This is a genomic window from Deinococcus sp. YIM 77859, assembly GCF_000745175.1.
Lineage (GTDB): Bacteria > Deinococcota > Deinococci > Deinococcales > Deinococcaceae > Deinococcus.
Genome location: NZ_JQNI01000002.1, coordinates 277,501 through 333,723, shown reverse-complemented (window position 1 = coordinate 333,723; position 56,223 = coordinate 277,501). Strand labels below are relative to the sequence as shown.

The window sequence follows — 56,223 nt, the reverse complement described above, 5'->3', positions numbered from 1 at the left end:
GGTCGGCGGGCAGGTAGCGCACGTCCACCGGGTACATGCGGCCCTTGCTCTGCACAAGCGGTGCCCCCAGACGTTCAGGCAGGGCCGGGTCCAGGGTGGCACTCATGACCAGCACGCGCAGGTCGTCTCGCAGCGCTCCCTGCACCTCGCGCAGCAGGGCCAGGGCGAGGTCAGCGTTAAGAGAGCGCTCGTGAAACTCGTCGAGGATAACCAGGCCCACGCCGCTGAGCTCCGGGTCCCGTTGCAGGCGGCGGGTGAGGATGCCCTCGGTGACCACCTCAAGGCGCGTGCGGGAAGATACCCGCGACTCAAAGCGGACGCGGAAACCGACCGTACGGCCCACCTCCTCCCCCAGGCCCTCCGCGAGCCGCGCGGCGACTGCTCGGGCCGCCACCCGCCGCGGTTGCAGCATCACGACGCCTTGCCCGGCCAAGGAGGGTTCGTTCAGCAGCGCCAGGGGCAGCGCGGTGCTCTTGCCTGCTCCCGGCGGGGCCTGAAGCACCACCAACGGGCTCCGCTCAAGCGCGGCGCGCAGCTCGGGCAGCACCTCAAAGACGGGAAGATCGGGGTAGGCCACGGGGGGCATGGTAGCAGGGTCAGGACGCTTCTCCCCCGCTGGGCGGCTCGCCCGTCTCCTCACCCGGCGACTTGTGAAAGGCTGCGCCGAACTTCCGCACGTCTTCGTGAATCAGGGTGGTGTTCAGGGAGACAGCGGCGATCATGCCGGTTGCTGCGGCGCTCATGACGTACTGGGGCGCGCCGGTCATGTCGCCCGCCGCCCATACGCCGCGCACGCTGGTCATCCCGTTCTCGTTGACCACCACGCGGCTTTTCTCGTTGAGCTCGCAGCCGAGCGACGCGGGCAAGGTGCTGTTCTGCTGCTGGGTCGGATTCAGGAAAACGGCATCCAGCGTAAGCCGCCCGCCCCGGCGAAACCGCACGTCCACTCGGTCCACGCCACCGAAGCGCAGGATGGGGCCCGTGAAGATGGGAACACCGACCCGGGCCAGGTCCTCGCGCTGCTCTTCCGTCAGCTCATCGGGGCCGTCCGTCAGCAGGGTCACGCGCTTGGACCAGGCCCGCACGCTGAGGGCGAGATGGTGACCCTCCTGACCGGAGCCCAGCACCCCCAGGGCCGCCTCACGGTTGGGCCAGCCGTCACAGTAGGGGCAGTGGTGAACGGTGCGGCCCCAGCGTTCGCGCAGGCCGGGGACATTGGGCAGGATGTCGCGGACCCCAGTGGCAAAAAGCAGACGCCGGGCCTGGACCCAGCCGCCATCATGCCGCACCGCAAACCCCTGCGGCAGAGCGCGGGCCTCGCGCGCCACCCCGGGCAGCACGCTCACCGGGTACGGGGCAAGGTCCTCCAGCCCGATCGTCTTCAGGCAGACTGGGGGCGCGCCGTCACGTGTGAAGACCCCGTGGGCCGCGGTGGCCTTGGCGTTGCGTGGGGGCCCGCCGTCCAGCAGCAGCACCCGGCGCCGTGCGCCTCCCAGCACCAAGGCGGCATTCAGGCCTGCCGGGCCTGCCCCGATCACCACGGCATCAAACGCCTGCACCTTCACCTCGGCGGGGACCGGGACGTACGCTCACGTCGGTGAGGACCGCGTCACGGGGGGCGTCAAGCACGAAGCGCACGGTCGCGGCCACGGTTTCGGGAGACACATAGGCGCGGGGATCGTACGCCGCGTTCTCCTGCGCCCGGACCTTCTGCTGCATGGGTGTGGCGGTGCGGCCCGGATAGACGCTGGTCACACGAACCCCGTGCGGCGCCTCCTCCTCACGCAGCGCGTCCGCCAGTGCCCTGAGGGCGAATTTGCTGGCCGCGTAGCTCGCCCAGCCCGGGTTGGCACGCAGACCCGCGCCGCTGTTGATGAAGACGACCGTGCCGCGCTCGGCCCGTACACCAGGAAGTAGGGCGCGCGTCAGGGCGGCAGGGGCCACCACGTTCACCGCAAGGGTACGCGTCCACACCTCGTCCTCCTGCTCGGCCACCGCGCCCAATTCCACGACTCCCGCACTATGAACCAGGTTCGTGATGCGGCCCAACCCGGCGACCGCTGCCCCAAAGGTCTCGGGCCGGGCGAGGTCCAGCGGCAGCGGCGTTCCGCCCACCTCCGCGACGAGCGCCCTAAGCCGCCCTGCGTCCCGTCCCTGCAAGATCAGGCTATGCTGGCCCGCCAGCGCCCGCGCGAGCGCCGTGCCGATCCCGCCCGTCGCCCCGGTGATCAGCGTCACGGGTCTGTGTGCATTCGTCATGGCCAAAACGCTAGCGCAGCAGCCGCACGTCAAAATACTGCTCCTGAAACGAGACAGCCTTTAGGATCTCCTCGTCACGCCACACCCAACCGGGCCGCACCACAACCAGCTTGTCCTCCACGTCATCCTGACGGACAAGCACCGCCGTCACCACGCCTTCTGCCTCCCGTACCGGCACGTCCCAGCCCAACAGATAGGCGTCCAGCGGCTGGCCATCACCGCCCCGTGTGCCGGGCAGTTCGCCGTAGTTGACCGGGTACACGAGGTCCGGCCAGCGCGGGTGGCGGGAGCCAAGCGGGCGATCCACCATCACACGTACCGTTCTGCCCAGAAAGGGGATGAGGTCTGGTTTCATGGTCGCAGCATAGAAAACCGCCCCACCGAACAGGGCAGGGCGGCCGGAGAAGGAAAAGGGGCGAACGGAGGAGCCGGAATTTGGATCAGCGGGTGCCCAGACCGTCAAAGGTGTCGGTAGGAAACACGTCCCACTGGGCGGCGGGGTCGAAGGGGTCACTGGGATTGGGGTCGCCGGTGGTCACGCTGGTCTTGCGGCGCAGGGTGCGGTCAAGCGTGGTGACGTCGCCGGAAATCCAAGCGCTGCCGGGGTCAAAGCCGACCTGCCCGAAGGTGTCGATCACCACGCCATTCTTCTTCAGAACGAGGGCGTCATCCCCATTGAAAGAGGTCACCGAGCTCTGAAGAAGCTGCCCCTTGTCCTTGAGGGCCTGAACCGCCGAAGCATTCACGATCACAAAGGTGCTGCCCGCCGCCAGTGTGCCACTCAAGGTGACGGTGTTGGTCGGCGCAGCAGCGCCGTTGGTGTAGAGCTCGACCGTGTAGTCGCCCAGGTTCACGGCCTGCCCGGTCGGGTTGTAGAGCTCGATCGCCTTGTTGCTGCCGCTCCCTTCCACGTACTCGCTGAAGTACAGGTCGGCGGTGTTCGTTGCGGGCGGGGCCTGCACGGTCACCGTCAGCGTCGCCTTGCCGCTCACGTCGCCGCCGGCTGCCTTCAGCTCGTAGCTGTAGGTACCGGCCGTGGTGCCCTCCGGTGCCGTGACGGTCACGTCAAAGGGCTGACCGCTGGTCACTGTGGCAGGCGCGGTGACCAGGGGGGGCGCGCCGTTCTGGGGCGTGACGGTGACGGTCAGGGCACCGGTCACGTTCTGTGCGGTGGCCGTAAAGGTGCGGGTCACGGCGGGAGCGCCGGCGACAGCGGTGACCGTGGCCGTCCCGGGCGTGAGGGCAACACTGGGGACCGGGCTGGTCGTGCCGCCTCCCTTGAGGTCCAAGCCGACCAGAACCGGATCGTGGTCGCTCGAGCGAAAGGCGTCGGGCTGGTACAGATCAGGGGTGGTGCAGGTGCTCGTCTTGCAGTTGGGGTTGTTCTTGTATTCGACGTTGTAGTCGAGGAAGGTGGGTTCGTCGCTGTTGACGTGCCACTCGGTGATGCCGGTGACCTGGCCGCTCAGGGAGGCACTGGCCAGGGCGTGATCCAGATACCCGAACTGGCCGCCGAACTGGTAGGAGTAGCGGTCCTCGGCGGGAATACGTCTGTTCAGGCTCTCAAAGCCACCTGAGATCAGGGTCTTGATGGGATCCTCGTCGCCGTAGGCGTTCAGGTCACCCAGCAGCAGCACGTCGGGGTCACCGGACGTGGCCTGCACGGTCTTCACGAAGTCGAGGAGCGCCTGGGCCTGCGCCACGCGCTTGAAGTTCCAGCAGCCCTGGCCCTGATCGGTGTCGCCGCTGGTGGGGCAGCTGCCCTTGCTCTTGAAGTGGTTGGCGATCACGCTGAACACTTCTCCCGTCGCGTTCTCGCGGAAGGTCTGCGCGACGGGTGGCCGGTCATTGATGGACGCGGTGTCGGCGAGGAAGTTCCCCACGGGGGTGACGCGGTCAGGCCGGTAGATGAGGGCGACCGTGATGGCGTCACTGCCGAGCTGACCGGTCTTGACGGCCGCATAGGTGCCTGCCCCGGCCGCCCTGTTGAGGGCCGCGACAAGGTCTTCAAGCGCGGCGTCCCCATTGTTCTGGATCTCCATCAGCGAGATCACGTCGGCCTTTAAGCCGAGCAGGGTGCTGACGATCTTGGCCTGCTGGCGCCCGAACTCATAGGCGTTGTTCGCGCCACGGTCGGTGCTGCCGCCAAAGGTGATGAAGTAATTCAGGACGTTCGCGCCGGCCACCCGCAGGCGGCCACCGACGGGTTTGGGCGTCGCCGAACGGGGATTGGCGTCGGTGAACTGAGGGGTGACGGTGGGCTCGATTTTAAAGGTGTCGTTCGCGTAGCGCAGCACGCCGGTCAGGTTTTGGACGGTATCGCCGGTACGGCGGGTGCCGGAGGCGTTCAGGTAGGGCAGAGCCGCGGGGTTCTGCACGTTGCTGCCATCATTGAGCACGATGCGGCGCAGGGCTTGGCTGGCTGCCGTCTCGCTGGGCGCGTTGCCGTTGGTGGGGACAAAGAGGCGCCCCCCACTCGACAAGCCGAGTTCGCCGTAGCGCCCGTACCCATAGTTGTCGGTCACCGTCATCGGCTGCGGGATGGTAACGAGCATGTTTTCGTACTGTTCGAGCTGGTCAAGCGTATTCAGCGGGAAGCTCAGGGTGACGGGTTTGACGACCTGGGTGCCGCTGCACTTCTGGAAAAGGGTCAGGGTGTCGAGCTGGGTGGCCGTGCCCGGCTGCTTGTCGCTGCTGCCGCGATACTCCCTCACGGTGCCGCCCACCTGCACGACGTCCCCCACCTGGACCTGCCGGGCCGTGGGGCCGGTATACACGAAGAGGCCGTCACTGGTGGCCGGGTCGTTGTCCGGCGCGATCTCCTGAACAAAAAATCCTCCCAGACCCGCCTGGAAGTCGCTGGTCACGACCCCGCGCACCGTGACGGTCTGACCCACCAGCGGACTGGTCGCGCCATTGCCCTGCACGGCCCCGATGTTGGTGATGGTGGCGGCGGGACAGGTGGGCGCCGCGTCACCGCCAAAGGCCAAGGATGCAGAGGTGCCCTCCGGGAGGACGGTCAAGGTGCGGCTCTGACCCTCGCGGACCTGCTCCCCCGCGATGGCGTGGGGCTGCACCGTGTACGCGTACCCCACGGGGAGGCTCAGCGCGCCGCTCCAGGTGCCATTTCCACGCGGAACGAGCTCGAGGGCGTAGCTCTTTTGGAGGTCCTGTGCCCGCAGGCTGGCGGTCCCCAAACTGTCTTGGGGTGCGGTGATGGTCGCCGTCACCCGCTCCGCCTCCACGTCCGTCACGGTGAGATGAAGCGGGGCGACCTCCGCGCCGGTCTCCACCGTCACATTCCCGGTCGTGGTGTCGAGCACGTTGACCGTGTTGCCCGCCGTGCTGCTGAGATTCGCCGTGTTGGTGACCGTGACGCTGATGCTGCGGGGACCGGGCGCCGTGTAGACGTGGGTGGGGTGCACCTCGGCCTCCTGCCCGCTGAGCGGGATGGTCTGGGTGCTCCCGTCTCCCCAATCCACGGTGACCGTCTTGAGCGAGGCGCTGGCGTCCGCCTGCCGCGCCGCGATGTTCAGGGTGTAGGCCTCCCCCTTCTTGACGGTGTCCGCGCCACTGAGGGTGGGCACCGCCGGGGCCGTGGCGTTCACGACGTCGGTCAGGCCCACGCTGACCCTTCCGTCCTCCTCGCTCAGACGAAGCGTGGCCGTGCCCTGCTGCTGCAGGGTGCCGCCGCTGTCCCGACCCTCGACGATCACCCTGACCGCGCGGCCCGTAGGAATGCCCCGCAGGGTGCCCGAGGCGGTGTCGCCATTCCCGATCAAGCGGGCCTCCAGCGCTCCAGCCTTGGCGATCAGCACGTTGCTCTTGGCCGTCACGCCCGCAACCGTCACCTGAATGGCGCTCGTGATGCGGTTGATCCTCAGGTTGATGGGCTGCTCGTCCGCAAAGGTGACCTGGCGGCTCCCCTTGTACAGCACCACCTTTTCCGCATCGGTCCCGTCGTAGGCACGCGCCGTCAGGGTATAGGCCCCCTTGACCAGATCGGGCACCGTAAAGGTGGCGGTACCGCCCGTGAGGGTCGCCGTGAGGGAACGAGCCTCGTTCCGGGTGTTCTCATCGGTACCGCGTACCTCCAGGGTCACCTGCTGCACCTCGGCGGGCAGCGAGAGAACCTGAATAAGCGCCTTCCCTTTCGCGGCCCCAGGGCTCTGGGGACCGGAGGAGCAGGCAGAAAGCAGCAGGGCAGCAGAGAGCAGCAGTAGGGATGGTTTCATCAGATCTCCTGAAAGTGGCCTGACTGAGGGGAGAACCAAAAAGGCCAGGTAGGATAAGCCTCTCCGCCCTCTGTCAGCGGATATTCAGCACAGGGCTAGACAACACCGGGCCCTGCGAGGATAGCAGAAGGCCCAGGAACGCCGCTCGTCTAGGGCACGGGGGTCAGAACACCACGTCCTGCTCGACCGGGTGCAGCAACACCTCATCGATACGGGCATGCAAAGGAGCAGTCAGGGCGTACAGCACGGCGTCCGCCACATCGTCCGGCCGCAACCAGCCCGCCTTGTGCGCAGCCCCCTGCACGCTGCCCGCAAAAAAGGTGTCCACCATGCCGGGCCGGATTTCGGTGACCCGCAGGCCGTACGCCCGCCCCTCATAGGCGAGGGCCTGGGTCACCGCCCGCTGCGCGTACTTGCTGGCCGTATAGAGCGCGCCGCCCGCAAAGGTCCGCGCCGAGACGTCGCTGGTCACGTTCACCACCTGTGAACCCTCGCCCCGTGCATACCGCTCGCGAAAGTGCGGGATGAGACCGCGTGTGACGAGCAGCGTGCCCAAGACGTTCGTGTCCATCACCCGGCGGTATTCCGCGGGGGTGATCTCCTCGACCGGCTGGAAGGAACCCACTCCGGCGTTGTTCACGAGGGCGTCCACGCCCGCCCGCACCGCAGCCCGCGCAAAAGCGTCCACGCTCGCCTCGTCGGTCACGTCGAGCCTCCAAAACTCGGCACCGTCCAGCTGAAGGCCGCCCACGTCCCGCGCTCCCGCGATCACCCGCGCGCCCTGGGCCGTGAGTGCCTGGGTCACCGCCCACCCGATTCCCTTGCTCGCTCCGGTCACCGCGATCACCCGGCCGCGCAGCGCTCTGTCCCGCATCGTCATGGGAACAGGGTAGCTCAGCTTGGGAACACCCTCGGAGCCGGTGGGTCAGCGTTCTGCGCCCAGGATGCGCGTAGGATGCGCCCATGACAGCGAGTGGACTGAAGTTTCCCCAGGGATTCAGGGCGGCGGCGCTGGCTGCGGGCATCAAACCCAGCGGCCGAACGGACCTGAGCTGTGTGGTCAGCGACGCACCCTGCGTCTGGGCCTTTGCCGGCACGCGCAGCACGACGGCCGCCGCCTGTGTGACGCGAAACCGTGAGGTGTACGCGCAGGGCGGACCGGTGCGGGCCCTGGTGGTGAACGCCGGAAACGCCAATGCAGCCACCGGGCAGCAGGGCGCACGGGACAACGCGGCCATTGCGCAGGCCCTAGGCCGTGTCCTGAACGTGGACGCGCAGGCCGTCCTCACCGCCAGCACCGGCATCATCGGGCACCTGCTGCCGATGGACCGGGTGCTCGGCGGCCTCGAACGTCTGCCCGGCGCGCTGGGGCCGGATGCCCTGCCTTTCGCCTCGGCGATCATGACGACGGACACGCGGCCCAAGACGGCCCACGCCACCCTCAGCACGGGCGCGCGCATCGTCGGTACCGCCAAGGGCAGCGGCATGATTCACCCGGATATGGCGACCATGTTCGCCTTTGCCTTGAGTGACGCGCAGGTCGATCAGGCGGTGCTGCGAGCCGCCTTTCCCGGGATCGTGAACCGAACCTTCAATGCCGTCACGGTAGACGGCGATACCAGCACCAACGACATGGCGCTGGTGCTGGCCAACGGCCAGGCGGGCGAGGTGGACCCGGCAGAGTTTCTCACTGCGCTCGAACGCGTGCTGCGCGACCTCGCTCGGCAGATCGCCGCCGATGGAGAGGGCGCGACCAAGCTGCTGACCGTGCAGGTCACGGGCGCCCGCAGCGAGGCCGAGGCGCTTGCCGCCGCGCGAACCTGCTGCGTTTCGCCGCTGCTCAAAAGCGCCGTGCACGGCAACGACCCGAACTGGGGCCGCGTCATTATGGCGGTGGGGCGGAGCGGAGCAGCCGTCGCCATCGAGCGCCTGACGGTGGCGGTACAGGGCATTCCTGTCTTCGCCGGAAAACCCCTCCCCTACGACGCCGCGCAGGTCAGCGCGAGCATGAACGCCCCGGAGGTGGTCTTTGCGGTCAACCTCGGGGTGGGGAACGCGGAGGGCGAAGCCTGGGGCTGCGACCTCAGCGCCGAGTACGTGCGGATCAACGCCGACTACACGACCTGAAGGGGAGGCCGGGGGAAGGGTCAGCGGCCAGGAGGTGAGGTCACTCCGGCTGGATTCGTCTGAATGTTCAGCCGAGCGATCTGCGCGTCGAGGTACTTCTGAGCGGCGTCACGCGCGAGCTGCTCACGAATCAGGGGAGCGACTTCGGCCAGGGGTGCCAAACCCGCCTCCTGGCGCCTCGTGACCACAAGCACATGCCAGCCGTACTCGGTCTGCACGAGTTGCGGTTGGTTGAGGGGGGCACCAAAGGCGACCCGGTCAAAGGCCGCGACGGTCTCACCGGGCTCGAAGCAGCCCAGATCGCCACCCTCCTGGGCGCTGCCGGGGTCCTGGCTCTTTTCCTGCGCGAGCCGGGCGAAATCCGCGCCGCCCTGAACGCCCTGCAAAATGGCCTGCGCTTCCGCCTGCGTCTTGACCAGAATGTGCTTGGCGCAGGCCTGCGCAGGACGGGTCAGAGCGGCGCGGTTGAGGTTGTAAAAGCTCTGCACGAGCGCGTCTCCGAACTGAAAGCGGTCCTTGAGGGCAGCGAGGTAGGCCTGCACCACGGCCTGCCGCTCCAACTCCGCGCGCAGCTCGGCCACGCTTTCAAAACCGGTCGCTTTGAGCGCTTCGGTAAATTCAGCGTCGCTGGCGAAGTCTGCTCGGGCCTTGGCGACCTGCTCGTCAATCTGCGCCGCGGTCACCTGGGTCCCCCGGCGCGCGAGTTGGTACACCGCGCGGTCACGGGCGAACTGCCCCAGGTACTCAGCGCGGGCTTCGGCAAACTCCGCGAGCATGTCGGCCGAGTACGGCACGCCCTGCGCGTTCAATACCCGCGCCACCGCGATTCGGAAGGCTCGGTCAAAATCCGCGAGGGTATAGGTCTCGGTGCCGACCCGCGCGACCACGGGCGACTGTGCCGCAGGGGTTGCGGGTGCAGCCGGAGCCGCCGGCGCCGGCGCAGCGGGCACGGGCGTCGTGGGAGCAGGGGTCTGCGCAAGGGCCGCGCCGCCAAACAGAAGCGCGAGCGTCAAGAGGCTCTGTTTCATCCTCATACTGTACTCTCCCGCTGGCCCGGTGGGTGCCTTTGGAGGAGCGCGCCCCTGCTACAATCCCCCCCGATGCGCCTGACCCTGGTCGAAACTCGTGATCCGCGCGTGTATGACGACGCGGTGCGTTCTCTGCCCATCACCAGCGCCCTGCAGGGCTGGGGCTACGGCGAGGCGCGCCGGGTGTTGGGTCAGGTGCCGGTCCGCTACCTGTTGCAGCGCCAGGGGCAGACGGTCGGGGCGCTGCAACTGCTGCGCAAGCGGCTGGTACCGGGCCTGTCGACCCTGTATGCCCCGCGCGGCCCGGCCCTGGAATCGCTCGACCTGCTTCCAGCGGTGGCGGAGGCGGTCCGGCGGGTGGCCCGGCCCACCGACGTCCTGCTGAAGATCGAGCCTCCCTTCCCGATCCCAGCAGACGGCAGCGTGCCCATTCCCGAGGCCTTCGGTTCCTTCCGCCGCGCGGAAAGCGAGCAGCCCGAGCACACCATCCTCGCTGACCTCACCCGCACGGAAGACGAACTCTTCGCGGGCCTGCACGCCATGGCCCGGCGCAACGTGCGCGCCGCCCAGAAGCTGGGTGTGGTCGCCGGGCGTGACGATGACTTCGAGGCGTTCTGGGAACTCTTTACCGCGACGAATGAACGCGCCAAGCTGGGCGCCTTTCCCCGCGCCTACTACGAGACGATGCTGCGTGAGGGGGACGCGTACGGCGGTGAGGCCTACATCGTCCTCGCGCGCCATGAGGGCAAAGCCCTTGCCGGAGGCTTTTTTCTGGCGATGGGGACGAGCACCTCGTACCTCTTCGGGGGCAGCGTCCGCGACGACCGCACCCACCCGGACGGCACGCCCTACAGGGACGTCAAGGCCCCTGACGCCTTCTACTGGCACGCGATGCTGGATGCCAAGCGGCGGGGCTATACCCTCTTTGACTTCTGGGGCATTCCGCGCGTTCTCGACGAGAGCAAGCATTCCTACGGCGTCTTCAAGATGAAGCTGAAGTTTTCTGAGGAGCGCGTGTGGTACCCCGCCTATGACCTGAACCTAAACCCGGCGGCGCCCGCCGTCGTCAAAGCCCTGCGCTGGCGTAAGACGCGCAACAACCTGCGCAAGCGGGGGAGCGCAGAAGACGTGCTGTGAAGCAGCGGCGCAACCAGAGCAGCGGGAAAAGGACGGATTCCAGAACGAGGTTCGCCCTCGGCGCCTTCCCGGAGGCGAAGGGCTAGAGCCGGAATCCCTATCACAACGCCAGCACCATGATCAGATGTTCCTCCTCCTGCCCGCTCCAGGGTTTCCAAAGCGCCGTGCGGCGAGCCGCCCACTCGCGAAACCCCCGCCGGGCATAGAGGTGGACGGCAGCCACGTTGCGCCGGGTGGTAGAAAGCTGCACGCCGGGCACGTGCCGGGACCGCAACTCGGCCAGGAAGGCGTCGAGGAGTGCCCCACCCACCCCCAGGCCCCGCGCTTCCGGCAAGAGGTTGAGGTGCAGGTGGGCGGGATAACGGCTGGTGGGCGGAGCGGGCAAACCGAACCGCGCGGCCCGCAGCAGGTAGCGCGCTGAGGCGAAGGCTCCGGGCAGGCGGCCCGTCAGCCAGCGCCACAGCAAACGCGGTACCTGAGCGGCAAGCGCCCACGCATACCGCCGCTGGTCCACACTTCCCAGGACGTATCCCACCACCTGCCCGCCCCGCTCGGCCACAAAGCCCAGCCCCCCCGCCCCCGGCAGCAGATACGGCGTGACCCACAAGGCCGCGAACAGAGGGTGGGACGGAAAAAACCGCCTCGCGCTCTCGCCAAAAAAGCCGGTGGCATACGCAACGTGTGCCAGGGCGTCCGCATCGGCACGGCGGACCGGGCGCAGCAGAAGGCGCTCATCGGCAGGCATGGAGCCAGGGTAGTGTGTCCAAGCCGGAAAGGGTGGCGTTCCGCGCACAGTGACGGGGCCGCAGGGGGGAGCACCCGCCCGAGCACATGTTAAATTGGACCGAGTTCAGAGGCACAATTTCGCTGCCCGACGAGGTTCTTTCCCCTTCTCCACAGGAGTCCTGTCATGATCGATTTCACCCTCACCGACGAGCAAAAACAGCTTCAGCAGCTCGCGCGCGACTTCACGCGCAAGGAGATCATCCCGGTCGCCGCCGAGTACGACCAGAAGGAAGAACTGCCCTGGCCGGTCGTCGAAAAGGCGTTTGAGGTCGGCCTGCTGAATGTCGCCATTCCCGAGCACGCGGGTGGCCTGGGCCTAGGGATGCTGGATGAATGCCTGATCGGGGAGGAACTCGCGTACGGCTGCATGGGCATCTATACGGTCCTGATGGCCTCCGAACTCGGCATCACCCCGATTCTGGTGGGCGGCACCGAGGAGCAGCAGAAGCGGTTCCTGAGCCCCCTCACCCAAAAGCCGGCGCTGGCGGCCTTCGCCCTCTCCGAACCCAACAACGGTTCAGACGCGGCGGCGATGAGTACAACCGCTGTGCTGGACGGTGATGAGTGGGTGATCAACGGAACCAAGATGTGGATCAGCAACGGCGGTGTGGCCGACATCACCGTCGTCTTTGCCACCACTGACCGCCAGGGCGGGCACCGCGCGACGGTGGCGCTGGTGGTGCCCAAGGACACACCCGGCCTCTCCTCCAACAAGATCAGACACAAGATGGGGCAGCGGGCTTCTCTCACCTCCGAACTGGTGTTTGAGAACGTGCGGGTTCCGCGCGCCAACCAGCTTGGCGGTCTGGGCGACGGTTTCAAGATCGCCATGAAGACGCTCGACAAGACGCGCATTCCGGTGGCGGCCGGGTCGGTTGGCGTGGCCCGGCGGGCGCTGGACGAGAGCCTGAAGTACGCGGGGCAGCGTGAGGCGTTTGGCAAGCCCATCAGCACCTTCCAGGCGATTCAGTTCAAGCTCGCCAACATGGCGATGGGCATCGAGACGGGCCGCCTGATGTACCTCAAAGCCGCCTGGCTGGCCGATCAGGGCCTGCCGCACGGCTATGAGAGCGCTATTGCTAAAGCGTACTGCTCGGAGATGGCTTTTGATGCCGCCAACGAAGCCATCCAGATTCACGGCGGCTACGGCTACGTGGGAGAGTACCCCGTCGAAAAGCTGCTGCGTGACGTGAAGCTCAACCAGATCTACGAGGGCACCAACGAGATTCAGCGCGTGGTGATCAGCCGCCACCTGCTGAGGTGACGCCGGCGGACAACCCCGTGAACCCCAGCGAGACAGCACCGGAGCAGGGTGGGTGCTGTCTCGCTGGGGTGTAGGCGTCAAGCGACTTGCCTGAACGTTCGCTTGACTTCTGCGGATCGTCCGCCGGATAGTGTGCGAAACCCCAACGTTTCTTCACGGGCGGTCCTTTTCGACCGTCGATCAGGTCAAGACGTCCCTTTTCAGGAGGAGCACACATGACACGAGCCGTTTTGAGCATCGCGCTGGGGCTGCTGACGGCCGCCTCGGCCCAAAAGGTGCAGACGCCCATTCCTATCGGGATCGCTCTGGCGCAGACGGGCAACGTGGCGCTGCTCGGACAGGAACAGGTGATCGGGGCACGGCTGGCAGAAAAGCATATCAATGCGCGGGGCGGCATCGGAGGCACGCCGATCAAGCTGATCTTCCAGGACGCGGCGGGAGATGAGAACAGCGCCATCAACGCCTTCCAGAGCCTGATCAACAAGTCCAACGTGGTGGCGATTGTGGGACCGACGCTCTCGCAGCAGGCCTTTGCCGCCGATCCCATCGCGGAGCGCGCCAAGGTGCCCGTGATTGGGCCAAGCAACACGGCCAAGGGGATCCCGCAGATCGGGGACTATGTCGCCCGCGTGTCCGCGCCGGTCGCCGTGGTGGCGCCGAACGCGATCAAGCAGGCGCTGAAGCTGAATCCCCGCATCAAAAAGGTCGCCGTGCTGTACGCGCAGAACGACGCCTTCTCGGTCAGCGAGACGGGCACTTTCCAGGAGACCGCCAAGGCGCAGGGCCTGGACATCGCCACCGTGCAGAAGTTCCAAACGACCGACACCGACTTCACGACGCAGGTCACGGCGGTGCTGAATTCGGGAGCCGACCTCGTGATCATCTCGGGCCTCGCCGCCGACGGTGGGAATCTGGTCAAGCAGCTGCGCCAACTGGGCTACAAGGGCCTGATCGTGGGGGGGAACGGCCTGAACACCTCCAACATCTTCCCGGTCTGCCAGCAGTACTGTGACGGCGTGATCATCGCGCAGGCGTACAGCCCCGCGCAGCCCAGTGCCGCCAACCAGCTCTTTGTGAAAGAATACCGCGCCCAGTACAAAAAGGATCCGCCGCAGTTTGCCGCCCAGGCCTACGCGGGCGTGCAGGTGGTCGTCGACGCCCTCAAGGCCCTGGACCGCAAAAAGGACCTCGCCCAGTGGAACCTGAACGACCTGCGCACCGCCCTCAACAAGCAGATTCTGGCTGGAAAGTACAGCACGCCGCTGGGCGAGCTGCGCTTTGACAAGGAGGGCGAGATCCTTCAAAAGGACTTCTACGTCGCGCAGATCAAGATGAAGGACGCCAAGAACGGCTCGTTCGTGTACCTGAAGTAAGGCGAGACCAGCCGCCAGCGCCAGCAACGCCCCTGCTGGTGCCTGGCGGCTGCAAGTTGGGCGCCTCCTGGAGAACGCTATGGAGCTGAGTCAGTTTCTTCAAAACGTCCTCAATGGCCTGGCCATCGGCAGCGTGTATGCGATTTTCGCGTTGGGCTACACGCTGGTGTTTTCTATTCTGGGGATCATCAACTTTGCGCACGGGGCCGTCTTCACGCTGGGCGCGTACTTCACGTACACGCTGGTCGTGGGGCAGTTTGAGAATAACGGCCTCCTCAAGGGCATCAACCTGTTCCCCGACGGCTCGCCCTTTTCAGGAACGCCCTGGCTGTTCGCGCTGGCGACGCTGGTGGGCGCGGTGGTCGCGGGGCTTGTCGCCGTCCTGGTCGAGCGCCTGGCCTTCCGGCCCATGCGTGCGCGCGGAGCGGATCCCCTCCTCGCTCTGGTGAGCAGCCTGGGCGTGGCGCTCGTCCTTGTGAACCTGATTCAGCTCCTGGTGGGGGCCGAAATCTACAACTTCCCGTCGGACGCCTACGGGCAGGTTCAGCCCGCGCTGAGTTTCCAGGTCGGGGACCGGGTGGTGATTGTGCGAACGGTGCAGATCATCATTTTCGCGGTCAGCCTGGTCATGCTGGCGATCCTCGGGTACGTCATCGGGCGCACCAAGGTGGGCAAAGCGCTGCGGGCGGTCGCGGAAAATCCCGGCACGGCGAGCCTGCTGGGGATCAGCGTGGACCGCTTCATCCTCATCACCTTTTTTCTGTCGGGCTTTTTGGGCGGGCTGGCGGGGACGCTGGTGGGCACGGCCTTTGGAGTGGCCGGGCCGTACTTTGGGGTCACCTACGGGCTCAAGGGGCTGGCTGTGATCGTGCTCGGCGGTCTGGGCAGCATTCCGGGCGCGGTGGTGGGCGGGCTGGTGATCGGGCTGGCCGAAGCCTTTGTGCCCGCGCAGTACAGCGCGTACAAGGACGCGGTGGCTTTTGCGCTGCTGTTTGTGATTCTCCTCGTGCGCCCACAGGGTCTGCTGGGCCGCGCACAGATTCAGAAGGTGTGATGTGGCTGATTTTCTAGGACAGTACGGCTTCCTGATCGTGACGCTGGTGCAGGCGGGACTGCTGGGCCTCAGCCTCTATTTCCCACTTCAGGCCGGGCAGCTCAGCCTGGCGAGTCCGGGCTTCTACGCTGTCGGCGGCTACGTCGCGGCGATTCTGCTGACCAACCCGGTGTTCGCGGGGGTCAGGGAGACGCTGGGCAACGGGATGTTCCCGCTGACCTGGCTGGCCGCAGCGCTGCTCTGCGGGCTGCTGGGCGTACTCGTGGGCGTCCCCGCGCTGCGGCTGCGTGGAATCTACCTGGCCCTGGCGACGATCGCCTTTGTGGAGATCCTGCGGGTGGTCAGCCTTAACCTTCCCATCACGGGCGGGGCGATCGGCATCTTCGGGATTCCGCAGGCCTTCGGCTTTCAGGACCGCTGGCAGTACATCTGGCTGTTCGGGCCGCTCCTTCTGCTCACGCTGCTGTTTGCGCGGCAGCTCGAACGTTCGCGGGTCGGACGAGCCTTTCGGGCCATCCGGGAGGACGAACTTGCCGCCGACGCGATGGGCGTACCGCCGACGCGCTACAAAGTGCTCGCCTTTGTGATCGGCGCGGTGCTGGCGGGCATCGTGGGGGCGATGAGCGCACCCTTCCTGAACACCTGGAACGCCAAACAGGGCACCTTTGACGCCTCCATCGCCATCCTGGCCTTTGTCCTGATCGGCGGCTCGCGGAACATCTGGGGGCCGGTGGTGGGAGGAGCCCTGCTGACCGCCATCCCCGAGCTGCTGCGCTTCCTGGCCGACTGGCGGCTGGTCATCAACGGCCTGGTGCTTGTCGTGGCGAGCCTGTACCTGCCGCAAGGGATCGTCGGTGCACTGGAAGGCGTGCGGCATCCGCCTCCTCCCCGCCGTCCGCCTTCGGTGCCCGTCGTGGTGGAAGCACCGGGAGGCGGCTCGTGACCGCGGTGCTTCCCGAACGGGGAACCCTGCTGGAGGCGCGCGGGCTGACCCGGCGCTTCGGCGGCCTGGTGGCCGTCAACGACGTGTCCTTCAACGTGCGCGAGGGCGAAATCTTCGGGCTGATCGGGCCGAACGGGGCGGGCAAGACCACCCTCTTTAACCTGATGACCGGCCTGACGCCGCCGAGCAGCGGCACGCTGAGCTACCGCGGTCAGAAGGTGACCGGCCTCGCGCCGCACCGCATCGCTGCGCTCGGCATCAGCCGCACCTTTCAGAATATCCGGCTCTTCCGCGCGCTTTCGGCGCTGGAAAACGTGAAAATCGCGCAGCATGTCCGCAGCGAGGCGGGGCTGTGGGCGGGCATCTTCGGCACGGCCCGCGCCGAGGAACGGCGAGTAGAAGAGCGGGCCTGGGCCCTCCTGGACCTGGTGGGGCTGGCGGACCGGGCCGGAGAACTGGCAGCGAACTTCAGCTACGGCGATCAGCGCCGACTGGAAATCGCCCGAGCCCTGGCGACCGAGCCGCGCGTGCTGCTGCTGGACGAACCGGCAGCGGGCATGAACACCGCCGAGAAGGGGCAACTCACCGCCTTTATCCGGGAAGTGCAGCGCCGCTTTGACCTGACGGTGCTCGTGATTGAACACCACGTCCCCCTGGTCATGAACCTGTGTGACCGGGTGGCGGTGCTGAATTTTGGGCAACTGATCGCGGTAGGGGACCCAGCGGCGGTACAGCGTGACCCAAAGGTGATCGAGGCGTACCTGGGGGGCGAGTGATGGCACTGCTGGAAGTCGAACAGCTCAGCGTGAACTACGGCGCCATTCAGGCTGTGCGGAACCTCACGCTGCGGGTGCAGGAAGGCGAAATCGTCACCCTGATCGGGGCGAACGGGGCGGGCAAAACGACCACGCTGCGGGCGATCTCGCGGCTGGTGCGCCCGCGCGAGGGCCGAATTCTCTTTGCCGGGCGTGACATCACCCGGGCGGCACCCGACGAGGTGGTGCGGCTCGGCATCGCGCAGAGCCCGGAAGGCCGCCAGGTCCTCGCGCGCCAAAGCGTGCAGGACAACCTGGAACTGGGCGCCTACACCCGCCGGTCTGGGGACGAGGTGCGGGCGGACATCGCGCGGATGTACGAACGCTTTCCCCGGCTGGGCGAGCGCCGCCATCAGCTCGCGGGCACCCTCTCGGGGGGGGAACAGCAGATGCTCGCCATCGCCCGCGCTCTGATGAGCCGTCCGCGGCTGCTGCTGCTCGACGAACCCTCGCTGGGCCTGGCGCCCATCATCGTGCGGGAAATCTTCGAGATCATCGGGGAGCTGAACGCGCAGGGCGTCACCATCCTGCTCGTGGAGCAAAACGCCCGCCTCGCCATGGGGCGCAGCGACCGGACCTACGTGCTGGAAGCCGGGCAGCTCACCCTCGAGGGAGACAGCACCCAGCTTATCAATGACGAGCGGGTGCTCCACGCCTACCTGGGGAGCTGACGCGGCAGCAGCGGGACGCTTCAGGAGCCGCGCGGAATCTCCACATCAAACAGCGCCCGAACAAATTCCTGGCTGTCGAAGGGTTGCAGGTCATGCGCGCCCTCCCCCACGCCGATGAACTTGATGGGCACGCCGAGTTCGCGGACAATCGGGATCAGGATGCCGCCCTTGGCGGTGCCGTCGAGCTTGGTGACGATCACGCCGGTGAGCGGCGTGGCCTCGTGGAACTTCTTGGCCTGCGCGAGGCCGTTCTGGCCGGTGACGGCATCGAGGACGAGCCAGACATCCGCGGGCTCGCCGGGGTCAGCCTTGTCGATCACGCGGCGAACCTTTTTGAGCTCCTCCATCAGGTTGTGCTTGGTGTGGAGGCGCCCGGCGGTGTCCACAAACAGGAGGTCGGTCCCGCGGGCAGCGCGGGCGGTGGCGGCGTCGTAGGCAACCGCAGCGGGATCGCCCCCCTCCGGCCCCTGGACCACCGGCACGCCCAGGCGCTCGCCCCACACCGCGAGCTGCGCCCCCGCTGCCGCACGAAAGGTGTCCCCGGCGGCGAACATCACGCTTTTGCCACGGCTCATGTAGTACTCGCCCAGTTTGGCGATGGTGGTGGTCTTCCCCACGCCATTCACGCCCACGATCATCACGACGTGGCCACGGGGGTCCACGACGGCTCGGCGGGCGTCGGGCGTGAAGCCCAGCCGGCGAAACTGCGCGCGGCGGGCATCGGGTTCGAGCTGGAGGGTCAGGGCGTCCATCAGGGCTTCCTGGAGGTTGCGCCGGTCGCTCGCTTTGACGTCCTCCAGGATTTCCTCGGTGGCCGCGCGGCCCACATCGGCGGCGATCAGGGCGTATTCGAGGTCTTCTACCGTGTCCAGGCGGGTGAATGCCTCGCGCACATCCGTGCTGAGGTCTCCCGCCGCCTCATTCAGTTGCTTGCGGGTTTTGCTCAGGCCCTCCCGCAGGCGCGTTAGCCAACTCATGCCCCCACCATAGCGCCGGCGGGAGGCAAACACCGTCAGTTCTGCCCGTCTCCTCGGAATTCACGCAGCAGCTGCACCTTGAGCGCGCTCAGGCGGGCGCGTCCCAACACCCCTTTCAGCAGCACCCGCTCGCCCAGCGCGAGCACGGGCACGTCATCGCCAAAACGGGCGCGCAGCTCTGGAGCGCCGTCCACGTCCACCGGCTGGTAGCGGTACTCCAGCGCCTGAAGCTGCGCCTCGGCCTGCTCGCAGAGGTGACAGCCCACACGGGTATAGAGGGTCAGGACAGGAAGCCTGGACACGCTAGACCTCCACCGGCACGGGGCGCGTCAGCAGGGTCATGGCCTGCACCGGGGCGTACATATCGCGCGAGGCGATGAGATCCCCGGCAGCGCTGTACGTGCGCAGCACCTGCCCGCCCTGCCGCACAGCATAGAGGTGTCCCTCGGCGCTCACCTGAAGGAGCCACGGCGCACCTTCGGGCTCGCCGACAAGCGGTTCGAGCGTAAAGGCGGGGCCGGGGGTCCCGTCCGGCTCGATGCGGCGGACCTTGCGAGCGACGCTGTCGACGATGTAGACCGCTCCGCCAGGATCAACGCTCAGACCGTCCAGATCGCGCAGCGCCTCGCTGCTGCGGTCTCGGCGGAAAGCGTAGCGGCCAAGATACTCGCCGAGGGGCGTAAACCGCTGCACCTCGCGGGCACCGCTATCCAGCACATACAGTTCCCCCTGCGGGGCGGCGACGACCGTGCGCGGCTTCTCGAAGCGGCCTCGTCCGGAGCCGCGGCCTCCGAAACGGCGCAAGAATTGCCCTCCTCGGTCGTACACCACGACCTGACACGCCTCGGCGTCGAGAACGTACACCTGTCCCCCCGCCACAGCAATGCTGACCGGCTGCAACAGTTCGCCGTCCCGCAGCCCGTAGGGACCGAACGAGGCGACCTCGCGCCCATCGGGAGCCAGTTTGCGCACCAGCCCGCTCCTGTGCCCCGAACGAAAGTCCAGGAGCGTGAGATACAGGTAGCCGTCCTCGTCCCCGGCCAGGGCGCTGGGCACGCTGGGCAGGCCACTTTCCCCACCCGCGAGGTCACGCAGGCCCACGCGCAGCTTACCCCTAAGGTCCAGCAGGCGCAGCGCCGCGCGCTTCTCGCCCACCCCGAGGGCAAGCGCAACCGGGTCCATAAAGACGTCGTCGGCCAACACCCCGGCGTCAAGGCGAGCGATCACCTCGTCGAGCGTGGGGCGGCTGGCGGGGTCCTTTTCGATCATATGCAGGATCAGGTCACTCAGACGGCCGGGCACCTCGATATTCACCTGCTTGGGCGGCTTGGGTGCCTCGAACACCTGCTGGTGGACGACGGCCTCGTAGCTGCCCTTAAAGGCCGTTTCGCCGGTCACGAGCTCATAGGCGAGTAGGCCCAGCGAGTACACGTCGCTGCGGGCGTCCACCCGCTGACCCTTGGCCTGCTCGGGGGCCATGTAGATCGGTGTGCCGACCCGCCCGCCCGTCATGGTGAGCCGAGTCTGCACCCGCCCAACCGCGATTCCGAAATCCATCAGCTTGACGCCGCCTTCACGCAGCTGACCATTCGTAAAGGCGTCCTTGAGCACCATGACGTTCGCAGGCTTGATATCGCGGTGAACCACGTTCTGCCTGTGGATGTGCCGCAGCGCGTCGGCCAGGGCCCGCAGCACCTGCACGCTCTCAGCAAACGAGAGCCGGTCACCCTCAAGCCGGGCTTCGAGGCTCTCGCCGTCGAGAAACTCCATCGCGATGTAATGCTCGGGGTCTTCCATCCGGTAGTCAAAGACGCGGACGATGTTGGGGTGGTTGAAGCGCCGCAGCACCTCCGCTTCTCGGTAGAAGCGTTTCACGAACTTCGTGTCGGCCAGGTACTTTTCCTGCGGCACCTTGAGTGCCACGATTCGGCCATCCACCCGGCGACGCGCTCGGTAGACGCTCCCCATGCCGCCGATCCCGATACGGTCCAAGACCTCGTAGTCCTGAAAATGCAGGTCGGGCACGGTGGGCGCGGGTGGCCGGGACGGACCGGGCGGCGACGTGCGCTGCATCCGAACGGGCCGCGCCGCGCGCCAGGGCAGCGGCAGGGTGCCCAGGACAACAGGCCCACTTCCCAGCAGCACGGCTACCGTTACCCAGACCCCCTGGGCCCGGTCAAGCTGCCCGGCCTGGAGGGACAGCCATCCCACCAGCGTCGCCAGGGCAAGCGCCAGAACCGAGACCAGGAGGCTCAGGAAGCGCTCGCCTAGCCGCACCGTGAGCAGCAGCCCGACCACAAACAGCGCGGCGAGCAGCAGGTCGTTCAGCAGCATCTTCAGCCTCTCCCCCCGGCAGCGAGCAGTGAAACAGACCGGGAAGCGGGGAACGGGGCAGCCATGTCTTCTAGTTATAGCGAAGTGCCCTGTCGCGGAGCTTACAGGGCCCGGCCCCACAACGCGCCTCCCCGTTCTTCAGCGCCAACCGGCCGCCTCTGCCCCTAGACCGGCGAGCCGCTTCCTCCCAGGCGCTCCTCGATGCGCCCGAGCTGCCGGGTCACCGGGTCCGTGGCGACGATCAGGGCCAGCAGCAGCGTCAGGGCCGCCGCCCCCGCATGGAGGGCAAGGGTGTCCCACCGGCAGAACGCGAGCGCAGCGGCCAAGCCCGTTCCGGCACCCAGCGCCAACAGGCTGCGGTCGCCCAGCAGGGAACGAGCGGTGAGGCGCAGCGCGTTCCCTCGCAGCAGGGCAAGGGTGAGTAGGGCTCCGGCAAGCGGCCAGGCAACGAGTTGACGGTTGACTGCGTCCCGTTCGTTCTCGGTGTCGCTGATTCCGTGCCCCAGACCCACCGCCAGCATCGTCACGCTAAGGGTAAAGGGGAAATGGCCGTACAGCCACATCAGAAACGCGCCTACCCGACCGGCCCAGTGGGCATGCAGCACCGGAAGCGTGCGGGCCTGATCGAAGTACAGCCGCCACAAGCCCACGGCCAGCAGCATCGCGCACAACGCGGGGAAGAGATTCAGCCCGGTCAGGCTCTGTTGCCGCCCCCCCGCAACCACCTCGGTCATGATGCTGCCAAGCGCGATGATCTGCAGAAGCCCCATCCGCTCCGGCAGATGCTCCTGGTGCGGAAGAGCCGCACCGTGCCGTTGCCGGAGGAGCAGCGGCGTCAGCACGTCGATCCCCAGCGCTACGCCCCAAGCCACGAGCTGCACGCTCCCAGTCAGAAGCGCGCTTCCCAGCCAGATCAGGGCAGCGAGGCCGTACCCAGTTGCCAGCGGCTGCGAGAAGGAGGCCGTTTCCGTTCGGCGGCGCAGGTGCAGCAGGTGCATCCCCACCAGAATCCAGCGGTTGGCGGCATACGCCAGGGCAAAAGCCTGCCCCGTCTGGTCGAGGTCACCCCGCTCGGTCAGCGCTAGCACCCCCAGCGTCAGCAGCTGCAACAGGCTGCCCCAGCGGTACACGCGCTCCCCGTTGCCGTAGCGAGCCGCAAAGGTCGTGTTGCCCACCCAAGCCCACCAAACCGCAGCGAACAGCAGCAGAAAGAGGCCGATATTCTCCGCACTCGGTGTGTCTCCCAGGCGCTTGGCAAGCTGATCGAACGCCACCACGAACAGCAGGTCAAAAAACAATTCCAGCCAGGTGACCCGCTGCTCCTCCGGGACGACCTTTGGTGTCCCCCCATGCCCTGAAGCTCCGTTTTCCAGGTTGACGCTGTCCGGCTGACCCTGGGTCATCTACCGCAGTCTCCCCAAGCCCTTACGAATCAGCGCATCGGCACTGAGCGTAGGGTCGGCAGCGAGCAACTCCGCGACCACACCGCGGACCTGCGCCTCGCGAAAGCCGAGCGCGAGCAGGGCCTCCACCGCGTCGCGCCCCGCGGTCCCCTCCACCGCCGCGGCTTTTCCCGCCGTCCCCATCGGTGCGGCCAGGTGCTCGGGCACCTTGTTCTGGAGTTCGAGGACCAGCCGTTCAGCGGTCTTCTTGCCCACTCCAGACACGCTGGAAAGCAGCTTCACGTCACCGGTCCGCAGGCCTTGGGCGAGGGCGCTCACCGGCAGCGCAGACAGCAGCGCCAGCGCCAGCTTGGGGCCAACGCCGCTCACACCGGTCAGCAGGTCGAAGAGGCGCAGGCTGTCGGCGTCCTGAAAGCCGAACAGCAGCTGGGCATCCTCGCGCACCACGAAACGGGTATTCAGCTCGGCCGGTTGCCCCACGCTGAGCCGGCCCAGCGTGGAGGCGGGGCAGTACACCTCGTACCCCACCCCACCCGTCACGATGACGGCACTCGCCTCACGCACCTCGCGAACGACGCCACTGAGGTAGGCGATCATGAGGGCTCCCGGTCCGTCAGCGCCCGAAGCCCAGGGGCACAGTTCTGAAAGCGGGCGCTCCGAAACGGAACACTTGTCACGCCCAGCCCCAAAGAGGCGCTGGAACCTGCGAAAGCGAGCGGGAGCTGTCTCACGACCCGGATTCTAGAGGGCCGCGCCGGTTGAGGAAGGAAAGCGCGCGCCCCTTTAGCGCGGCTCACTGCTCAGCACAACGACATAGGCGGTGCCGCGGGCCCCCTGCACCACGCTCGCCCCGGCGTGGGTGTAGCGGGGGTCGGTGAGAACGGTGCAGTGCACAGCTGATCCCAGCCACCACTGCACCGCTCCCTGCGGATTCACCCCTGGACCCATGTAGATGATCTCGGTGACGCTCACGGCCTGAACCCCCGTGCTTGCGGCCCGCAGGCGCGGAGTGCTGCCGCCTGCGCCCGCGTGCGTGATGCGCCCGCTGCTGCTCATGTAGCCCGCCTGCGTCCGGGCGGCAAGGGCATGGGGCAGCGCAGCTGTCAGCGGGGCAGCAACCGGCCGGGCGCCGGTTCCCGGACAGGTCACGCCCCGAGCGCGGGCGGCGTTCAGCCCGGCCAGCAGCTCGGCCTCGGCAGGGGACTGCGCGTGTGCGGAGCCCAGGGCTACCAGGGCACCGGCCAGAATCGTGAGTTGGGCACGAAGCATGTGAAGACAGAGTAAAGGGCCGGTGCCCCCGGGACATGAGAAAGGGGACCCGGGCTTTCTCCGCTCGCGGCCCCACCCTTGCGCCAACGGTGGGAAGGCGGGGCCTACGCTTCCACCAGGCCGCTGCGGCGCAGCAGGGCCTGCGCGTCGGGGTCGCGGCCCATAAAGTCGCGGTAGAGCTCGGCGGCGTCCTTGCTGTTTCCCTGGCTCAGAATGGTGTCCACGTAGGCGCGGCCCGTCTCGCGGTTAAAAAGGCCTTCCTGCGCAAAGCGGGAAAAGGCGTCGGCGTCGAGCACCTCCGCCCACTTGTAGGAGTAGTAACCGGCCCCGTACCCGACCGGACTGCTGAAGAGGTGCCCGAACTGCGCGATGCGGGCGTAGTTCTCCGGGAGGGGGTAGGGGTAGAAGCGGGCCATGATCTCGCGGGCCTCCGTGATGGGGTCGGCTCCGGGCGCGTCGGGGTCAAAGCTGATATGCAGTTCCAGGTCCACCGTACCGAAGGAGAGCTGGCGCATGGCAGCGTTCGCGGCGCGGTAGTTGCGGGCGGCAATCAGGCGCTTGTAGAGGTCGTCGGGCAGCCGCTCACCCGTCTGGTAGTGGCGGGCAAACAGGTCGAGGGCCTCCCGTTCCAGCACCCAGTTCTCCATGATCTGGCTGGGGAGTTCCACGAAGTCCCAGGCCACCCGCGTGCCGCTGAGGGAGCGGACCTCGACGCGCGAGAGGGCGTGATGCAGCAGGTGCCCGAATTCGTGAAAGACCGTCTCCACCTCGCGCAGGGAGAGCAGGGCGGGCGTGTCACCGGAGGGGGGCGTCATGTTGCCGCACATCAACCCCAGGTGCGGGTCTACTCCGCCCTCGCGGGGACCGCCCGTCACCAGGGCGTTCATCCACGCCCCGGCGCGCTTGCTGTCGCGAGGAAACCAGTCGGTGTAGAAGGAGGCGACGTGGGTGCCCGCCTCATCGAGAATGTCGTAGTAGCGCACCTCGGGGTGCCAAACGGGAGCCTGCGCCTCACGAACGGTGATGCCAAACACGCGGTTCACGATTTCGAACAGACCCGCGAGCACGTTATCCAGCGCGAAGTAGGGCCGCAGGGCTTCCTCGTCAAAAGCGTACTTCGCCTGCCGCTGCTTCTCGGCCCAGTAGGCGACGTCCCAGGCTTCCAGCGCGGGGGCGTCCTGCCCCGCCTGCTCGCGGTAAAAGGCTTCGAGCTCAGCGTTCTCGCGCTCAAAAAAGGGCCGGATTCGCGCTTCCAGGTCGCGCTCAAAGGCGAGCGCTCGGTCACCGCTCCCCGCCATGCGGTCTTGCAGCACGTAGTCGGCGAAGTTGCGAAAGCCCAGCAGCTGGGCCTGCTCGCGGCGCAGCCGCAGGATCTCCGCGACGAGGGGGCGGTTGTCGCGGCCCTCTGTGGTGCCCACCGCGTTCTGAGCCAGCCACAGCTCGCGCCGCAGCTCGCGGTCGTCGGCATAGGTGAGGACGGGTTCCACCGTCGGCAGGTGCAGCGTGAGGCGGTGGCCCTCCTGCCCGCGCGCCTCTGCGTCGCGGCGGGTGGCGTCCAGCACACGCTGCGGAACTCCAGCCAGCCGCTCGGTCGGCACGTACAGCTCGAAGGCAGCGGTCGCGTCGAGCACGTTCCTCGCAAAGTCGTTCGTGACCTGCGCGAGGCGGGTATTCACCTCCAGCAATCGGGCCTTCTGTGCGTCGGGCAGGTCCGCGCCCTGGCGGCGAAACTCGTCGAGGGTGAGCCTGAGGTGCCGGGCCCGCACCGGGTCGAGCGCGCGGGCGGCCTCCGTCCCGGCAAAGCCCTTGAGCGCCGCCCACAGCCCCGGGTGGAGGCTGAGCTGCGTGTAGAACTCGGTCACCTTGGGCAGGATCGCGCGCTTGGCCGCCTGCCACTCGGGGCTGGTCACCACGCTGTCGAGGTGGCCCACGATCACCCGCACGGTGTCGAGCTGCTCGGTGAGCGTGTCGAGCTCCGCCATGAAGTCGGCGTCATCGCGTTCCCCCGCCCGCGCGAGCCTCTCCAGCCCAAGGCGCGTCTGCGCGAGCAGCGTGTCCACAGCCGGTTCAGCGTGCTCGGGGCGAATCCGGTCGAAGGGAATACGAAAACCCACGTTCAGGAGGGGATTCTCACTCTGAACGGGCGCGGGAGGCGCTTGTGTCATGCGGCGAGTATAGAGAGGCGTGCCCGCCCCATGCTGCGCCAAACGGCGGATGGCACGCCGGGCGGGGACTATGCTTGGCTTCTGCATGGACGCCGTGACCCTTCACCCCGCCACCCCCGCCGATCTGTCCCGCGTGGCCGCGTTCCTGACCGCTGCACACCCCGAGTCCCCCGTCGCCGTGGAGGACCTGGAGCAGTTGGAGGCGCGCCGACTGGAGGATGAACCCTTCGTGCGGACGCTGGCCGTACAGGCGGGCGAGATCGTGGGCATGGCGGAAACGGGCGTGCCGCGTATGGACGGGCATCCCGGATGGCTGGACGTGACGGTGCGCACCCTGCCGAAAGGGGCCGGGGGAACGCTGGCCGCAACGCTCCTTTCACATGCGGAGGCGCAGGCCCTCCAGCACGGCGCGCATACCCTGGTCACGCGCGTTCGGGAGGACTGGTGGGAAAAACCGTTCTACGAGGCCCGCGGCTACCACGAGCACGACCGTATGTGGAGCAGCACGCTGGACCTGCGGACGCTGGAGTTCGCCCGGTTCGCCCTCGACGAGGAACGCGCCGGGGCCGCGGGCGTGCGCATCGCACCCCTCGCTGAACTGGTCCGCGACTTCGACGAGGCCGCCCAGCGCCGCCTCTACACCCTGATGGCCGCCCTGCTGCGCGACGTACCCACGGCCACGCCCATCAGCGTCTGGCCCTTCGAGGTCTGGCAGCAGCGCGTGCCGGGGCGTATCCAACCCGCGGGATTCTTCATCGCGGTGGCCCCGGACGGTGAGTGGATCGGCCTCAGCGAACTGCACCAGCCCATCCCCACCCGCCCCGGCACCCTGCACAACGGCCTGACGGGTGTCCTTCCCGCCTGGCGCGGCCACGGCGTCGCCTACGCCCTGAAACTCGCGGCGGCCCGCGCTGCCCTGAGCCGGGGCTTCACCCACGCCCGCACGAGCAACCACAGCAGAAACCGCCCCATGCTCGCCATCAACGAGCGGCTGGGCTTCGTGCGGGAGGCGGCGACGGTGACGCTGAAGCGGAATGTGGGGGGCGAAACGTGAACTACCCCAGGCCTACAGGCCGGGGCTTCTCGTGGCACGCATCTTCCAGTAGAGCGTGGAAGCCCTCAGCCAGGGCAGGAGCTCCCACGGTCCACGTTCTACGGTTCACGCTCCCGCTCCAGCAGCATCGCGTCCCCCAGCGAATAGAAACGGTAGTCTCCGGCCAGGGCGGCGTCATAGGCGGCCCGGATGCGGTCTTCTCCCGCAAAGGCCGCCACCAGCAGCAGCAGGGTGCTCCCGGGAAGGTGCAGGTTGGTGATCAGGAGGTCTGGAACGCGCACGGGCATGCCGGGCGTGATGAAGATGCGGGTCTCGCCCTCCCCGGGGTTCACCGTGCCGTCCTCGTTCGCGCTGCTTTCCAGGGCGCGGACGGTGGTGGTGCCGACGGCGATCACGCGCCGTCCCTCCGCCTTGGCGCGGTTGATCGCCCCAGCCGTCGCCGGCGGGATGGCATAGCGTTCGGCGTGCATCACGTGTTCGGCCACGCTCCCGGTAATCGGCCGGAAGGTGCCCGCACCGACGTGCAGGATCAGGGCGTGCCGTTCCACGCCCAGCGCGTCCAGGCGAGCGAGCAGTTCGGGCGTGAAGTGGAGCCCCGCCGTAGGGGCCGCCACGCTGCCCGGCTCGCGGGCGTACACCGTCTGGTAGCGTTCCCGCCACGTCTCGTCGTCTCCCGCCGCGATGTAGGGCGGAAGGGGCAAGCGCCCGATCTCGTCCAGATGCGGCTTGATGTCCTGCTCGAAGCGCAGCAGCCGCGCGCCGTCGGGGAGGATGCCCACGACTTCGGCCCGGTGCTCGCCGAGCCAGAGTTCCTTGCCGGCGCGCCGAGCGGGTTTGAGGTAGGCCGACCAGACGTTTGGCTCTTCCTCGCGCAGGAGGAGGACCTCCACCTGACCGCCGCCCAAGCCCTCCGGTGTGACCGGCTTGCGGGCCATCACCCGAGCGGGAATCACCCGGCTCTCGTTGAACACGAGCACGTCTCCGGCGCGCAGCAGCTCGGGCAGGTCCCGGAAGATACGGTGCGAGATCCGGTCACGTCCCACCACCATCAGGCGTGAGGCGTCACGGGGCTCGGCCCCCCTCTGCGCGATGCGCTCGGGAGGCAACTCAAAGGCGAGGCGGGCGAGAACGGCGTCAGCGTCCATAGGCATCAGGGGGTGAAACGAGGCGTGGAGCACTCCACAAACGCGCGGACACCTACCCCCTCACCTCCCCCTTCTGACGGGCGGGCATGAGCGCGTCTTCCAGGTCGGGCAGATGCGTAAAGCGGTCGGCGGCGTCCACGAGTTTCTGGGCGGTGTGCTCACGAAAGGCGATGACCTCGACACGCTTGCCGCGCTCCTGCAGCACCTCCACGATGTCGGTGAAGTCACCGTCCCCGCTGCCGAGAACCACCACGTCGAGGTGGTCCATCAACCGGACCATGTCGGCCACGATGCCCATATCCCAGTTGCCCTCATAGATGGCCTTGCCGCCCTCTGCCACGTGGTGGAGGGTGAGGTTCATGCGGCGCACCTTGTAGCCCAGCGTACTGAGCTTATAGATAAAGGGCCGTGCGGTCGCCTCGCCCTCGCGCTCGACGGTGTAGGCGATGGCGTGAACGAGTTCGCGGTCTTTCGCGGCGGCCCGCAGGAGCGTCTCGAAGTTGACCGTGCGTTCCAGCAGGTCGCGGGCGGAGTGATAGAGGTTCTGCGTGTCGATAAAAACGCCCACGCGGGGGCGGGTCACCACGTACTGCATTGCCATTCTCCTGTTGCAAGGGAAAAAGAAGACGGAAAAAGCTCCGCCGGCAAGCCGGATTCCCGGCGGTGCGGGCGCACGCAGCATAGAGCATCTGCCAGCGGCCCCTCTGCCTGCTAAGCATCTCCTCTCCTCGCCGGGCACAGGGCGGGTAACGTGAAGGCATGACAAAGGAACTCTCCACCCCGGCCCTCGAAGCCGCCCGCCAGACGTACGAAGCGTTCCGGGCACGCGGCCTGAACCTCAACATGCAGCGCGGGCAACCCTCCGACGCCGACTTCGACCTCTCAAACGGCCTGCTGACGGTGCTGGGCGAAGAGGACGTGAAGATGGACGGCCTGGACCTGCGGAACTACCCCGGCGGCGTCGCGGGCCTGCCGTCCGCGCGTGCCCTGTTCGCCCACTACCTCGACGTCAAGGCAGAAAACGTGCTGGTCTGGAACAACTCCAGCCTGGAGCTTCAGGGCCTGGTGCTCACCTTTGCGCTCCTCCACGGCGTGCGCGGGAGCGTCGCCCCGTGGATCACCCAAAAGCCGAAGATGATCGTGACCGTGCCCGGCTACGACCGGCACTTCCTGCTCCTGCAAACGCTGGGCTTCGAACTCCTCACCGTGGACATGCAGCCCGACGGCCCGGATGTGGACGCCATCGAACGGCTCGCGGGGGCGGATCCGTCGGTCAAGGGCGTGCTGTTCGTGCCAACCTACTCCAACCCGGGGGGCGAGACGATCAGCCTCGAAAAGGCGCGGCGGCTGGCGGGCCTGGAGGCGGCGGCTCCCGACTTCACGATCTTTGCGGACGACGCCTACCGCGCACACCACCTCTGGGACGAGGACCGTGCCGAGCCGGTGAACTTCGTGGCGCTGTCCCGCGACGCGGGCTCGCCCGACCGGGCCTTTGTGTTTGCCTCCACCTCCAAGGTGACCTTTGCGGGCGCGGGCCTCGGCTTCGTGGCGAGCAGCGAGGACAACATCCGGTGGCTGGCCCAGTACCTCAACGCGCAGAGCATCGGCCCAAACAAGCTGGAGCAGGCGCGGCACGTCAAGTTCCTGACGGAATACCCCGGCGGCCTGGAAGGTCTGATGCGCCAACACGCCGCCATCATCGCCCCCAAGTTTGAGGCGGTGGCTGAAACGCTGCGCGCCGAGCTGGGCGAGGACGGTGCCTACGCGACGTGGACACAGCCCAAAGGGGGATACTTCATCAGCCTCAACACCAGCGAGCCTGTTGCGGACCGGGTGGTGCAGCTCGCCCAAGCGGCTGGGGTAAGCCTCACGCCTGCCGGGGCGACGTACCCCGCCGGGCAGGACCCGCACAACCGCAATATCCGCCTCGCGCCGACGCGCCCCCCGGTCGAAGAAGTCCGCACCGCGATGCAGGTCGTAGCGGCCTGCATCCGCCTGGCGACGGAGGAAGCGCGGGCAACGCGGGAGCAGGCGGGGCGCTAGGCAATCCTGCTGGGGGAACGGCAACTCACCCTCCGCTCCGCGGAAGAACGCGAACATCCGCGGCTTGATTTCTCTCATCCTGGCCCCGAGGATGTTCGCCATGCCGACCCGTTACCCAGGCTCACCCGAGGAACGCGCCGCTCTGGACGCCTACATCAAGCTGTGGCGCGCGGCGCATGCGGTGGAGGTGGCTGCCAATCGGCATCTGGCGGACCACGGCCTGACGGTCAGCCAGTTCGGCGTGCTGGAGGCGCTCTACCACCTGGGTCCCCTCAGCCAGCGTCAACTGGCCGACAAGATCCTGCGCTCGAGCGGCAACCTGACCATGGTGATCGACAACCTGGAGCGAGGCGGCCTGGTGCGGCGCGAGCGCGACCCCCAGGATCGCCGGGTGATGAAAGTGTTTCTGACTCCCCAGGGAGAAACCCTGGTGGCCCGTGTGCTCCCGAACCACGTGCGGGGCATCCGGGAGCTCTTTACGGCCCTCACTGCCGAAGAGCTGGAAGAACTCGCCACATTGACACGCAAACTGGGACGCAGCCTGGTCGGGGACGCGGCGGAGACGCCCCCACGCAGAAAGCGTCAGGGGTAGTCCCCAGCCGACCAACTTCCCGGTTCCCCGCTGCTCTGGGTCAGCCGCTGACTTTTTCTTGTGCCCTGTCCCACAATGAAACGTTTGATGTTAAACGACACTGCGGCCATGACCACGCGCTCCCCCCTTCCCGGCACGACGCCGGTTCAGGGGTTACATCACGTCACGGTGATGGCCTCGGACCCGCAGCGCAACATCGACTTCTACAGCCAGACCCTGGGGCAACGGTTGGTGAAGGTAACCGTCAACTTCGACGATCCCGGCACCTACCACTTCTACTACGGGGATCTGACCGGGCAGCCCGGCACGGTCATGACCCACTTTCCCTGGCCGGGTGCGAGGAGGGGCGTGCGCGGCAACGGTGAGGCTGTCGCCATAGCCTACAGCGCTCCCCGTGCGAGCGCAGCCTACTGGAAAGACCGCCTGACGGGGCGCGGCTTCGCCATTCAGGAGAGCGAGCGTTTCGGAGAGCGGGTGCTGACCGTAGAGGATCCGGACGGCACCTGGACCGAACTGGTCTTTGAGGACGGCCCCCCCGTGCAGCCCTGGCCCGCCAGCCCTGTGCCCGCTGAACACGCCCTGCGCGGGTTTCACTCGGTCACGGCCTGGGTGGGTAATACGGGTGCCGTGCGCGACCTCCTGGTCAGCTCCCTGGGCTTCACGGAGGTGGGCAGCGAGCCCGACGCAGAGGGCACGCGCACTCGCTTCCGGGGAAGCGGCGAGGGTGTCGGCCTCTTTGTGGACGTGGTGGAACGGCCTGGACAACCGCGCGGGAGCTTTGGTGCCGGCAGCATTCATCACGTGGCGCTGCGCACCCGGAGCGATGACGAGCAGGAGGCCTACCGCACGGGCCTGAGCGCAGCGGGCTACCGGCCCACACCCGTACAGGACCGGCAGTACTTCCACTCCATCTACTTCCGCGAACCGAACGGGGTGCTGTTGGAGATCGCGACCGACGCGCCCGGCTTCACCGCCGATGAACCGGTGGAGGAACTCGGCCGGCACCTCAAGCTCCCCGCCTGGTTCGAGGGGCAGCGGGCCGCCATTGAGGCCCACGTGCCGAGGATCGTCAACCGCGAGTACGGCGTGACCATCGGCACCAGGGTGCTGGACGCGGCCACGGATCAAAACGGGCCCGAACAGCCGGGCGTAGAGGTCTACACGGCGGGCCGTCCCCTGGGGGAAGCGCGGGTCGCGATGGTGCTGCTGCACGGTCGGGGCGGCAGGGCGGTAGACATCCTCTCCCTCGCGGACGAACTGAACCTTAGCGCGTTCGCGTACCTCGCCCCACAGGCGCCGGGAAACAGCTGGTATCCGCTCTCCTTTCTCGCGCCGGTGGAGCGCAACCAGCCGCAGCTCGATCAAGCCCTCGCCACGGTGGAGGCCACGTTCAACGCACTCGAAGCGCGGGGAATTCCGCCGCAACGCGTGGTGCTGGGCGGCTTTTCCCAGGGGGCTTGCCTCGCGCTGGAGTACGCCAGCCGCGCCGGGAAGAGGCTGGGCGGCGTGGTGGCCTTGAGTGGCGCCCTCATCACCCTGGATCAGCCGGGCGACCTGAGCGGCATGCCTGTCTTTATGGGGGTCGCGCCCGACGACCCGCATATTCCACTCTCGCGGTTTGAGGAGAGCGCCGCCCAGCTGCGCTCACGGGGGGCACAGGTGGACGCTCGCGTCTATCCGGGCTTGGGACACGGCATCCATGGAGACGAACTCGACGCCGTCCGGCAACTCCTGCAGGGCGTGGCCGCCCAGCTCTGAGGCGAACTCTGCCCTACCGCAGCTGCGCCGCGACCGTCACCACGTCCGCATTTGGGCCCTCGAAACCCGGTGTGTAGGCCCGAATGATGAAGACGGCGCGGTTCCCCTGCACGTACACGCGGTCCAGGGCGTAGCGGGCAGCACACTCACGGTCGGGTGGAAGGCTGCGGTCCGCGTGGACCGTCTGCCCGTTCACGGTGAGGATGAAGCCAGCGGGCCGCTCGCCCTCGGGAAGCATCTCCGGAAAGGCGCAGCGGGAAGGCAGAGCCCGCACCGTCAGCCGTACGGGAACGGGCCGTGACCACAACCGGACCAGCGTGGTGGTGGAGGCATCCCCCCGCGTGCCCTCGGTCCAGACGGGGGCCGCCCGGGGAAAGGCACGGGCATAGACAGGCTGGGCCGCGCGGCTGGAGCGCACCCCCAGCCGCCCGAGGGCTGTCTCCTCGCTGCGCCACAGCCAGTCGCGCACCCAGGCCGCCGACTCGGAGGTAGAGCGCGCCGAGGCAGCGTACAGGGGCCGCCCACTCGCGGTGTCGAGCACACTCAGACGAGCGACGCTCAAGCCGCTGCCGTCCTGCACGCCGCCCCATAGCACCAGCACGCGGGCGCCCTCCGGAGAGAACGCCACCCGCTGCACGTCCAGGCGGTCCCCCGCGCGGGCGGACACCGTGAGCGTCAGCAGGCCCAGGACAGCGGTGAGCAGAGCACGCATATCCACCTCCTAGGTGCCCAACCTCAGAAGCGCACGCTGTCCAGCACCCGGCTGAAGAGGGCGCTGCTGGCGGCGAAGCGCTCGGGCGTGTCCGTCACCTGAAAGGAGTAGAGGTTTTTCGCGCCGTTTCCGAACCAGATCCGCAGGCGCAGCTGGCCCTTGGGGTGGCTGAGGGCATAGTGCCGCTCGACGCCGGGAACGCCGCCGTAACTGACATTCTTTCCGCCCAGCAGCTTGAGGGTGCTGCCGGTTTGCTTCACGCCCGCCTCGAAGCCTTGGAATTCCTGCTTGAGGTCTACGGCCTTGCCGTTTTTGGGGGTAAACAGCAGCCGGATCATGGCGGCGGGCGGCGTCTTGGCAGACACGATGCTCACGCCGCTTGTGCCGTCATTGAAGCCCAGCCAGCCCTTGGGGAGACTGACCGTAAAGGGCAGCTTCGGATCCTTGAAGGGCACAAGCGTCTGGGCGCCTGCTCCCCCCAGCAGCAGGGCAGCGGCGAGCGTGGCGGACAGAACAGGCTTCATCGCCTGTACCGTACCGCACGTAGATGAGTGAGCGCCTTCTCAAAGTGCATGGGGGGAGAAAGGCGTCCTTTGGGCTTCAGTGCGCGATCACCGCGAAGTACACCCGCGTCACCCCCACCCGGTGGAGCGCGTCCCGACAGGCGAGGAGCGTATGACCGGTGGTCATCACGTCATCCAGCAGCAGAACTGCCCCCGGCGGGAGGCGACGTGGGTCTGCCTGGAAGGCCCCGGCAACATTGGCGGTGCGTTCGTGCGCGGACAGGCGGGCCTGCTGCCGAGTCACACGCGTGCGGCGCAGAACAGGAACGCTGGGTACCCCCAGCTCGGCGGCGACCACCCCGGCCAATAACGCCGCCTGGTTAAAGCCCCGCTCGCGCTCCCGGCTGGGGTGCAGCGGCACGGGCACCACAGCCTGCACCGCCCAGCGGGTGGGCACGCCGGTCGCCAGCGCCGCACCCAGCACTTCGGCGAGCTCCCGGGTGCCGCCGAACTTCAGGGCACGGACGGCCCGGCGGGTTCTTCCCCGGTAGCGGCCCAAGGTGACCAGATGCGGCTCGGGGCGGGGGGAAAGCGGCGAGTACAGTTCTACCCGGGGCCTGAGGGCCACGCGGCAGCTGCTGCACAGCCCCGCCGCCCGGCCGAGCTGGGCGCCGCAACCGGGACAGGAACGGGGCAGGAGCGCCCGCAGAAAGGCCCGCACGCTACACCTGCCCCGCCCGCGCGAGCTCGTCCACAAAAAGGGGCGGCGTGGTGGCTTCTACCCGCTGCCAGACACGCGCCAGTTGATGCGGGTCCAGCAGCGACGCGGCGAGGGAGAGGCAGGTGAGGTGATGGGCACACACCAACCGCACACCCGTCTCGCCCAGGCGCTCGCGCTCGCTGGAAGACAGCAGGGCGGCAAAGGCCTCCGCGTCGCCCAGGGCCGGATGACCGCCCTGCCGCAGCGCCGCCCGCAGGAAGGCGGCCACCTCGGTGGGGTTCAGCCAGAAGCCGAACATGAGTTCGCTCGACAGCGTCTCCAGCCGGGTCATACGCTCTGCGTCCAGGCCTTCGCGAACCAGCGCGAGCGCGAGCGCCTGCCGCTCCAACCGCCGCTGCGCGTACTCCGCGAGGCTCAACACGTCGCCGCGCGGCGCGACCCGGCCGCCCACCGCGTTCCGCAGGCGGTAGGCCAGGATGTACCCCTGGTACTCCAGCAGCATCTCGCGCAGGCTGTTGCGGGACACCGGTTCATTGTAGAGGAGGGCGCTGGGCGGGCCGCGGGACAAAGGCCACGGAACGCTTCCGTATGGTGGAACCCGTAGCGACAACTCAGCCGTGTCGGGCCACTGAAAACCGGGCCGACGCGGTCAGAAGCGGAGAGTGACCAGAGGAATGCACCTACTCAGGCGGGGCCATCAATTCGAGTACCGGGATCATCAAGGCGTCGACCAACTCGGCCGGGTGGACGTGTGGACCACCGGGAGTGGCGAACGGGCCGTGCTGGTGTTGCGCGACCTGCCCTCGACCGACGCGGCGCCAAGAGCCCTGCGAACCCTGACGTACACCTGGCTTCCTTATCTGCTGCGCCCCGACGTACGCCTCTCCGTCCTGGTGCTCCGCCCCGCTACAGAAGAGCACGCCAAGGCAAGGGCGCTGGTGCTGCCCCTGAGCGCCTAGGCCGGGCCGTCACTCCAGCACGTACTTCACACCCTCCTCAAAGGCCACCCGGCCCGTCTCGGCGCGGGGCACGACGAGGTTACGCCGCCACGGCATCCACTCCGTTTGTCCTGTCGAGGAACGCAGGAAGCCGCGCAGGCCAATCTCGACCGTTCGCACGTCCCCCTGCAGCCAGGCAGCCAAAGCGGCACGCACCGCCTCGGCATCACGCAGCGGCCCGGTGAGGCGGGCGGAGGGCACCGGCCCCCCAGGCTGATCGTGCCGGGCATAGAGGTCGACCGTGAAGCCCTCGGCGATCCGCAGGAGCGCCAGCGCCTCCTCACGGGCCAGGGGCCGGGCAAAGGTCACGTGCAGGTCGAGGTCAAAACCACGTACGCCCTTATCGGTGCGGGTCGAGGCAGGGGGGGTATCCATCCCCTGAGGGTAGCAGCGGCAACAGAAAAGCGCGCGGCAACAATCTTGACTTAGAAAATCGGAATAGTTCAGGATAACGGCATGAGGCTTGCCTTGATCCTCCTGACGTCGGCGCTCCTGGGTCAGAGCCAGGCTGCTCCCCTGGACGGCGTCAAGACCTATCTGGAGAGCAAACTGCGCGTGCAGGAGGCGGGAACCGCTCAGCTCGTACAGGGTGCCGACCGGTACTACGCGCTTGCCAAAGCGGCCAACTTCGACTACCGCCGGGTCGCGCATCTCCCGCAGACCCGCGCGGCCCTCCAGACGGCCCGCGCCGGATGGATCAAGGCCAGCCCAGCCTACGAGGACATCGAAGGCATCGTGGCCGGAGTGGACGCCCTCAGCGACTTTGACCTGATTCTGGATGCCGGCACCAGCGCCGCCGAGGGCGGAGAGAACGTGGTGCCCTTTGATCTGAAGCTGCCCAACGGGAAAGTCTTGCCGCGACCCGGCAACCTCTTCGGCGTCAACGAGGCCGCGCTGTGGGGCACGGTCAAGGCCTTTGGCACCGGCGTAGCCTACGACGTGGACGGCAATGGAACGCTGGACTTCGGGGACCAGTTGCCCGACGCGAACGTCCTGAAAGCCGCCGCCGCCGAGCTGCACCGCCAAACCGGGGCCCTGCGGCAGGCGGCGGCCCGCTGGACGCCTACCCGTGCCGACGTGTTTGGAGCGTTGGTGGCGAATGTGCCCACGGTGGGCCCCGTGTTTTTTGAGAATTGGAAAACCAGCCGCTTCGTGCTTGGCGGGCAAAGCCGCCGCACTGACTTCGTGGTGATCTCGCGCCTCGCGGACCTCGCCGGCAATGTGCGCTCCTGGCAGGTGATGTACGCGGGCCTCAGCCCCGCCGTCAAGGGCCGGAGCCCGGCGCTTGATGCCCAGATCGGGGCGGGGCTGAGGGACCTGGCCGCCTTTGTGAGCCGCCTGGTGGTGCAGGAACGGCAGCGGCGTTTCACGCCCGAGCAGGCCGAGACCCTCCAGGCCGAGGCGCAGGACCGCGCCACGGCAATCACCGGCCGCCTCACCCAGGCCGCCGCGCTGCTGGGCATCAAGGTCGAGTGATGGGGCGTTTCCTGCGCGCCGCCGCCTGGACCTTGGCCTGCGGCCTCGCCGGTGCCCAGGCCGCCGACCTCGCTCCCCCCGCCGAGACGCTGCGCGCCAAGCTTGCCGAGGCACAGATTGAGGTTACCTTTGACCGTGCCCGTGCCGCCGAGCTGGTGGGAGAGGCGGAGCGGGCCGCGGCTCGCCTCCTTCCTTCCATCCGCGAGGTAAACCCGGCGGCGGCGCGAGCGGTGCAAGCCGCTCTGAAAGGGGCAAAGCGCGCGGTCCGCAGCGGAGACGAAACAGCCCTCGCCGCCGCCCGTGCCCACGCCTGGACGGGGGTGCTTGCCGGAACCTATGCCGGTCTGGAGCGCAGTGTGAGGAGCGGCGACGCGGACGAGGCGCGGGGCTGGCTGGCCGCTCGCGAGTTTCGCACCGCCAGCGCCTTGACCCGCCTGAGCACCGACGCGACCGAGGCCGTGGAGGCGCTGGACGCCGGCAGGCTGACCCCGCAAGCGGCCCTGGCCGCCGTGCGCGCCGACGTGCTCGACGGCTATCAGGCGCGGCTGAGCGAGGCGCTGCGCGAACTGGAGACCGCGCAGGCCCGCGGGTGGCGCACCCGCAGCGCCGAGCAGGCCGCGTTGGCGCAGGGCTACTTCACCCTGCTGGCCCCCGCCTACCGCGCCCAGCGGGGGGAAACGCGGCTGGAGGCCGTACAGGCGGACCTCGCCGCCTTGCCTGCCAGCCTGAAGCGCGTGCAAGCCGACCTGGAGGGCTTTCGCGCGGCCCCCCTCTCGCCCGCCGAGGTCAAGGCGCGGGCGGGGCAGGTCACGCGGTTTCTCGCGCTGGTGCCGGTGGAATACGGACGCGGCGTGAAGCTGAGCGGCGCGGCGGCGGTCGTCAGCAGTGACCTGGAAGTGACCGAGGCCCGCACCTTTCTGAGCGGCGCGAACGCTGCCTTGGCTGACCTCGCGCCGCTGCTGCCAAAGGAAACAGACGTCAAGGCCCTTCAGGCCGGGTTCGCGGGGCTGGAGGCGAGCCTGGCGCGCGCCGCCGCCCATCGGGACGCCCCCACGCCCAGCCAGATCGAGGCGGACGTCAAGGCACTGCTGGACCGGGTGCGGGCGGCTTTCCCCGCCGCCTGGCAGGCCCATGACGCGAACGCCGACCTGGGCGTTATCCGCACGCAGCTCAGCGCCGTGGTCGCCGCGGCCGAGGCGGGTGACTGGGCCGCTGCCGAAACAGCCCGGCTGGACGCGTACGCCCTCCTGGAAAGCGGCGCCGAAGCCCGCATCGCGGTGTTCGCCCCCGACCTCAAACTGCGGCTGGAGAATCTCTTCTGGAATGGCCAGCACCCGGATGGCCTCGCCCGCCTGATCCGTGAGCGTGCCGACGTCGCTCGTTTCCGCGAGTCACGCGCCGCACTCGAAGGAGCCCTTAAGGAAACCGCCGAGGCGCTGGGGACCGAGGTCGCGCCCGCCGCCGCCGCGACGAACGCGGGCGTGATCGTGTTCCGCGAGGGCTTGGAGGCAGTGCTGATCCTGGCAGCGCTGATGGGCAGCCTGCGCCGACCAGAAGTGCGCCACCTGCGCCGCCCGATGTGGCTGGGGGCACTGGGCGCCCTGGCCGCGACCGCCGCTACCTGGTTCGTGCTGAGCGGCACCCTGGGCCTCTTTGCCCGCTACGGCGAAAAGCTGGAGGCGGTCGTCAGCGTCATCGCCATCGGCGTGCTGCTCCTGATCATGAACTGGTTCTTCCATCAGGTGTACTGGACCGACCGCATGGCCGCCTTCCAAAAGCAGAAGCACGGCCTCACCACCGGCAGAAGCCCCCAGCTCGCCCAGTGGATTGGCCTTGTGGTGCTGGGTTTTACCTCCATCTACCGCGAGGGCTTCGAGACGGTGCTCTTCCTGCAGTCGTTGGTGCTGCAGTCGGGCACCGTGCCCGTCCTGACCGGTACCGGCCTGGGCGTGCTGAGCGTGCTGGGCGTGGGCGTGCTGGTGTTCGCCCTGCAGGCCCGCCTGCCGATGAAGAAGCTGCTGGTCTGGACCGGCATGATGATCTGCGCCGTGCTCGCCGTGATGGTGGGCAACACGGTGCACGTCCTGCAACTGGTGGGCTGGTTCCCGGTTCACCCGCTGGGCACGGCCTTCCCCTCGTGGGCGAGCCTGTGGCTGGGCCTCTATCCCACCTGGGAAGGGCTGGTGGCGCAGGTCGTCGCGGTGGTCGCCGTCGTCGGCAGCTACTTCGCCGCCGAGGGCCTCAAGGCCCGGCAACTGGAAGCCCGCCGGCGCGAGGCGCGGGAGGCGGCGACCACTTCCGGCTGAAGGCTGGCACGCCCGATCTCAGCGTTCTCGCACCGGCGCCCCCAACACCTCGCGCCCGCCCAGGTAGGGCCGCAGCGCCTCCGGCACGCGTACCGTCCCGTCCGCCTGCTGGTGATTTTCGAGGAGGGGCACCAGGATGCGTGGCGTGGCGATCCCGGTGTTGTTCAGCGTGTGGGCATACACCAGCTTGCCGCTCTCGTCGCGGTAGCGCAGGCCGGTGCGCCGGGCCTGCCAGTCACCCAGGTACGAGCAGGAGTGCGTCTCGCGGTACTTCCCCTCGCTGGGGACCCAGGTCTCGATGTCATACATAAGGACTTTGCCGGCCCCCATATCGCCAGTGCAGTTCTGCACGACGCGGTAGGGGAGTTCGAGCGCCCGCAGGATGCCCTCCGCGTTCTCCAGGATGATCCCGAACCAGCGCAGCGCCTCGGCCTCGTCGGCCCGCGTCATCACGTACTGCTCGACCTTGCGAAACTCGTGAACGCGGATAAGCCCCCGCACGTCCCGGCCCGCCGACCCGGCCTCGGAGCGGAAAGCCGCGCTGATCGCGGCATAGGCGACGGGAAGCTGTTCCAGGGCGAGCTGCTCGCCCGCGTACAGGCTGTTGACCGGCACCTCGGCGGTTCCGGCCAGCATCAGCTCTTCACCCTCGATCTTGTAGACCTGATCCTCGCCACCGGGAAAGTGCCCGGAGCCCACCAGGGTTTCTGGACGCACCAGGGCCGTGGTGCTCAGGGGCGTCAAGCCGCGCTCGCGCAGGAAGTCCATCGCCAACATCAGCACGGCCATCTCCAGCAGCACGGCGTCGCCCTTGAGGAGATAGGAGCGGCTGCCCGAGACCCGCGCCACCCGTTCGGGGTCCGCCCAGCCCTGACGCTCCAGAAGCTCAACGTGGTCAAGGGGCGTAAAGGAGAACACGGGCGGCTGTCCCTCGCGGCGCAGTTCGACGTTCTCGCTGTCGTCCCGGCCGACCGGCACGCTGGGATGCGGAATGTTGGGCACGCGCAGCAGCAGTTGCCGAAGCTGATCCTCATGGGCACGAAGCTGGGGTTCGAGGGCCTTGATGTCTTCCGAGAGGTCCTTGCCCTTCTGAATCAGGCGTGGCCGTTCCTCAGGTGTCGCCTGCGGCACCCGCTTGGCGTTCGCGTTGCGCTCGGTCTGGAGGGCCTCCACCCGCTGCCGCAGCTCGACGAGTTCGCGGTCGAGGCGCAGCAGCTCAGCGAGATCGAGGTCCACGCCCTTGACCTCGATGGCACGCTGCACCGCCTGTGGGTTCTCGCGGATGAACTTGAGGTCGAGCATTACTCGGCCTCCACGGTGCGGGGCACGCGGACGAAGCCGCCTTCCATCTCGGGAGCGAGGGCCGCCACGACCTCGGGAGAAAACACCTCGCCGGGCTCGTCTTCCCGCAGCACGTTCACGAGGGCCACCGGCCGCTGCATCTCCTCAACGCCGTTCGTGTCCACGGCGCTGAGCTGCTCGAAGTACCCTAGGATACGGTTGAGGTCCGCGAGCATGCTCCGGCGTTCTTCCGGCGTGAGTTCCAGCCGCGCGAGGCGCGCGAGGTGCTCGACTTGGGCCGCGTCAATCATAAGCAGGAGTATACGGGCGACCTGAACGCGAACTCATGCAGCGTCAGGAGCGGCGGGCCAGGCTGGGGCATGCCCCTGAAGCTGCTGTTGACCCTTGCCCTCACTGGAGCTGGCCTGGCTTCCGCCATCAGCGTGAATGATATTCCCGCGCTGCCGCCCGGCGTCACGGCCCCCCCACCCCGTTCGGTTCCCGTGACGCCCGCCCCGGTCACGCCCAGCGCTCCTGTCACGCCGCCCGCCTCCAGTACCGTGGGGCCTTCCAGCCTGCCGGTTGGCCCCGCCCTAGGACAGCCGCACCGGGCCACACTTGTCGGCCCCTCCAGCCTGGTACGAGGCACGGCGGGCACCTGGACGCTGCAACTCACGAACACCGGAGAGACCCCTATTCACCTGGAACACGGTGCGTGTGACCTCAAGTTCGAGGTGCTCAACGCGGCTGGGGAGATTGTGCGGCCCGCCGTGACCAATACCATCTGCACCCAGCAGCTGGTGATCACCGACGTGGCCCCCGGCGAGACGGAGGACGTGCTGAGTCTCCGCTGGGATGGCCGGGACGCGAGCGGCCGTCCCCTTCCTGCCGGCACCTATACGCTGCGCGCGGCCTTTTGGGACCGTTCGGTGAGTCTGCGCCCGCCCGCCGTGACGGTGACGCTGCGCTGATCAGCCGCCCATCCGCCTTTTGCCGGATGCAACTGCTCATCCCGCTGGCGCGTACTGTGAGGCATGAGTGCGGATAAGCCCGGCCCCCTGACGCCCCCCGAAGCGCTGCTGCACGCGCCGGAGCCCGTACCCACGGTGCAGCGGCAGGACGCGCCCGAAATGGTGCCCCTCTCCCCCGAAGACCGCGCTCGGCTCGACCAACTGGCCCGCGCCTTTGTGGAGGACGTGCTGCAAGCCGGCACCCATAGTCCTCAGTTCAGGCGCAAGCTGGAGGCCATCCATGACCTGGGCGTTCCCGAACAGCGTGCGGCGGCGCAGGTGTCGAGCCGCATGCTGGAACGTCCCCTGCGGGCGACAAAAGCCGGGGCCCTCGCGGAGGGCAGCGAGATCCTCAGGGGCCTCACCGACCTGCGGCGCACCGTAGAGGACCTGGACCCCAGCCGCACGCCGACCATGCGGGGGTTTTTGGGAAAGCTGCCGGGCGGCCGCCGAGCCGTGAACGCGCTGGACCGTTACCAGAGCGCGCAGGGACACCTGAATGCCATCTTGGAGACGCTCTACCGCTCGCAGGACGAGCTGCGGCGCGACAACGCCAGCATCGAGACGGAAAAGGTCCATCTCTGGGAGACGATGCAGAAGCTGCGTCAGTACGCGCACGTGGGCCAGGCGGTGGACGAAGCCCTGACCCAGCGGCTGCACGAGCTGGAAGCCACCGACCCCGAAAAGGCCCGCGTCGTCCGCGAGGAACTGCTGTTCGCCGTGCGCCAGCGCGTAACGGACCTCCTGACGCAGCTCGCGGTGAGCATTCAGGGGTATCTCGCGCTCGACCTGGTGCGGCGCAATAACCTGGAACTCATCAAGGGGGTAGACCGGGCGACGACCACCACTGTGAGCGCCCTCAGGACCGCCGTTATGGTCGCGCAGGCCCTGGGCACGCAGCAGGCGGTGCTGGGGCAGATCACGGCCCTCAACGACACGACCGGGCGCATGATCGGCTCGACGGCCAGCCTGCTGCGGCAGCAGTCCACCGAGATTCAGCGCCAGGCGGGCAGCGCCACGGTGGACCCGCAGATTATTCAGGCCGCCTTCCGCGAGGTGTACGGCGCACTCGACGCGATCAGCACCTACCGCACCCAGGCCCTCGACCGCTTTCAGGAGACCATCGAGGTGCTGGGCCGCGAGGTCAACGGGGCGCAGACCTACCTCGACCGCGAACGGCAAAACGCCGCGCGGGAAGTCGCGCAGGGGCTCAGCGTGACCGAGAAGGGGGACCTGAAGCTTTAAAGGCCTGTGGAGACGGAAGCGGAAAGTCCTGGCTTTCGCCCGCCGGCAGCCACGCCTCTTTCTGAGCTCACTGCCAAAAGCCCATGAAGCGAACCCGGGTGGCAGCGCCCAGCTGCAACGCCGACAATCGGCATGAGGTTCGCCATGCCCCAGAACCGCTTTTATGACCGCCGGGACGCGGGACGACAACTCGCGGCCCGGCTCCGCTCGCTCCACGACTGGCCGGAGACCACCGTGCTCGCGCTCCCACGCGGCGGCGTGCCGGTGGCCTATGAGGTCGCCCGTGCGCTGCGAGCTCCACTGGACGTGTTTCTCGTCCGCAAGCTGGGCCTGCCGGGCTACGAGGAGGTGGCGATGGGGGCCATCGCGTCGGGCGGCGTGCGGGTGCTGAATGAGGACCTGGTGCGCCGAGCGGGAGTGACGCCAAGCGCCCTAGCCGCCGCCGAGGAGCGCGAACAGGCAGAACTTGCCCGGCGCGAGAGGACCTACCGCGAGGGACGGGCCGCCACGCCTGTTGCCGGCCAGACGGCCCTGCTGATCGACGACGGCGTAGCGACCGGAGCGACGCTGCGTGCGGGCCTCCAGGCCCTGCGCGCCCTCTCCCCCACCCGGGTGGCGGTGGCCGTGCCGGTGGCCCCACCCGAGGTTTGCCGCGCCCTGCGAGGGGAGGCCGACGAGGTGGTATGCCTGCTCACCCCGCCGGACTTTATGGCCGTGGGGCAGTTCTATGTGGACTTTCACCAGACGACCGACGAGGAGGTGCGCGACCTCCTGACGCGCGCCGCCTCCCCCAAAAGCGAGGCGTGAACATATGGCACACCCTGAAGCGGACCTGATCCGGGCCCTGCGCGAGGTGGCCCGGCCCCTGACCGGAGCCTCACGGGACTACGACGCCCTCTTGGAACGCATCAGCACTGCGCGTTTCGTGTTGATCGGCGAAGCCTCCCACGGTACCCACGAGTTCTACCGGGAACGGGCGCGGCTCACCCGGCGCCTGATCGAGGAAAAGGGCTTCACGGCGGTCGCGGTGGAGGCCGACTGGCCCGACGCCTACCGCGTCAACCGCTACGTGCGCGGCGGGAGTGGGGACAACAACGCGCAGGAGGCTCTGGGCGACTTCCAGCGCTTCCCGAAGTGGATGTGGCGCAACGAGGACGTGCAGGACTTCGTGGAGTGGCTGCGTGTTCATAACGAGCGGCATCCAGAACGAGCCGTCGGGTTTTACGGCCTGGATCTCTACAGCCTGCACCGCTCTATGCGGGCGGTGATCGAGTACCTCGAGGACGTGGACCCGGCAGCGGCGCAGCGGGCACGGCAACGGTACGCCTGCTTCGAGCAGTTCGGGGAAAACCCGCAGGCGTACGGCTACGCCACCGAGTACGGGCAGCGCGAACCCTGCGAGGACGCCGCCGTACAGCAGTTGCTGGAACTCCAGCGGCGGGAAGCGGAGCTCAGCCAGGGCCCGCTTGCCGAAGACGAGCATTTCTTCGCGGAACAAAATGCGCGCCTGGCCCTGAACGCCGAGAACTACTACCGAGCGATGTTCCGGGGCCGCGACGAGTCTTGGAATATCCGCGATACCCACATGGTGGAGACCCTCGAAGCGCTCGTGCAGCACGGCGAGGCGCGGGGCCGCCCGCAACGGGTGGTGGTGTGGGCGCACAACTCGCACCTCGGTGACGCCCGTGCCAGCGAGATGAGCTGGCGACAGGGTGAACTCAACCTGGGGCAGCTCACGCGCGAGCGCTGGCCGGAAGAAACCTTTCTCCTGGGTCAAAGCACCGACCACGGCACCGTCACCGCCGCCGACAATTGGGACGAGCCTGCCCGCACCAAACGCGTGCGCCCCGGCCTGCCCGGCAGTGTAGAAGACCTGCTGCACCGGGTCGGAGGCAACTTCTGGCTGGACCTGCGTGAGCAGAACGCGGCGACAGACGGCCTGCGCGACGAGCGGCTGCAACGCTTCATCGGGGTGATCTACCGGCCGGACACCGAGCGCTGGAGCCACTACGTTCACACCCGGCTCAGCGATATGTACGACGCCCTGCTCTATTTTGACGAGACAAGCGCCCTGGTGGCGCTGGACGCGACTCCCGGGGACGAGGAGGAAGAGGTGCCGGATACCTACCCCGCTGGCCTGTGAGGGTTGCCTCTGGGCCATCTCCACGCCCCCTTCTCAAGGAGGCGTGGTCTTCTTTTCATCCCCCGCAGGCTCTGACCCGGAAGACTGGCGGTGAGTTTTCCCCTCACCCCGGTTTTCTTTGCGAAATTTGCGAAAGGTTGGTTGTACATGTCGCCACGCCCGTGCAGTCGTCGCTTCGCTTTCCTGCTCCTGGCGCTCGGCCTGAGCGCTGTAGCCCCCGCCCAAACAGGCCCCTTCCCCGCCGAACGGTTCAGCTTCCGCCCAGCGGCATTCAACAGCGTCACGCCACCGGGGTACACCCCCGACAACGGGCTTCCCTACGACGAGGCCCGCGGCTACGGCTGGATTACGGAAACAAGTGCTCGCAGCGCCGCTCCGGTCCCCTTCAATGCCACCCCGAACACCCGCAACCGGCGCGGCAGCCCCGACGTCTCCACCTCCTTGGAAGAGCTCCGGGCGACCCTGATTCACCTGCAATGCGCCAACATCTGCACGCTGCCACACATCCCGACGAACGTGGCCTGGCAGCGCAGGGTCCCCAACGGCACCTACACCGTCACTGTGGGTGTGGGTGACCCCAGCCGCATGGCCTTTACCAGCGGTCCCTCCCGCCACACGATCAACGTGGAAGGCGTTCCCCTGATCGACCGTTTCGAGCCAACGGTCGAAACCCCCTTTCGGCAGGCGACGGGGACGGTGACGGTCTCGGACGGCCTCCTGACGGTGGACGCCATCGGCGGCACAAACACGAAGCTCAACTTCATTGAGATCACCCGCGTGCCGTAGCCCGGCCCGCGGTTCAGCCGCCGCGCGCCTCCACCTCCGCCTGTTTCTCGCCCCAGGCTTCCAGCCTCGCTGTCAGCTGCGTCTCCAAAGCGTGGGCAGCCCGTCCCAGGGTCACGAAATCGGCGTTGGGCGGGGCCGCCGCGAGAGCGGCCTGCGCCTCCAGAAGTTCAGCCTCCAGGCGGGCGATCTCGGCTTCCAGGGCCTCGACCTCGCGTTTGAGGTGCCACAGGCTCTTGCCCTTGGGCGCGGCGGGCCTGGAGACGGGTTTGGCCTCGGCACGGACCTCCTCGGCCGGTATGGGGCGGTGCTTGGCCCGGTAGTCCGCCCAACCGGGGTACTCGTAGAACTGGCCGTCCTCCAGGAGCCAAACCCGGTCGGCGAGGCCCTCGATCAAGGCTCGGTCGTGGCTCACCATCAGCAGCGTGCCGGTATAGGCGGTGAGCGCGTCTTCTAGCGCCTCCACCATCTCCATATCGAGGTGGTTGGTCGGCTCGTCGAGGACGAGGAGGTTGTGGTCCTCCTGCGCGAGCTTGAGCAGGGCAAGGCGGGCCCGTTCGCCGCCCGAAAGAATCCGGGCAGGCTTATCGTGCTGGTCGTAGGGAAAGAGAAAGGTGCCCAGCAGGGTATGGGCTTCGGTGTCCTTTTCGACGTACTCGCGGGCCACGTCGTAGAGGGTCTGCTCGGGATCCACGCCACGCAGGGCCTGGTCGTAGTAGCCCACGCTCACCCGAGCTCCGGTCAGCACGCGGCCACGTGGGTCGTCGCTCGGCGTGAGGCCCAGCAGGGTCCGCAGCAGGGTGGTCTTCCCAGCCCCGTTGCGCCCGATGATCGCCACCCGGTCCCCTCGGCGCAATTGGACGTTCACATCCCGGAAAAGGGAACGCCCGCCGAGCGCCCTGGTGAGGTGGCGGGCGTCGAGCACCACCTCGCCGCTTTCGGGCGCGTGGAAGGTGATCCGGGTGGTGCGTTCCTCGGGCGGGGGGGCCGCGGTGGCACGGGCCTGCATGCGGTCCACTCGGGCCTGCATGGCCCGGGCGCGCCGGGCGAGCTTGCTCATGCCCAGGCCCCAGAGTTTCATGCGGTCGGCGCTCGCCTGCAGGGCAGCAATCGCCTTTGCGTCCTGCTCGAAGCGGGCGGCCTGCTGTTCGAGTTCGGCGTCCAGCGCCGCGCGGAAGGTGGTGTATCCACCGGGGTACACCCTCAGCGTGCCGCCCCGCAGGTAGGCCGTCTCGTTCGTCACCGCGTCGAGAAAGGCGCGGTCGTGGCTGATCACGAGCACGGCACCGGGATAACGGCTCAAGAAGCCCTCCAGCCACTCCACCATCACGATGTCGAGGTGGTTGGTGGGCTCGTCGAGCAGCAGCACGTCGGGGTTCTCGACGAGCAGCGCGGCCAGAGCGAGGCGGGTGCGCTCGCCGCCGGACAAGCCCGCGACTGGGTCATGCTCACGGCCCCGAAAGCCGAAAGCGAGGGTCACCGCCTCCTTGCGGCTGCGGCGCTCGAAGCCGCCCCGACGCGCGTAGTGCTCCAACACCTCCTCGTGCCTCAGCACGCTCTCGGGAGTGCCGTCCGCCATCGCCTCCGCAGCGGCGGCGAGTTCGGCCTCTAGGGCGTCGAGGTCGTGAAAGGCAGCCTCCAGCACGCTGTCGACCGTGGCCCCCTCAGGAAAGACCGGGTCTTGGGTGAGGGCGCGCACGCGCACACCGGGTGCCCGGCGGACCGTCCCGCTGTCCGGCAGCACCTCGCCGGTCAGCAGCCGCAGCAGGGTGCTTTTGCCCGCCCCGTTGCGGCCTACGAGCCCCACACGGTCACCAGGCTGAACCTGAAGGGTCACCCCGGACAGGACGGTGAGCGGCCCGTACTCTTTGGTGGCGTCCTGAACGGCAACAAGCACGCTCCGCAGTATACGTTCCCCTTTTCCCTATACACTGAGGCAATGAGCGCCACTGCCTCTCCGTGGCTGCCCGCCGCCCGAAGCCGCTCGTGGTCCCCTTGCCTGGCCCTCACCGCGCTGCTCCTCCTGGCCGGGACGCTCGCCCGTGCCCAGAGTTCGCCCCTCAAGGCGCAGCAGGTGCAGGGCCGCGCCGAGGTGCTCCAGGGGGGCGCGTGGCGGCCGGTCAGCAGGGCCGTGCCTGTGGCGCAGGGGTTGCGAACCGGAGCGGGCCAGGTCTGGCTGACCAGCACCCGTGAAGGACAGACGGGCCGCATCCTGGCTGGGCCGGACTCGCGCCTGCGTGTCTTCAGGGGCGAAGCGGACCTCCAGGGCGGCCGGTTCCTGCTTGTGGGGCCGGTCGCCGCCTACGTGCTGGGGCATCACCTGGTGCTCGAACGGGACAGCCAGGCCCGAGTGGACCTCATGGCCAGCGGAACGCCACGGCGGGTGGCGGTGCTGGCGGGAAGCGGGCGGCTGGCGCTGGGAACGCGCGTGCTGCGCCTGGGGGCCGGGCAACAGGTCAACCTGGGGAGCGGGGCGGTCTCGGCCTACAGCGAGGGGGATCCGTGGTATGCGCCGCAGTTTACGGGCGTGGGCTCCGTGACCGTAGAGGCCACGCGCGGCCCGGTCTACCTCGCTCGCGGGGGCACCCGGCAGATCGCCAAAGTCGGAAGTCTTCTGCAGCTTGGCGAGCGCCTTCAGACGGGAGAGGGGGCATGGGCGGAGGTGGGCTTGGCGGGGGGCGGCTACCTGCGCCTCCAGGCGGGCAGCGAACTGAGCGTTGTGGGCAGCACACGCACCCCTCGCGGACAGGAGGTCACCTTGCAGCTCACCCGCGGCAATGCCTGGAATGTCGTCCGCGGCAGCGGGAGCGGCACGCCTCTGGTGGGGAGTGCCCTGCGCGGCAGCACGTTTCTGCTGGGCGTGAACGGAGTCACCAAAACCTTTGGGCCGAGCACGGTCCCTGCCCCCCCCAGCAGCGCGGGGGCCGGCGGCCTCAACCGGCCCCTCGATGCGGAGCTAGAACAGCCCCTGACCCTCCAGCTGGCGGCTCCCCCCCGCCTCACACGCACCCTGACGCTGAGCGTGACCAGTCTGCCCAACGCCCGCGTGACTGCCCAGGTGGGCACTCGCACCTTCCCGCTCAGCCCGGTTACCGGCGCGGCAGGTCAGTTCCGATTGTCGCCCACCTCGCTGGCCGAAGGCCGCCATACTGTGGTGGTGCGGGCCGAGTGGCGCGGGCAGGTGCGCACCCGGACACTGCGGGTCGTGATCGACCGCACGCCCCCCACCCTGGGCAACCTGCGCGCCGAACGGAGCGGCAATGTGCTGCTGGTGGGCGGCACGGCGCGCGACGAGGGGACAGCAGCCGCCGGAAGCCGCCTGACCGTCACGGTGGAGCTGGGACCGGAGCGCTTTCGCCGCACGGTCAGACCGAACGGCGAGGCGGGGGACTTTCAGTTGACGCTGCCCGCACCTACGCCCGGAACTCCGGTGCGCCTGACGGTGTCGGACGAGGCGGGAAATGAGGCGCATGCGGTCCTCCCCTGAGCGCCCCCTGACGCGGGCCATGCTGGTGCTGGCGGTCCTGCTCGGGGCCGCGCTAGGGCTGCTGTTTCCCAACAATGACCGCCTGTGGGACGCTCTGAACCAGGCGCTTCCCAGCCCGCCTGATCCGCGCGTGGTCGTGGTGGGGATCGATGACGCTTCCCTGCGGGATTACGGCCCGCTGTCTGGTTGGCCCCAAGGCCTCTACGCCCAGGCGATGCGCACCCTCGACGAGGCGGGGGTACAGACCATCGGCCTGGACGTCCCCCTCTCCGAACTCGCGCGGCGCGAGCCGGGGCTGGCAGAGGTCTTTTCCCGCCCCAACGTGGTGCTTGCCCTTCCCCCGGGCGAGACGCTGGACCTGCCCCCAAGCTGGCGAGCACAAACCGGGGTCAGCGGCCTTGCGGCTGGGCCGGGGGGGCGTGTCCGCACCTTCCAAACCGCTTACGAGCACGGCAACGGCCGCTTGGTCCCCTCCTTCGTGCGGCAGCTTGCCACGAGTGCGGGGCAGCCCGTGCCGCTTGATCCCACCCCCCGGCTGCTGCGCCACATCCGCAGTGACCCCAACCGACTGGGCGTGATTCCCTTTCGCGACGTGGTGAACGGCAACGTTCGCTTCGGGGACCTTCAGGGCCGGGTGGTGCTGATTGGCCTGACCGCCCAGGACCACCCCAGCGCTCAGAACGCGGCGGGCCAGCCCACCCCCGCCATCCTCCTCCAGGCACAGGCGGTGTCCACCCTGCTGGGCGCGCCGTTTCTGCGCTTGCCGCTGTGGCTGACGGTACTGCTGTGCGTGCTGGCCGCCGCCTTGGCGGTGCTCACACGCGGCCTGTGGGGCTTTGTGATCGCGCTCCTGGCCCTCGCTTTGGCCGCGCCGCTTTGGCTGGTGAACGTGCTGTTTCCCGGCGTGACCGTCTCGGTCGCTGCGGTCCTAGGCACCGCTCTGGTCGGCTTAGAACGCTGGTGGACGCTGCGCAACCTGGGCACCCGCGATCCCCTCACCGGCTTCGGCAACCGCCTGGCCTTTACCCGCGCGGTCGAGCACCGCTGGCCGGGCCGTGCGGGCCGCCCCATCGGTCTGCTGCTGGTGGACCTCAGCGGCTTCCGCAGGGTGAATGAGACCTATGGCCGCGCCGCCGGAGACGAGGTGCTGCGCGATCTGGCTGCCCGCCTGCAGGCGCACAAGCGCCGCGGCGACGTGGTGTTTCGCTGGGGCTCCGACGAGTTCGCCGTGCTGCTCGACAACACCGGGCCGCAGGAACTCGCCCGCATCACCGAAGCGACGCGGCAAATCCTCGAAGGCCTCCAGTACCGCGACCTGCCCCTCCGCGCGAGCATCGGCGGCGCCACCACCGGCCCGGAGATCCGCACCGCCACCGAGCTGATCGAGGCCGCCAGCCGCAACCGCTACCGAATGAAGTACCAGCGGGAACAGGGGGAGAACTGATCCTCCCCGCACATCACAAAGCGCCCCTCTCCTACCTTCCCGCCAGCAGCTCCCAGAACGCGGGATTCGCCGCCCAGCCGTACCAGAGGTTGGGGAGGATGCCCAGCACGGTGACCCCCACCACGCCAAGAGCGACGGTGAGGGTGGTTGCTCTGCGCTCGCCGTGCGGGTACTCGCGGGCCGGAGTGCGGTCGGGCATGAACATCAGCATGCCGGGGCGCAGGTAGTACACCAGGGCGACGACACTGGCGAGGGCCGCGAGCACCGAGAGCCACACGTACCCGTTTTGCAGGGCCGCCTGGAACACCAGGTACTTGCCGAAAAATCCTGCAAAGGGCGGCAGACCTGCCAAGGACGCGAGGCACACCGCGAGGGCCGCCGCATACGCCGGGTGACGGTAGTACAGCCCGCGCAGGTCGCCTATCCCCATGCCCGCCTCGGTGCGTTGCAGCGCAGCGACGACCGCAAAGGCCGCAGCGGTCATCAGGGTGTAGATCAGCAGGTAGTACGTGAGGGCTGCCCCTCCTTGAGCCGGGGTGCCCAGCAGGCCCAGGGCCAGGAAGCCGGTGTGCGCCACCGCCGAGTAGGCCAGCAGCCGCTTGAAGTTGGTCTGGAAAAGCGCGGCGGCATTGCCCACAATCAGGGTAAAGGCGATCAGCACCTGAAGGACAGAGGCCCAGCCCGGCGCGTTCTGAAGCGCTCCGCCGAACACGCGCAGCATGCCCGCAAAGGCGGCGACCTTGACCACCGTGCTGAGGAAGAGGCCGATGCTGGTGGGCGCGCCGCTGTAGACGTCCGGCGTCCACTGGTGGAAGGGGGCCAGCGCCACCTTGAACCCAAAGCCCGCGAGCAGCATCAGCGCTCCACCCACCAGGATCGCCAGATTTTGCGGCGTAAGCCCCGCTGCACGTTCCGCGATCCCGACGTAATTCAGGCTGCCGGTCGCGCCGTACACCAGAGCGATGCCGTAGATCAGGATGGCGCTGCCTGCCGCGCCCAGCAGAAAGTACTTCAGGCCGGATTCCTCGGCGGGGCGCGAGTCCTGTAGGGTGGCGAGGACGTAGCCGCTGAGGCTCATGATCTCCAGGCCGATCAGGAGGGTGATCAGGTCGCCGGAAAAGGCGATCAAGAGCGTGCCGGTGACCGCGTACATCAGCATCGCGTCGAACTCCGGAAAGCTGACGCGAGCGCGGTAGGCGGTGTCGAGGCTCACCAGCAGGGTCATCGCGCTGCCGATCAGGAGGATGAGGCCCAGCAAAAGAGCCGCGTTGTCGGCCCGCAGGGAACCGCCAAACGCGGTTGCCCCGCTGTTCCAGAGGTATCCCATGCTGACTCCACTCAGCGTCAGCATCACGAGGTTGATGATCGTCAGGGCGCGCCGGGGCAGAGAGAAGCCCAGCACGGTGCTGGCCACGGCCCCCGCCAACACGATCAGGATGGGCAGCATGGGGGCAAGGGCGACATCAGGGACTTGCAGCATCTATTGGCCCCCCAGGGTAGCGAGGACGCCGCGAACGGCGGGCTGAATGAGGTTTAAGGCGGGCGCAGAGTACACGCCGAACAGCAGGGCGACCGCCAGCGGCAACCCCAGCACCAGCCACTCGGTGTGCCGCAGGTCCCAGACCCGCACCGCTCCCAATGGGCGCCCCCCCCAAAAGGTGTGCTGGAAGGCGGTCAGGGCATAGGCGGCAGCCGCGATGCTGGAGAGGGCCGCGATCAAGGTCAGCCAGGGCTGCACCTGGTATGCGCCCAACAGTACGCTGAACTCTCCGATAAACCCGGCCAGGCCGGGCACCGCGATGGAGGCAAACCAGAGCACCAGCGTCATACCGCCCAGCGCGCCCGCCTGCGTCATCACGCCGCCGACTTGGGTATGAACGCTCCCCACGCGCTCCTGAAGCATCCCAACCGCCAGGAACAGCGCGCCCGTATACACGTTCTGGAAGGCGAGCAGGTACATCGCGCCGATGAGGGCCGTCTCGTTCAGCGAAAAGACGCCTAGCCCCACCAGGCCCATGTGGGAGAGGCCCGCGTAGGCCAGAAGCCGCTTCCAGTCCGTCTGCCGGAAGGCGATCCAGGCCGCATACAGGGCGGTCAAGGCGGCCAGACCCATCAGGAGGGGGCGAAGTTGTTCGGAAGCGTCGGGGAAAAGCGGCAGGCCAAACGTAAAGATGCCGTAGCCGCCCACCTTGTAGAGCGTGCCCATCACGTCCGGCACGCCGCTGTCGTGGTTCTGCTCGTGAAAGTCCGGAAGCCAAGCATGCAGCGGCCACAGCGGCAGCTTGACGGCCATCGCTGCCAGGAAGCCCAGGTACAGCCAGGTCTGAGTGGCGCCCTCCACCGGGTACCGCACCAGGTCCGCCAGCGCAAAGGTCGGGCTGCCCCCGTAGAACTTCACGCCGATGATGGAGAGCAGCATGAGGAGGCTGCCAAACAGCGTATACGCCGCAAACTTCACCAGAGCGCGCATGCGGTTCGTCTTGCCGTAGATCGCCAGCATCAAGAGCGCGGGCAGCAGCGCGTCCTCGAAAAACACGTAGAACAGCACCAGGTCGCGGGCCGCAAAGATACCGATCAGCCCCGTCTCCATCGCCAGCACAAGCGAAAGCATCGTGCCGGGATTCTCTATCCGCCGCGCGGCGTACAGCACGGCGATCAACGACATCAAGGCGGTGATCAGCGCCAGCGCGAGGCTCACGCCGGTGAGGGCCACCGAATAGGTGACGCCCAGCGCTGGAATCCAGTTCACGCTGAAGAGGTCTGCGCCCCCGCCGCGCCAGATCAGCAGGCCCAGCCCCAGCGTGAGGGCCGCGAAAAATCCAGCCACCTCCTCCCGCCAGCGTCGGGGCGTGGCGAGCAGCAGCAGGCTCCCCAGCAGGGGCAGGAAAATCATCAGGTGAATCACGCGCCGCCTCCAATCGTCCTCAGGGCCCAGTAGCCCAGGATCAGCGCTGTTCCAAGCAACATCGAGACGGCGTAGGCCCGCACGAACCCGTTTTGCCAGGCGGCAAAGAGGCCACCGGGCGCGACGCTGTTGCGTGCCAGCCCCCCCAACGCGCCGTCTACGCCCCGGTCCACCGCGTCGAGACCATCGGCGATGGCCCGGCTCGGCAGGCTCAAGAGGCTGTCGTAGAGGCGATCGAGGTACAGTGCCTGCGTGCTGACGCGGCCCAGCGGCCCCTGTGCCAGAACGCGGCGGCGGTGTTCGGCATAAGCCCACAGCAGCCCGCCCACCCCGGCAGCGACGGCCAGCAGGGTCAGCAGCCATTCGGTCGCCACCGGAATCTCGTGCGCGTGCACGGGCAGCGCGCGGCCCAGGTAGGTGTCAAAGGCGTGCCCGCCGCCCAGGAAGGAGGGGACGTTCAGAAACCCGCCCAACGTGGCGAGCGCCGCGAGGATGCCCAGCGGTACCCGCATCAGCCCGTCGGCCTCGTGCGGGTGGGCGACGTGACCCCGGTACTCACCGCGCCAAACCAGGAAGTACCAGCGGCCCATGTAGTACGCGGTCAGCAGCGCCACGCCCAGCCCGATCACGTAGAGGGGCGGGCTGGCGGTGAAGGCGGCGGCCAGAATCGCGTCCTTGGAGAAAAAGCCGCTCCAGATTGGAATCCCGGCGATGGCAAGGACGCCCAGCAACGCGGTGACGTGCGTCAAGGGCATGAATTTCCGCATGCCGCCCATCGCGCGCACGTCCTGTTCCTCGTGCAGGGCGTGAATCACCGCGCCCGCCGCAAGGAACAGCAGCGCCTTGAAAAAGGCGTGGGTGAGCAGGTGAAACACCCCTGCCGAGTAGGCGTGCAGACCCACCGCCAGGAACATGTAGCCGAGCTGCGAGACGGTGGAGTACGCCAGGATCTTCTTGATGTCGTGCTGGTTGAGGGCCGACAGCGCCCCGTACAGCGCGGTCAGGCCGCCAACCCAGGCCACCCAGGTGGAGGCGGTCGGCGCGAGGTCGTACAGGAAATGGCTGCGGGCGATCAGGTACACGCCCGCCGTGACCATCGTGGCCGCGTGAATGAGCGCCGAGACGGGCGTAGGGCCAGCCATCGCGTCGGGCAGCCAGGTGGTGAGGGGCAATTGACCGCTCTTGCCCACCGCGCCCACAAGCAGGAACAGGCAGGCGAGTTCGATCCCGGCAACGGCGACCTGCGCACCCTCCACCCGCTCCAAGAGTTCGGGAATCGAGAGGGTACCGTAGAGCCGGTAGATCAGGAACATGCCCAGCATGAACCCCAGGTCCCCGATGCGGTTCATGATGAACGCCTTGCGGGCCGCGTTGGAGTTGGCCAGCCCCTCGCGGTCGCTGGCCGCGCGCAGGTCACGGTCCGACGCCTCCGAATGGCGCCCGCCGAACCAGAAGCCGATCAGGAGGTAGGAGGCCATGCCCACCCCCTCCCAGCCCACAAACATGAGGGGATAGGAGTCGGCGAGCACCAGGATCAGCATCATGCCCACGAAGAAGTTCAGGAACGCAAAAAAGCGCGTGAACTTCGGGTCGTGGCCCATATAGCTGACCGAATAGACATGAATGAGGAAGCCGACGCCGGTGATGATCAGGGCCATCAGGGCGCTGAGCTGGTCGAGGTAGAAGCCCACCGCGAGGTTGGCGTTCAGCGCCATATTGGGGAGCCAGGTCCACAGCACCTCGTGGGCCGGGGTGTCGGTCTGCCCGAGGAAACGCGCGACGGCGACGACGAAACTCGCGAGCACGGTGAGGGAACCCAGCCCGCCTGCCAACCGCCCCGGAAAGAGGCGTGGGAACAGGATCAGCAGGGCGAACCCGATCAGCGGAAAGAGAGGAAGCAGGTACAGGGGCACGCGCCACTCAGCCTTTCAGGGTGGCGAGGTCGTCCACGTTGGTCGTCTCGCGCTTGCGGAAGATGGACACGATGATGGCCAGGCCGATCGCCACCTCGGCGGCGGCCAGGGTCATCACGATAAAGACGGCGGTCTGCGCGGTCAGGTCGCCCCAGGAGCGGGCAAAGGCCACCAGAGCGAGGTTCGCCGCGTTCAGCATCAGCTCCACCGAGAGAAAGACCATGATCGCGGTGCGCCGCGTGAGCACGCCGATCATGCCGATGGCAAAAAGGAGCCCGGACAGGGCGACGTAGTAGGCGGTGGGAGCCATCAGGCACGCCTCCTCTCCGCTGCGGGCTGGAGGTCGGGGGAAGTCGGCAGCGCCACACCTTCCGCATCGGTCACCCCGTCGGGCTGCGGCACCGGCCGTTTAACCAGCGCCACCGCGCCCACAATGGCGACAAGCAGCAGAATGCTCACGGCTTCGAAGGGAAGCAGGAAGCGTGTCAGCAGCACCTCGCCGACCGGTCCGGCTCCGCCGCCACGCAGCGCCGCTGCCCCCTCGCTGAGCGGACGGGGATCACGGTACGTCAAGGCCAGCACCGCGAGGGCTCCGGCAAGCACCACTCCGCCGATCCCGGCGAGCTCGCGCACAAACGGCACCGGGTCGCGTCCCCTGACCGGCGCATTCGCGTTCAGCAGCATGATCACGAACAGGAACAGCACCATCACGGCCCCCGCGTACACGATCACCTGCGCCGCCGCCAAAAAGGACGCGCTTAGGCTCGCGAAGAGCCCGGCCACGCTCAGCAGCGTGCCCACCAGCCCCAGCGCGGCGTGAACCGCATTCCGCGCCGCCACGGTGATCACCGCACCCACCAGGGC

At 68.0% G+C, this 56,223-nt stretch carries 52 protein-coding genes (2 of these 52 cut by a window edge); 22 read left to right on the top strand and 30 right to left on the bottom strand.

What is annotated here, in order from left to right:
• The 6 genes from hrpB to EI73_RS01805 all read right to left on the bottom strand — a co-directional run.
• A protein-coding gene (gene hrpB / locus EI73_RS01830; protein WP_034383579.1) for an ATP-dependent helicase HrpB crosses the window boundary here: on the bottom strand, positions 1-586 show its 5' end (the start). Its footprint begins 1,907 nt before the window's first position; 586 of the gene's 2,493 nt are visible here — the first part of the coding sequence; it begins with the start codon at positions 584-586; its stop codon lies off the left edge, out of view.
• Between the two features lie 10 nt (positions 587-596).
• Entirely contained in the window at positions 597-1,559 is a 963-nt protein-coding gene (locus EI73_RS01825) for an NAD(P)/FAD-dependent oxidoreductase (RefSeq protein WP_034383577.1), read from the bottom strand.
• The gene (locus EI73_RS01820) at positions 1,546-2,259 is read right to left on the bottom strand and encodes an SDR family oxidoreductase (RefSeq protein ID WP_034383575.1); all 714 of its coding nucleotides are present in this window, start codon (positions 2,257-2,259) and stop codon (positions 1,546-1,548) included. Before EI73_RS01820 ends, EI73_RS01825 begins: the two co-directional genes overlap by 14 nt.
• Before the next feature lie 10 nt (positions 2,260-2,269).
• Entirely contained in the window at positions 2,270-2,614 is a 345-nt protein-coding gene (locus tag EI73_RS01815; protein WP_034383573.1) for an inorganic diphosphatase, read from the bottom strand.
• Between the two features lie 85 nt (positions 2,615-2,699).
• Positions 2,700-6,494, bottom strand: coding sequence for an ExeM/NucH family extracellular endonuclease (locus tag EI73_RS01810; protein WP_051935374.1), 3,795 nt, complete (start codon positions 6,492-6,494; stop codon positions 2,700-2,702).
• Positions 6,495-6,657: 163 nt separating this feature from the next.
• Positions 6,658-7,374, bottom strand: a complete 717-nt coding sequence (locus EI73_RS01805; RefSeq protein ID WP_231557257.1) for an SDR family oxidoreductase — start codon at positions 7,372-7,374, stop codon at positions 6,658-6,660.
• 83 nt (positions 7,375-7,457) lie between these two features.
• Here EI73_RS01805 and argJ point away from each other — a divergent pair, with 83 nt between their 5' ends.
• Positions 7,458-8,621, top strand: a complete 1,164-nt coding sequence (argJ, locus tag EI73_RS01800; protein WP_034383571.1) for a bifunctional glutamate N-acetyltransferase/amino-acid acetyltransferase ArgJ — start codon at positions 7,458-7,460, stop codon at positions 8,619-8,621.
• A gap of 20 nt (positions 8,622-8,641) precedes the next feature.
• Here the strand turns inward: argJ and EI73_RS01795 are convergent, their stop codons facing one another.
• A complete protein-coding gene (locus EI73_RS01795) occupies positions 8,642-9,649 on the bottom strand; it encodes a peptidylprolyl isomerase (RefSeq protein ID WP_034383569.1) in 1,008 nt (335 codons plus the stop codon).
• Positions 9,650-9,721: 72 nt separating this feature from the next.
• On the opposite strand from EI73_RS01795, the gene EI73_RS01790 reads away from it, so the two are divergent.
• Positions 9,722-10,786 carry a peptidoglycan bridge formation glycyltransferase FemA/FemB family protein gene (locus EI73_RS01790; RefSeq protein WP_034383567.1) on the top strand — a complete coding sequence of 355 codons (1,065 nt, stop codon included), beginning with the start codon at positions 9,722-9,724 and terminating at the stop codon, positions 10,784-10,786.
• A gap of 100 nt (positions 10,787-10,886) precedes the next feature.
• Here the strand turns inward: EI73_RS01790 and EI73_RS01785 are convergent, their stop codons facing one another.
• Complete coding sequence (locus EI73_RS01785) at positions 10,887-11,531, bottom strand: GNAT family N-acetyltransferase (protein WP_034383565.1); 645 nt, start codon at positions 11,529-11,531, stop codon at positions 10,887-10,889.
• A gap of 165 nt (positions 11,532-11,696) precedes the next feature.
• On the opposite strand from EI73_RS01785, the gene EI73_RS01780 reads away from it, so the two are divergent.
• The 6 genes from EI73_RS01780 (at position 11,697) to EI73_RS01755 (ending at position 17,692) form a co-directional block, all read left to right on the top strand.
• Entirely contained in the window at positions 11,697-12,836 is a 1,140-nt protein-coding gene (locus EI73_RS01780; RefSeq protein ID WP_034383563.1) for an acyl-CoA dehydrogenase family protein, read from the top strand.
• A 215-nt stretch (positions 12,837-13,051) separates the two neighbouring features.
• The gene (locus EI73_RS01775) at positions 13,052-14,209 is read left to right on the top strand and encodes an ABC transporter substrate-binding protein (protein WP_034383561.1); all 1,158 of its coding nucleotides are present in this window, start codon (positions 13,052-13,054) and stop codon (positions 14,207-14,209) included.
• A 79-nt stretch (positions 14,210-14,288) separates the two neighbouring features.
• Positions 14,289-15,263 (top strand): branched-chain amino acid ABC transporter permease, encoded by a 975-nt coding sequence (locus EI73_RS01770; protein ID WP_034383559.1) that lies wholly within the window; start codon positions 14,289-14,291, stop codon positions 15,261-15,263.
• 1 nt (position 15,264) lies between these two features.
• On the top strand, positions 15,265-16,206 hold the full coding sequence (locus EI73_RS01765) for a branched-chain amino acid ABC transporter permease (RefSeq protein ID WP_034383557.1): 942 nt from the start codon (positions 15,265-15,267) through the stop codon (positions 16,204-16,206).
• Positions 16,203-16,982, top strand: a complete 780-nt coding sequence (locus EI73_RS01760) for an ABC transporter ATP-binding protein (protein ID WP_034383555.1) — start codon at positions 16,203-16,205, stop codon at positions 16,980-16,982. Before EI73_RS01765 ends, EI73_RS01760 begins: the two co-directional genes overlap by 4 nt.
• Positions 16,982-17,692 carry an ABC transporter ATP-binding protein gene (locus EI73_RS01755; protein ID WP_034383553.1) on the top strand — a complete coding sequence of 237 codons (711 nt, stop codon included), beginning with the start codon at positions 16,982-16,984 and terminating at the stop codon, positions 17,690-17,692. Before EI73_RS01760 ends, EI73_RS01755 begins: the two co-directional genes overlap by 1 nt.
• Positions 17,693-17,712: 20 nt before the next feature.
• Here EI73_RS01755 and ftsY read toward each other — a convergent pair whose 3' ends face one another.
• The 7 genes from ftsY to EI73_RS01720 form a co-directional block, all read right to left on the bottom strand.
• The gene (ftsY, locus tag EI73_RS01750) at positions 17,713-18,669 is read right to left on the bottom strand and encodes a signal recognition particle-docking protein FtsY (RefSeq protein WP_034387496.1); all 957 of its coding nucleotides are present in this window, start codon (positions 18,667-18,669) and stop codon (positions 17,713-17,715) included.
• Between the two features lie 35 nt (positions 18,670-18,704).
• A complete protein-coding gene (locus tag EI73_RS01745) occupies positions 18,705-18,971 on the bottom strand; it encodes a glutaredoxin family protein (protein WP_034383551.1) in 267 nt (88 codons plus the stop codon).
• 1 nt (position 18,972) lies between these two features.
• On the bottom strand, positions 18,973-21,003 hold the full coding sequence (locus EI73_RS01740; protein WP_034383549.1) for a protein kinase: 2,031 nt from the start codon (positions 21,001-21,003) through the stop codon (positions 18,973-18,975).
• A 164-nt stretch (positions 21,004-21,167) separates the two neighbouring features.
• Positions 21,168-22,406, bottom strand: a complete 1,239-nt coding sequence (locus EI73_RS01735; protein WP_034383548.1) for a low temperature requirement protein A — start codon at positions 22,404-22,406, stop codon at positions 21,168-21,170.
• Positions 22,407-23,003 (bottom strand): Holliday junction branch migration protein RuvA, encoded by a 597-nt coding sequence (gene ruvA, locus EI73_RS01730; protein WP_034383546.1) that lies wholly within the window; start codon positions 23,001-23,003, stop codon positions 22,407-22,409.
• A gap of 186 nt (positions 23,004-23,189) precedes the next feature.
• Positions 23,190-23,675 (bottom strand): CAP domain-containing protein, encoded by a 486-nt coding sequence (locus EI73_RS01725; RefSeq protein WP_034383544.1) that lies wholly within the window; start codon positions 23,673-23,675, stop codon positions 23,190-23,192.
• A 104-nt stretch (positions 23,676-23,779) separates the two neighbouring features.
• Entirely contained in the window at positions 23,780-25,840 is a 2,061-nt protein-coding gene (locus EI73_RS01720) for a M3 family metallopeptidase (RefSeq protein ID WP_034383542.1), read from the bottom strand.
• A gap of 85 nt (positions 25,841-25,925) precedes the next feature.
• On the opposite strand from EI73_RS01720, the gene EI73_RS01715 reads away from it, so the two are divergent.
• Positions 25,926-26,894: a GNAT family N-acetyltransferase gene (locus tag EI73_RS01715; RefSeq protein WP_034383540.1), complete on the top strand. Its 969-nt coding sequence runs from the start codon at positions 25,926-25,928 to the stop codon at positions 26,892-26,894.
• 98 nt (positions 26,895-26,992) lie between these two features.
• On the opposite strand, the gene queA is transcribed toward EI73_RS01715, so the two are convergent.
• Positions 26,993-28,045 carry a tRNA preQ1(34) S-adenosylmethionine ribosyltransferase-isomerase QueA gene (gene queA / locus EI73_RS01710; RefSeq protein ID WP_034387493.1) on the bottom strand — a complete coding sequence of 351 codons (1,053 nt, stop codon included), beginning with the start codon at positions 28,043-28,045 and terminating at the stop codon, positions 26,993-26,995.
• 46 nt (positions 28,046-28,091) lie between these two features.
• Positions 28,092-28,634 (bottom strand): NYN domain-containing protein, encoded by a 543-nt coding sequence (locus tag EI73_RS01705; RefSeq protein ID WP_034383538.1) that lies wholly within the window; start codon positions 28,632-28,634, stop codon positions 28,092-28,094.
• Positions 28,635-28,798: 164 nt separating this feature from the next.
• Here EI73_RS01705 and EI73_RS01700 point away from each other — a divergent pair, with 164 nt between their 5' ends.
• The 3 genes from EI73_RS01700 to EI73_RS01690 all read left to right on the top strand — a co-directional run bounded on the left by EI73_RS01700 (position 28,799) and on the right by EI73_RS01690 (position 32,432).
• Complete coding sequence (locus EI73_RS01700; RefSeq protein ID WP_034383536.1) at positions 28,799-30,082, top strand: aminopeptidase; 1,284 nt, start codon at positions 28,799-28,801, stop codon at positions 30,080-30,082.
• 100 nt (positions 30,083-30,182) lie between these two features.
• Positions 30,183-30,674, top strand: coding sequence for a MarR family winged helix-turn-helix transcriptional regulator (locus EI73_RS01695; RefSeq protein ID WP_034383534.1), 492 nt, complete (start codon positions 30,183-30,185; stop codon positions 30,672-30,674).
• Between the two features lie 108 nt (positions 30,675-30,782).
• Entirely contained in the window at positions 30,783-32,432 is a 1,650-nt protein-coding gene (locus EI73_RS01690; RefSeq protein WP_034383532.1) for a VOC family protein, read from the top strand.
• A gap of 13 nt (positions 32,433-32,445) precedes the next feature.
• Here EI73_RS01690 and EI73_RS01685 read toward each other — a convergent pair whose 3' ends face one another.
• The 4 genes from EI73_RS01685 to EI73_RS01670 all read right to left on the bottom strand — a co-directional run bounded on the left by EI73_RS01685 (position 32,446) and on the right by EI73_RS01670 (position 34,894).
• Positions 32,446-33,144: a DUF2259 domain-containing protein gene (locus EI73_RS01685; protein WP_034383530.1), complete on the bottom strand. Its 699-nt coding sequence runs from the start codon at positions 33,142-33,144 to the stop codon at positions 32,446-32,448.
• Positions 33,145-33,167: 23 nt separating this feature from the next.
• Entirely contained in the window at positions 33,168-33,668 is a 501-nt protein-coding gene (locus EI73_RS01680; protein WP_034383528.1) for a hypothetical protein, read from the bottom strand.
• Positions 33,669-33,744: 76 nt separating this feature from the next.
• Positions 33,745-34,368: a ComF family protein gene (locus tag EI73_RS01675; protein ID WP_034383523.1), complete on the bottom strand. Its 624-nt coding sequence runs from the start codon at positions 34,366-34,368 to the stop codon at positions 33,745-33,747.
• Position 34,369: 1 nt separating this feature from the next.
• Entirely contained in the window at positions 34,370-34,894 is a 525-nt protein-coding gene (locus EI73_RS01670; protein ID WP_231557256.1) for a hypothetical protein, read from the bottom strand.
• A gap of 136 nt (positions 34,895-35,030) precedes the next feature.
• Here EI73_RS01670 and EI73_RS01665 point away from each other — a divergent pair, with 136 nt between their 5' ends.
• Positions 35,031-35,327, top strand: coding sequence for a hypothetical protein (locus EI73_RS01665; RefSeq protein ID WP_231557255.1), 297 nt, complete (start codon positions 35,031-35,033; stop codon positions 35,325-35,327).
• A 9-nt stretch (positions 35,328-35,336) separates the two neighbouring features.
• Here EI73_RS01665 and EI73_RS01660 read toward each other — a convergent pair whose 3' ends face one another.
• Positions 35,337-35,741 (bottom strand): hypothetical protein, encoded by a 405-nt coding sequence (locus tag EI73_RS01660; protein ID WP_034383517.1) that lies wholly within the window; start codon positions 35,739-35,741, stop codon positions 35,337-35,339.
• An 81-nt stretch (positions 35,742-35,822) separates the two neighbouring features.
• Between EI73_RS01660 and EI73_RS01655 the strand changes: the two genes are divergently transcribed.
• Together EI73_RS01655 and EI73_RS01650 are read left to right on the top strand one after the other, a co-directional pair.
• A complete protein-coding gene (locus EI73_RS01655; protein ID WP_034383514.1) occupies positions 35,823-36,842 on the top strand; it encodes an imelysin family protein in 1,020 nt (339 codons plus the stop codon).
• On the top strand, positions 36,842-39,148 hold the full coding sequence (locus EI73_RS01650) for an FTR1 family protein (RefSeq protein ID WP_034383511.1): 2,307 nt from the start codon (positions 36,842-36,844) through the stop codon (positions 39,146-39,148). Before EI73_RS01655 ends, EI73_RS01650 begins: the two co-directional genes overlap by 1 nt.
• Before the next feature lie 18 nt (positions 39,149-39,166).
• On the opposite strand, the gene serS is transcribed toward EI73_RS01650, so the two are convergent.
• Both serS and gatC read right to left on the bottom strand, forming a co-directional pair.
• On the bottom strand, positions 39,167-40,450 hold the full coding sequence (gene serS / locus EI73_RS01645; RefSeq protein ID WP_034383508.1) for a serine--tRNA ligase: 1,284 nt from the start codon (positions 40,448-40,450) through the stop codon (positions 39,167-39,169).
• On the bottom strand, positions 40,450-40,740 hold the full coding sequence (gatC, locus tag EI73_RS01640) for an Asp-tRNA(Asn)/Glu-tRNA(Gln) amidotransferase subunit GatC (protein ID WP_034383505.1): 291 nt from the start codon (positions 40,738-40,740) through the stop codon (positions 40,450-40,452). The genes serS and gatC overlap by 1 nt, the downstream gene beginning before the upstream one ends.
• Before the next feature lie 69 nt (positions 40,741-40,809).
• On the opposite strand from gatC, the gene EI73_RS01635 reads away from it, so the two are divergent.
• The 5 genes from EI73_RS01635 to EI73_RS01615 all read left to right on the top strand — a co-directional run bounded on the left by EI73_RS01635 (position 40,810) and on the right by EI73_RS01615 (position 45,613).
• A complete protein-coding gene (locus tag EI73_RS01635; RefSeq protein ID WP_034383502.1) occupies positions 40,810-41,400 on the top strand; it encodes a FlgD immunoglobulin-like domain containing protein in 591 nt (196 codons plus the stop codon).
• Positions 41,401-41,463: 63 nt separating this feature from the next.
• Positions 41,464-42,684, top strand: a complete 1,221-nt coding sequence (locus EI73_RS01630; RefSeq protein WP_034383499.1) for a toxic anion resistance protein — start codon at positions 41,464-41,466, stop codon at positions 42,682-42,684.
• A gap of 144 nt (positions 42,685-42,828) precedes the next feature.
• Positions 42,829-43,491 carry a phosphoribosyltransferase gene (locus EI73_RS01625; RefSeq protein ID WP_051935373.1) on the top strand — a complete coding sequence of 221 codons (663 nt, stop codon included), beginning with the start codon at positions 42,829-42,831 and terminating at the stop codon, positions 43,489-43,491.
• Positions 43,492-43,495: 4 nt separating this feature from the next.
• Positions 43,496-44,827, top strand: a complete 1,332-nt coding sequence (locus EI73_RS01620; RefSeq protein WP_034383494.1) for an erythromycin esterase family protein — start codon at positions 43,496-43,498, stop codon at positions 44,825-44,827.
• Positions 44,828-44,974: 147 nt separating this feature from the next.
• Positions 44,975-45,613: a hypothetical protein gene (locus EI73_RS01615; RefSeq protein ID WP_156103434.1), complete on the top strand. Its 639-nt coding sequence runs from the start codon at positions 44,975-44,977 to the stop codon at positions 45,611-45,613.
• A gap of 13 nt (positions 45,614-45,626) precedes the next feature.
• Here EI73_RS01615 and EI73_RS01610 read toward each other — a convergent pair whose 3' ends face one another.
• Complete coding sequence (locus EI73_RS01610) at positions 45,627-47,507, bottom strand: ABC-F family ATP-binding cassette domain-containing protein (RefSeq protein WP_034383490.1); 1,881 nt, start codon at positions 47,505-47,507, stop codon at positions 45,627-45,629.
• Between the two features lie 42 nt (positions 47,508-47,549).
• Here EI73_RS01610 and EI73_RS01605 point away from each other — a divergent pair, with 42 nt between their 5' ends.
• On the top strand, positions 47,550-49,097 hold the full coding sequence (locus tag EI73_RS01605; RefSeq protein ID WP_051935372.1) for a hypothetical protein: 1,548 nt from the start codon (positions 47,550-47,552) through the stop codon (positions 49,095-49,097).
• The gene (locus tag EI73_RS01600) at positions 49,081-50,541 is read left to right on the top strand and encodes a diguanylate cyclase (RefSeq protein ID WP_034383487.1); all 1,461 of its coding nucleotides are present in this window, start codon (positions 49,081-49,083) and stop codon (positions 50,539-50,541) included. The genes EI73_RS01605 and EI73_RS01600 overlap by 17 nt, the downstream gene beginning before the upstream one ends.
• Positions 50,542-50,572: 31 nt before the next feature.
• On the opposite strand, the gene EI73_RS01595 is transcribed toward EI73_RS01600, so the two are convergent.
• The 5 genes in view from EI73_RS01595 to EI73_RS01575 are tightly spaced (at most 7 nt apart) and all read right to left on the bottom strand, a layout consistent with a single transcriptional unit that may run on beyond the window.
• The gene (locus EI73_RS01595; RefSeq protein WP_034383484.1) at positions 50,573-52,021 is read right to left on the bottom strand and encodes an NADH-quinone oxidoreductase subunit N; all 1,449 of its coding nucleotides are present in this window, start codon (positions 52,019-52,021) and stop codon (positions 50,573-50,575) included.
• A complete protein-coding gene (locus tag EI73_RS01590; protein ID WP_034383481.1) occupies positions 52,022-53,446 on the bottom strand; it encodes an NADH-quinone oxidoreductase subunit M in 1,425 nt (474 codons plus the stop codon). It lies immediately after the preceding gene.
• Complete coding sequence (nuoL, locus tag EI73_RS01585; protein ID WP_034383479.1) at positions 53,443-55,359, bottom strand: NADH-quinone oxidoreductase subunit L; 1,917 nt, start codon at positions 55,357-55,359, stop codon at positions 53,443-53,445. Before nuoL ends, EI73_RS01590 begins: the two co-directional genes overlap by 4 nt.
• Before the next feature lie 7 nt (positions 55,360-55,366).
• Positions 55,367-55,669: an NADH-quinone oxidoreductase subunit NuoK gene (gene nuoK, locus EI73_RS01580; protein WP_034383476.1), complete on the bottom strand. Its 303-nt coding sequence runs from the start codon at positions 55,667-55,669 to the stop codon at positions 55,367-55,369.
• Positions 55,669-56,223, bottom strand: partial view of an NADH-quinone oxidoreductase subunit J gene (locus EI73_RS01575; RefSeq protein ID WP_034383474.1) — the 3' portion only. The gene runs 30 nt beyond the window's last position; 555 of the gene's 585 nt are visible here — the last part of the coding sequence; the start codon falls outside the window, past its right edge; its stop codon occupies positions 55,669-55,671. Before EI73_RS01575 ends, nuoK begins: the two co-directional genes overlap by 1 nt.

Excerpts from the sequence above, each read along its gene's own strand:
- EI73_RS01820 (WP_034383575.1), bottom strand. The coding sequence starts at position 2,259 with ATGACGAATGCACACAGACCCGTGACGCTGATCACCGGGGCGACGGGC.
- EI73_RS01815 (WP_034383573.1), bottom strand. The coding sequence starts at position 2,614 with ATGAAACCAGACCTCATCCCCTTTCTGGGCAGAACGGTACGTGTGATG.
- EI73_RS01810 (WP_051935374.1), bottom strand. The coding sequence starts at position 6,494 with ATGAAACCATCCCTACTGCTGCTCTCTGCTGCCCTGCTGCTTTCTGCC.
- EI73_RS01805 (WP_231557257.1), bottom strand. The coding sequence starts at position 7,374 with ATGACGATGCGGGACAGAGCGCTGCGCGGCCGGGTGATCGCGGTGACC.
- argJ (WP_034383571.1), top strand. The coding sequence starts at position 7,458 with ATGACAGCGAGTGGACTGAAGTTTCCCCAGGGATTCAGGGCGGCGGCG.
- EI73_RS01795 (WP_034383569.1), bottom strand. The coding sequence starts at position 9,649 with ATGAAACAGAGCCTCTTGACGCTCGCGCTTCTGTTTGGCGGCGCGGCC.
- EI73_RS01790 (WP_034383567.1), top strand. The coding sequence starts at position 9,722 with ATGCGCCTGACCCTGGTCGAAACTCGTGATCCGCGCGTGTATGACGAC.
- EI73_RS01785 (WP_034383565.1), bottom strand. The coding sequence starts at position 11,531 with ATGCCTGCCGATGAGCGCCTTCTGCTGCGCCCGGTCCGCCGTGCCGAT.
- EI73_RS01780 (WP_034383563.1), top strand. The coding sequence starts at position 11,697 with ATGATCGATTTCACCCTCACCGACGAGCAAAAACAGCTTCAGCAGCTC.
- EI73_RS01775 (WP_034383561.1), top strand. The coding sequence starts at position 13,052 with ATGACACGAGCCGTTTTGAGCATCGCGCTGGGGCTGCTGACGGCCGCC.
- EI73_RS01770 (WP_034383559.1), top strand. The coding sequence starts at position 14,289 with ATGGAGCTGAGTCAGTTTCTTCAAAACGTCCTCAATGGCCTGGCCATC.
- EI73_RS01755 (WP_034383553.1), top strand. The coding sequence starts at position 16,982 with ATGGCACTGCTGGAAGTCGAACAGCTCAGCGTGAACTACGGCGCCATT.
- ftsY (WP_034387496.1), bottom strand. The coding sequence starts at position 18,669 with ATGAGTTGGCTAACGCGCCTGCGGGAGGGCCTGAGCAAAACCCGCAAG.
- EI73_RS01740 (WP_034383549.1), bottom strand. The coding sequence starts at position 21,003 with ATGCTGCTGAACGACCTGCTGCTCGCCGCGCTGTTTGTGGTCGGGCTG.
- EI73_RS01735 (WP_034383548.1), bottom strand. The coding sequence starts at position 22,406 with ATGACCCAGGGTCAGCCGGACAGCGTCAACCTGGAAAACGGAGCTTCA.
- ruvA (WP_034383546.1), bottom strand. The coding sequence starts at position 23,003 with ATGATCGCCTACCTCAGTGGCGTCGTTCGCGAGGTGCGTGAGGCGAGT.
- EI73_RS01725 (WP_034383544.1), bottom strand. The coding sequence starts at position 23,675 with ATGCTTCGTGCCCAACTCACGATTCTGGCCGGTGCCCTGGTAGCCCTG.
- EI73_RS01720 (WP_034383542.1), bottom strand. The coding sequence starts at position 25,840 with ATGACACAAGCGCCTCCCGCGCCCGTTCAGAGTGAGAATCCCCTCCTG.
- EI73_RS01715 (WP_034383540.1), top strand. The coding sequence starts at position 25,926 with ATGGACGCCGTGACCCTTCACCCCGCCACCCCCGCCGATCTGTCCCGC.
- queA (WP_034387493.1), bottom strand. The coding sequence starts at position 28,045 with ATGCCTATGGACGCTGACGCCGTTCTCGCCCGCCTCGCCTTTGAGTTG.
- EI73_RS01705 (WP_034383538.1), bottom strand. The coding sequence starts at position 28,634 with ATGCAGTACGTGGTGACCCGCCCCCGCGTGGGCGTTTTTATCGACACG.
- EI73_RS01700 (WP_034383536.1), top strand. The coding sequence starts at position 28,799 with ATGACAAAGGAACTCTCCACCCCGGCCCTCGAAGCCGCCCGCCAGACG.
- EI73_RS01695 (WP_034383534.1), top strand. The coding sequence starts at position 30,183 with ATGCCGACCCGTTACCCAGGCTCACCCGAGGAACGCGCCGCTCTGGAC.
- EI73_RS01690 (WP_034383532.1), top strand. The coding sequence starts at position 30,783 with ATGACCACGCGCTCCCCCCTTCCCGGCACGACGCCGGTTCAGGGGTTA.
- EI73_RS01685 (WP_034383530.1), bottom strand. The coding sequence starts at position 33,144 with ATGCGTGCTCTGCTCACCGCTGTCCTGGGCCTGCTGACGCTCACGGTG.
- EI73_RS01680 (WP_034383528.1), bottom strand. The coding sequence starts at position 33,668 with ATGAAGCCTGTTCTGTCCGCCACGCTCGCCGCTGCCCTGCTGCTGGGG.
- EI73_RS01660 (WP_034383517.1), bottom strand. The coding sequence starts at position 35,741 with ATGGATACCCCCCCTGCCTCGACCCGCACCGATAAGGGCGTACGTGGT.
- EI73_RS01655 (WP_034383514.1), top strand. The coding sequence starts at position 35,823 with ATGAGGCTTGCCTTGATCCTCCTGACGTCGGCGCTCCTGGGTCAGAGC.
- EI73_RS01650 (WP_034383511.1), top strand. The coding sequence starts at position 36,842 with ATGGGGCGTTTCCTGCGCGCCGCCGCCTGGACCTTGGCCTGCGGCCTC.
- serS (WP_034383508.1), bottom strand. The coding sequence starts at position 40,450 with ATGCTCGACCTCAAGTTCATCCGCGAGAACCCACAGGCGGTGCAGCGT.
- gatC (WP_034383505.1), bottom strand. The coding sequence starts at position 40,740 with ATGATTGACGCGGCCCAAGTCGAGCACCTCGCGCGCCTCGCGCGGCTG.
- EI73_RS01635 (WP_034383502.1), top strand. The coding sequence starts at position 40,810 with ATGCCCCTGAAGCTGCTGTTGACCCTTGCCCTCACTGGAGCTGGCCTG.
- EI73_RS01630 (WP_034383499.1), top strand. The coding sequence starts at position 41,464 with ATGAGTGCGGATAAGCCCGGCCCCCTGACGCCCCCCGAAGCGCTGCTG.
- EI73_RS01625 (WP_051935373.1), top strand. The coding sequence starts at position 42,829 with ATGCCCCAGAACCGCTTTTATGACCGCCGGGACGCGGGACGACAACTC.
- EI73_RS01620 (WP_034383494.1), top strand. The coding sequence starts at position 43,496 with ATGGCACACCCTGAAGCGGACCTGATCCGGGCCCTGCGCGAGGTGGCC.
- EI73_RS01615 (WP_156103434.1), top strand. The coding sequence starts at position 44,975 with ATGTCGCCACGCCCGTGCAGTCGTCGCTTCGCTTTCCTGCTCCTGGCG.
- EI73_RS01605 (WP_051935372.1), top strand. The coding sequence starts at position 47,550 with ATGAGCGCCACTGCCTCTCCGTGGCTGCCCGCCGCCCGAAGCCGCTCG.
- EI73_RS01600 (WP_034383487.1), top strand. The coding sequence starts at position 49,081 with ATGCGGTCCTCCCCTGAGCGCCCCCTGACGCGGGCCATGCTGGTGCTG.
- EI73_RS01595 (WP_034383484.1), bottom strand. The coding sequence starts at position 52,021 with ATGCTGCAAGTCCCTGATGTCGCCCTTGCCCCCATGCTGCCCATCCTG.
- nuoK (WP_034383476.1), bottom strand. The coding sequence starts at position 55,669 with ATGGCTCCCACCGCCTACTACGTCGCCCTGTCCGGGCTCCTTTTTGCC.